Below are 55,751 nucleotides of genomic sequence, written 5' to 3'. Positions count from 1 at the left end.
GCGGACCATGAAGACATGAAGGAGCTCGTCAGCCACCCGCAGGATCCGGCACTGCGGTCGGCTGCCAATGCCTATCTCAAGGAGATCAACGGCCTGCTCCGCTCCTCCGATGTTTATGTTCTGACCCCGGACGGCACCACGATCGCCGCCAGCAACTTCGATGGGCCGACCAGTTTCGTCGGCCAGAACTTCAGCTATCGGCCCTACTTCCAGGATGCGGTCGCCGGCAAGCTGGCGCGCTTCTATGCCGTCGGCACCACCTCGGCGAGGCGCGGCTATTTCTTCTCCGCCCCGATCGATGTCGACGGCCGCATCGCCGGCGTCATCGTCTTCAAGGTCGATATCGACAGCATCGAGGCCTCCTGGCGCGGCGGGGAGTACAAGATCTTCGTCACCGATCCCGAAGGCATCATCTTCATGAGCGGCAGCCCCGATTGGCTCTACCGCGCGATCCAGCCGCTGACCTCCGAGCGCCTCGCCCGGACCGGCGCCTCGCGCCGCTACTCCGACGTGACGCTGAGCGAGCTTTCCGTCCGCCGCTCGACCCTTGGCGGCCACGGGTTGATGACGATCAGGGAGGGCCGGGAAAGCCGCGACTATCTGGCGCTCGCCGAATATGTGCCGGAGGCGGACTGGACGGTGAACGTGCTGATCGACACGGCCGGCGTGCGCGCCCAGGCCCGCACGATCATTCTCGCCATTCTCCTTGTCCTCTGCATCGCGGGTTTGACCGTCGCGATCCTGCTGCAGCGGCGTGCCCGGCTGGCGGAGCGCATGTTGCTGCAGACGCAGGCGCGCGACGAGCTGGAACAGCGCGTGGCCGAGCGCACGGAGGACCTTGCCCGGGTCAACCGCGAGCTGCGCCAGACCCAGGCCGATCTCGTCCAGGCCGGCAAATTGGCCGGTCTCGGGCAGATGTCGGCCGCGCTCAGCCATGAATTCAACCAGCCGCTTGCCGCCGCCAAGACTTATGCCGACAGTGCGGCCCTGCTGATCGAGCGCAACCGCCTGGCGGAGGCGACCGACAATCTGCGCCGCATCTCCTCCCTGATCGACCGCATGGCCTCGCTCAGCCGGCACCTGCGCAACTTCGCCCGCAAGCCGAACGAGAAGCTGGGCGCGGTGGCGCTGGACGAGGTGGTCGGCGACGCGATGGACATCCTCTCCGTCCGCCTTGCCGCAGCCGACGCCATGCTGGTCGTCGACCTCGGCACGCCGGCACCGGTGGTCAGGGCCGGGCTGGTCCGGTTGCAGCAGGTGCTGGTCAATATCGTGTCCAATGCGGCCGATGCGGTGGAGGGGCTTGACGACCGACGCATCCTGCTCAGCGCCACGCAGCGTGCGGACCGCGTGATCCTCGAGATCCGCGACCAGGGGCCGGGCGTTCCCGCCGCGATCGCCGAGCGGATCTTCGATCCCTTCTTCACCACCAAGGGTGTCGGCAAGGGCCTCGGCCTCGGGCTCTCCATCTCCTACAACATCGTGCGGGATTTCGGCGGCAATCTGAGCGTTGCCAATGATCCGCAGGGCGGCGCGGTGTTCCGCATCGAGCTCGATGCGGCCGAGGCCGTGGCGGAGGCAGCGGAATAATGAGCGACGGCATCGTTCTGCTGGTCGATGACGAGGAGGAGCTGCGTCGCTCGACCGCCCAGGCGCTCGAACTGCAGGATCTGACGGTCGAATCCTTCGCGTCCGGCGAGGATGCCCTGGCGAGGGTCTCCTATGCCTTCAACGGCGTCGTGGTCAGCGACATCCGCATGCGCGGCATGGACGGCATGACCCTGCTTCAGCGCGTGCGGGAGATCGATCACGAGCTGCCGGTGATCCTCGTCACCGGACATGGCGACGTGCAGCTGGCGGTGACCGCCATGCGCGAGGGCGCTTACGACTTCCTGGAAAAGCCCTTCGCGATCCAGGCGCTCGACAGCATCATCCGCCGAGCGATGGACCGGCGCGGGCTGGTGCTGGAAAACCGGCGGCTCAGGGCGGTCGCCGGGAAGCGAGATGATGTCGAGACGCGCATGCCCGGCCGCACGCCGATCATGGTGGATCTGCGCTACCGGCTGCGCGCCATCGGGGCGAGCGATGCCGATGCGCTGATCATCGGCGACACCGGCGCCGGCAAGGAGGTCGCCGCCCGCGCGCTGCATGATCTCAGCCCCCGCGCCGACCGGCCCTTCATTGCCATCAACTGCGCGGCGCTGCCGGAAACGCTGATCGAGAGCGAACTGTTCGGCCACGAGACAGGCGCCTTTCCGGGCGCGATCCGGGCGCGGTACGGCAAGTTCGAGCATGCGCGCGGCGGCACGATCCTGCTCGACGAAATCGGCTCCATGCCGATCGACCTTCAGGCCAAGTTTCTGCGGGTGCTGCAGGAGCGCACGATCACCCGGCTCGGCTCCAACGAGACCGTGGCGCTTGACGTGCGCTTCATCGCCACCAGCAAGGTGGATCTGGAGGCGGAAGTTGCAGCCGGGCGTTTCCGGGCCGATCTCTTCTATCGGCTGAACGTCGTCACCGTGCGCGTGCCCGCGCTCGCGCAGCGCCAGGCGGATATTCCGCTACTCTTCCTGCAGCTCGTGCGCGAAGCCGCGGCGCGCTATGGCCGGGAGGACGGCACCGTGCCGCCGGAGGTTCTCGCCGATATCGGCCAGCGCGACTGGCCGGGCAATGTGCGCGAGCTGCGCAATGCCGCCGACCGCTTCGTGCTCGGCCTCGACACGCGCTCCACCGCCTCCCCCTCCTCGCAGGACAAGGAGCCGATGCGGCTTGCCGACCGAGTCTCCGCCTTCGAACGCCGCATCATCGCCAGCGCCATCGCCGCCCATGGCGGCAGCCTGCGCCCGGTCTACGAGCAGCTCGGCATTTCCCGCAAGACGCTTTACGAGAAGATGCAGAAGCTCGGGCTCGACAAGAGGCTGCTGTCGGGCGATGGCGATGATCACGGCTAAATCACCCATGACTCACATGCATGTGATCGAAACGGCTTAACGCCGTTCCTTGAATCCTTTTCCGCGCATCTCCATCTCGCTCCCAGCCCACCTGGTCCGGGCCCCTCTGGCATGGAGCCGCCGGCGCTCCTGCGATGTCGGACCGTCGACGTTCACCGCGCCGGCCAGGACCATGCCATGGATTTTGCGTTTCTCTTTATCGACTGGCTCGGAAAGCCGCTCTGGATGTGGCTCGGCTTCATGGGCCTCGTCATCGCCCTGCTCGCCTTCGACCTCGGGATTCTCCATAAGGAGAACCGCGAGATCGAAGTCGGCGAAAGCCTGAAACTCTCGGCGCTCTATATCACCCTCGGCCTTGCCTTCGGCGGCTGGGTCTGGTGGTATCTCGGTGCCGATGCCGGCATGAATTACGTGACCGGCTTTGTGGTGGAAAAGACGCTGGCGCTCGACAATGTCTTCGTCATCGCGCTGATCTTCTCCTTCTTCGCCGTGCCGCGCCTCTATCAGCACCGTGTGCTCTTCTGGGGCATTCTCGGCGTCATCGTGCTCCGCGCGCTGATGATCGGCCTCGGTGCGGCATTGGTGACCGAGTTCGCCTGGGTGCTCTATCTCTTCGCCGGCTTCCTGGTCATCACCGGCATCAAGATGCTGTTCGTCGGCGACAAGGAGCCGGATCTGGCCTCCAATCCGCTGCTCGCCTTCATGCGTCGGCGGTTGAATGTGACGGATGAGCATCATGGCGACAAGTTCTTCGTCCGCCTGCCCGATACCAAGACCGGCAGACACGTGCTCTTCGTCACGCCGCTCTTCCTGGCACTGGTTCTGATCGAGATCGCCGACCTCGTCTTCGCGGTCGATTCGGTCCCGGCGATCTTTGCCATCACCACGGACCCGTTCATCGTCTATACCTCGAACATCTTCGCCATCCTCGGCCTGCGCGCGCTGTATTTCGCCCTCGCCGCGATGATCCACCGCTTCCACTATCTCAAGCCCGCACTCGCCGTGGTGCTGATCTTCATCGGCTCGAAGGTCTTCGCCGCCGATCTCCTCGGCATCGACAAGGTGCCGCCGGCGATCTCCCTCGGCGTTACCTTCCTGATCATCGCCAGCGGCGTGGTGTTCAGTCTGGTCAAGACGCGCAAGACGGAAGCCGCCCGGTAAGGTCGGTCATGGGTGGATTTCGACCCACTGCTTCGGCGGATGGGGCGCAATCCACCCATGCTGCGGCGCGAGACTGCAGCAAGCCTGATGAATCCTTGACGCCGGCGATTGCGCGCCGTCGTTCGAAGACCGCAAATCCCGCTCATTCACGCGCCGCCAGGGGAGGAGCCCGAGCGGCCGGGTCTCGTCAGAGGGAGGTTTTCATGACGCTCTTCAAATCGCTGTTTGCCGCCACCGCCTTGGTCGCGAGCCTCGTTGCCGGAACGGCCCATGCCGACTATCCGGAACGCACCATCACCATGGTCGTCCCCTTCGCCGCCGGCGGCCCGACCGATACGGTGGCGCGACTGGTTGCCGAATCCATGTCGAAGGATCTCGGCCAGCAGGTGATCGTCGAGAATGTCGGCGGTGCGGGCGGCACGCTCGGCGCGGGCCGCGTCGCCTCTGCCGATGCGGATGGCTACACGATCCTGCTCCACCACATCGGCATGGCCACCAGCGCTACGCTCTACCGCAAGCTCGCCTATGATCCGCTCAACGCCTTCGATTATGTCGGCCTCGTCACCGACGTGCCGATGACCATCGTGTCGCGCAAGGACCTCGAGCCGACCGACCTCAAGGGCCTGATCGACTATGCCAAGGCCAACAAGGATACCGTGACCGTCGCGAATGCCGGCATCGGTGCCGCCTCGCATCTGTGCGGCATGCTGTTCATGAGCGCGATCGAGACCCCGCTCGTCACCGTCCCCTACAAGGGCACCGGTCCGGCCATGACCGACCTGCTCGGCGGCCAGGTCGACATCATGTGCGACCAGACCACCAACACCACGAAACAGATCCAGGGCGGCACGATCAAGGCCTTCGCAGTGACCTCGCCCGAGCGGCTGAAGATCTTCCCCGATCTCCCGACCGCCGTCGAAGGCGGCCTGAAGGACTTCAATGTCGGCATCTGGCACGGCGTCTACGTTCCCAAGGGCACGCCGGCGGACGCGACAGCCAAGCTGACGGCCGCCCTGCAGAAGTCGCTGAAGGACGAGAACGTCGTCGCCCGTTTCGCCGAACTCGGCACGGTCCCCTCGCCGGAAAGCGATGCGACGCCGGAGGCTCTCAAGGCCAAGCTCGAAAGCGAGATCGCGCGCTGGAAGCCGGTAATCGAAGCCGCCGGCCAATACGCCGACTGAGCCGGGCCTGAGCCATCCTCCGGGCTCCGGCCCGGAGGATGGGTGCCGGCAATCCGGGCACAGGCTCGGCACAGTCACGGGCGAGAGACCCCGTCCTAGCGGACGCAGGCTCCGGAATTTCGCACCGCCACCCGCTTTGCCGCTTTTGACCCGGCATCCCTGCCCGGCATGCTCAATCCTTCCATCGTCTATAGCCGCGCCGGCCACGCCCCTTCGCGCGTCGCCCTTGAGGGGACATCATGACATCGCGTTCCATCGATCGCACCAATGCCATCTGTGGCCTGGTCTTCATCGCGACCGGCCTGTTTTTTGCCGCCCAATCCTTGACGCTCGAACTCGGCACGGCGCTGCGCATGGGGCCGGGCATGTTCCCGCTCATCCTCGCTCTGGTGCTCACCCTGCTCGGCGGCATCATCCTCCTGCAGGCGACCCGCAGCACCGGCGAGCCCTGGGAGCCGCTTGCCTGGCGGGGGATGATCTTCATCCTGCCGGCGCCGGTGCTGTTCGGCATGACCGTGCGGGGCCTCGGCTTCGTCCCGGCGCTGTTCCTCGCCGCATTCTTCGCAAGCTTCGCCTCGCGCCGCATGAAGCCGCTCTGGGCCTTTGTCCTGGCGCTCGCCATCACGCTCTTCTCGCTCGGCGTCTTCAGCTATGCGCTCGGCCTGCCCTTCGAACGCTTCGGCCCCTGGCTCCGCTTCTAGGATCGACCTCATGGAACTGTTCAACAATCTCCTGCTCGGTTTTTCGACCGCCGCCTCGCCGGCCAATCTGCTCTTCTGCCTGATCGGCGTGCTGCTCGGGACGCTGATCGGCGTGTTGCCCGGCATCGGCGCGACGGCGACCATCGCCATGCTGCTGCCGATCACCTTCCAGCTCGAACCGGTCTCCTCGCTGATCATGCTGGCCGGCATCTATTACGGCGCGCAATATGGCGGCTCGACCACCGCGATCCTCATCAACATGCCGGGCGAATCCTCCTCGGCCGTCACCGCCATCGACGGCTACCAGATGGCCCGCAAGGGTCGTGCCGGCGCGGCCCTCGCCATTGCCGCGCTCGGCTCCTTCTTCGCCGGCACGGTGTCCACCTTCCTCGTCGCGATCTTCGCGCCGCCGCTGACGGCGGTCGCGCTGCAGTTCGGCGCGGCGGAATATTTCTCCCTGATGATCGTCGGTCTCGTCTCTTCCATCGCGCTCGCCCATGGCTCGATCGTCAAGGCGCTCGCCATGGTCTGTCTCGGCCTGCTTCTCGGCATGGTCGGCACGGACATCTACACCGGCACGCCGCGCTTCACGCTCGGCATCCGCGAGTTCTCAGACGGGCTGAACTTCGTGGCGCTGGCCGTCGGTGTGTTCGGCATCGCCGAGATCCTGCGCAATCTGGAAGGCGAAATGACGCGCAGCCTCCTGATCAGCAAGGTCAGCGGCCTGCTGCCCTCACGCGACGATTTCCGCCAGATGATCGGCCCCGTCTTGCGCGGCACCGGCATCGGCTCGGCGCTCGGCATCCTGCCCGGCGGTGGCGCCATCCTCGCCGCTTTCGCCTCCTATACGGTGGAGAAGAAGATCTCGAAAAGGCCGGAGGAGTTCGGACACGGTGCGATCGCAGGCGTCGCCGGACCGGAATCGGCCAACAATGCCGGCGCGCAGACCTCCTTCATCCCGCTCCTGACGCTCGGCATTCCCGCCAATCCGGTCATGGCGCTGATGGTCGGCGCCATGATCATCCAAGGCATCGTGCCCGGACCCAATGTCGCCACCGAGCAGCCGGCGCTGTTCTGGGGCATCATCGCCTCGATGTGGATCGGCAATCTGATGCTGGTGATCCTGAACCTGCCGCTGATCGGGCTCTGGGTGAAACTGCTGACCGTGCCCTATTACGTGCTGTTCCCGATCATCATGGCCTTCTGCTCGATCGGCGTCTACAGCGTGAACAGCAATGTCTACGACCTCTACTCGGTCGCCTTCTTCGGGCTGATCGGCTATCTGCTCGTCAAGCTGCGCTGCGAGCCGGCGCCGCTGCTGCTCGGCTTCGTGCTGGGTCCGCTTCTGGAGGAAAACCTGCGCCGGGCCATGATCCTGTCGCGCGGCGATCCGTCCACTTTCGTCACCCGCCCGATCAGCGCCGGCCTGCTGCTGCTTGCCGCCGCCGTGCTCGTCATCGTCTTCCTGCCGAGCGTGAAGGCCAAGCGCGAAGAGGTCTTCCAGGAGGAAGGCTGATCCCTTCCGATACCCTCAAACGACGACGGGACGCCCGAAGGCGTCCCGTTCCCGTGTGGTGCCTGTGTGCGACGGAAGGCCGTCAGGCGTGGTGGCCGGCCTCGCCGGCGGCCAGTCGGAGCGCACGCAGGCGCTCGGTCTTGGCTTCGCGCTGGGTGCGCTGCTGGTCGATGATCTCGCCGGCGACGATCTTGGTGCGGTCGATATTGCCAAGGGCCGCCTCGCCGCGCTTGCGGCGTGGTTTCTTCTCGTCCGTCATCCGAACCTCCTTCGGTTAGAGCTGCATTCGATCAGGGATGCAGCCCGAGGTCATTAACCTAGGTTAACACCTGTCATCCAGCGTGAACACCGTCCACTACCGTACAGAGGTTGCAGCTTCTATTCGGACTTCATGGAAAGTCGATGAAATACGACATCCATTGCAGCGAAGAAACATCCAAAGGTTGTCCTCGCAAGGACAGTCCCGGCCGGCCGTCATCCTTAGTCCCTGCACTCCCGTCGACCGATCGACCTGCGTCGACAGACCGCAGAAGGCTGCCTCACTCAGCCGTGCCGGCCTCGTAGAAAGCCTTGGCATCCGCCGTGAAGGCGCGGCGGGCGGTTGCGTCGGTGTAGAACATGTGACCGCCGGGATAGACGTGCAGATGGGCGCGGCCGGCGGCGAGATCCGGTGGCAGATGGTCGATGACATAGCGACTGGCGCCATAGGGCGTCAGCACATCGGTCCGTCCATGCACGATCATGAGGCGGAAGGCCGGGATGGTGGAGAGAAGGTCGCGCAGGTCGCCGGACGCGCCGGCCAGCGCGCGGCCATCGCCGCCGCGGCTGCCGTTCCACTCCCACCGCCGGTTCACGTCCGTGTTGAGCAGGGAATAGGTCATCGCCGTGCGAACGCCGAGCGCATCGCGCGCATAGGTGCTGAAGGCAGCGCCGTAGGCGCGGCTGTAGCCGTCGAGCATCGGATCGTCATTGCGGACGTCGGGCTCTTCCGGATAGGCGTCGGGAACGGAATAGGCCGCATCATAGGGGCTGACGATGCGCCCCTGCCCGGCCGCCTGCTTGGCATAGATTTCGCCGACGAAACCACGTGCCCGCGCGACATCGGCGGGCGGCAGGCCGGTCAGTGTCGCAACCTGGCTGTAAAGCGCATCCGCTGCCTCTCGCTCCCGCGGCGGCGTTGCGAGGCCGGTGAGATAGTCGCCCATTGCGAAACGCTCGGCCTCCGCCAGCGCCGGCGCGCTGAAGCGGCCGGTCCGCTCCAGCGTTGCGGCGGCCATGGAGGGAAGCTGCAGGGCGGCGCTCAAGGGGTCGTCGGAATTGGCAAGGAAGCGCCCCTCGATGAAGGGCGAGACCATCAGAATGCCGGACACCAGCAGGCCCTGGTTCTCCTTCAGCGCTGCCGCAACCTTCGCCGCGCGGAAACCGCCATAGCTTTCGCCCAGCAGATATTTCGGTGCGGAAAGCCGGCCAGCCTTCTGCGTGTACAGCATGATCGCCTTGGCGAGGCTTTCGGCATCCTGGCGGACGCCATAGAAACTGTTGGCAACATCGGCGCTCGCGGCCCGACTCCAGCCGGTGCCGACCGGATCGATCAGCACGAGATCGGTAAAGGCAAGCCAGCTCTCTGGATTGTCGATCAGCACCGGTCGCGTTCCGTCCGTTCCGTCTGCGCCGAAGGTGAGGATCTTCGGGCCGACCAGGCCGAGGTGCAGATAGGCCGATGCCGCGCCCGGACCGCCGTTGAAGGCGAAGGTGATCGGTCGCTCGGTGCCCTGCGCCGTCTTCGCGGAATAGGCGGTGTAGACGATCTTCGCCGTCTGTTCGCCGGTGCTGGCGTAAAGATCGAGCGAACCGACGGTCGCCGTATAGGCGAGCGTTGCGCCTTCTACCGTGACACGGCCCTCCCGCGACACGTCCTCGGGAACCAGCCCGAGGATGCCGTTCGGCGCCGCCTTCGTTTCCTGTGCGGAAGCGGAGAGCGGCAGCGCCAGGAGGGCGAGCAGGACGAGGACGGGACGGAACACGAGGACACTCCTTCAAGTCTGGCGCACGATGCAGGTGCCGAGACGGACGGCTGAGACTGGCGGTCTCCACCGCGCCGCAGTGACCTCCAGGGCCAGGCGCAGACATGGTGGAGCCCCCCGCCCCTGTCGAGGGCGAAGCGGCAAGAACCCGATCAACTCGCCTTCAGCAGTCTTTCGTCCATCGCTTTCATAACTCGGAAACAACAATGCCAGATCGGCACAACAACGCGCGCCGGGACAGCGTAATCAACCGCTTATTAATTGAACTTTGCCAAGGTGCAGGCGAGCCAAGCGGGACATGGTGCCGGCGTTTTTGCCGTTGGGGGAGTTTTATTCATGATCGATCGCCTGATGTCGCGTATCCGAATCCAGACGAAGGTGCTGATTCTTGTCACGCCCTTCGTTCTCAGCATCGGCGCCGTCGGGCTGACCGGGCTTTATGCGTCGGGTCAGTTGCAGGGGCGCATCGAGATCTCCAACAGCGTGATGCAGGCCCTCAGCGGCTTCAAGCAGGTCTATTCCGGCATGTCGCGCTTTCTCATGGAGCCGTCGTCGCAGACCTATGATGCGGCGCGCGCCACGCTGACGACGCAGATCGGCGACCTCAAGGTGATGGCCGAGGCCATGCGCCCGACGACCGATGTCGCCGAACTCGACACGGCCGTCAGCCAGTCCACCTCGCTGTTCGAGAATATCGATCGTCTCTGGAGCCTGCAGCAGGACCGCGAGCGGACCACTGCCGATATCGCCGCCCAGACGGAAGCGCTGATGGTGGTGCAGTCGGCGATCGGCAAGCATGCCTTCCAATTGCTCGCCAGTGCCAAGACCGTCGAGAAATCGGCCAAGGGCGGTCTCAACACCGCGCTCGCGCTGACGACGCTCGCCGACAAGGGTGAGCTGTTGGCCGGCCAGGTGTCCACCGTGCCCTCGCCCGCCGACAAGGCCAAGGCAATCCTCGTCGCCGTACCGGCCATGAACGAGGCGGTCGCCGCCACGGCGAAGGCGCTCGGCAAAACGGCTGCGCCGCCGGTCGACCGGCTGAAGAAGGCCGTCGAAGCGGTGGCGGCGGAGGCCGACAAGGTCAAGGCCGATCCGGCCGCCATACCGAGCTTCGGGCCGATGATCGGCGAAATCCGCGTCGCCGCGCGGGCAGTGAAGTCCTTTGCCGACGATATCATGCGCAAGTCGGTGAGCGATCTCGCCGCTGCCGAAGGCCAGATCGGCAAGGCCGACCAGGTGGGCAACAAGCTGCGCGCCATCGTCAACTATGCCAACCAGATCCGCGTCGGTTTCGCCGAACTCGGCGGCGCGCCGACCGAGGCCAATGCCAAGCTCATCCAGCAGGGGCTTTATGCCTATCGCAAGGAAGTCGAAGGCCTTGCCAAGGCCATGCCCGACGTGAAGGCAATGGCCGAGCTGCCGCCGCAGGCCGAACCGGCCTTGAAGGCCCTCGAGGCCGATTCCATGGCGATCGTCGATCAGCGCGCCCGCCAGCAGGCGGAGTTCGATGTCGCCGCCAAGGAGATCGACGGCATGTGGGGGCTACTCGCCGACTTCGCCGAGCGCCAGAAGCAGAGCGCCGGGAGCGAGCGTGAACAGGCCAACACGATCTCCATCGGCGCCACCCTGCTCGGCATCCTGGTCGCCATGCTGGCCGGCGGCGTGCTCGTCATCACCCTCAAAGGGCCGATCTCGCAGATCACCGCGGCGATGCGGCGTCTGGCGGACGGTGCGCTCGACACCGCCGTGACCGGAGAAAGCCGGCCGGACGAGATCGGCGACATGGCACGGGCGCTTTCCGTCTTCAAGCAGAGCGCGCTCGCCAAGATCTCGATGGAAGAGCGCGCCGAGATGGAGCGTCGGCAGGCCGAGGCCGAGCGCCACCGCAATGAGGCCGACCGCCAGGCTGCCGCCCGCGAAACCGAATTCGCTGTCGCCACCCTCGCAGACGCGCTCTCGCGCCTTTCGCATGGGGATATCAGCTTCACGATCGACACGCCCTTCGCGCCGCATCTCGATCGCGTCCGCGCCGACTTCAACGCTTCGGTCGCTCGCCTGCGCGAGACGCTGAGCGAGGTGAACACGCTGACCGGCCTCATCCACGACAATGGCAACCACATGGCGGGTGCCGTGGGGGATCTCGCCCATCGCACGGAAAAACAGGCGGCCGCGCTGGAGGAAACCTCCGCCGCGCTCGACGAGGTCTCCGTCACGGTCGGCACCGCCGCCTCGCGCGCCCACGAGGTCCGCGGCATCGTCCAGCGCACCAAGGGGCGGGCCGAGTCCTCGGCCGTCACCGTTCAGAACGCCGTCGGCGCCATGGACCGGATCAGCGAGGCCTCTCAGAAGATCGGCCAGATCATCGGCGTGATCGACACGATCGCCTTCCAGACCAACCTGCTGGCGCTGAACGCCGGTGTCGAGGCGGCCCGTGCCGGTGAGGCCGGCAAGGGTTTCGCGGTCGTGGCGCAGGAGGTGCGCGACCTCGCCCAGCGCTCCACCCAAGCCTCCAAGGAAATCGGCGAGCTCATCCGCCGGTCCGCAGAAGAAGTGTCCGTCGGCTCGCGCTTCGTGCGGGACACCGGCGACGTGCTGACCGAGATCGCCGGCGAGATCATCGGCATCGCCACCCAGATCGACCTGATTGCCGCATCCAGCCAGGAGCAGTCGACCTCGCTCGGCTCGGTCAACGGATCCGTCAACGAGCTCGACCACATGACCCAGCAGAACGCTGCCATGGTGGAGGAAACCAATGCGGCGACGCAGCAGCTCGCCGAGGACATTGCCGCCCTCTCCTCCCTGCTCTCCCGTTTCCGGTTGGAGGGGGAGACACGCCCAGCAAGCCGCCGCGCGGCCTGACCTTCATCCCCGCTTCGCATCTCCTCCGCACCGCGCTCCACAAGGGCGCGGTGCTTCCGTTTTGCGGCACGAACATTCGTCGCGGAACAGAACGCTCGGTCGAACGTTTCGGGAACATCACAAGGAGACGATGAATGACCACCCAGACACAGAGCGAGCAGAGCCAGTCCTCAAACACCGAGAAGAACCCCGATGATTGGGTCAGCGGCGATGAGCCGATGACCGGTGCGCAGGGCTCCTATCTGAAGACGCTGTCCGAGCAGGCGCACAAGCCGGAGCAATTCGCCGACGACCTGACCAAGGCCGAAGCCTCCAAGCGGATCGATGCGCTGAAGCAGGAACTGGATCTCGGCTAAACCCGTGACGAACGGGCAGTCTCGCTCCGCTCGAGGCGGGGCGGCACTGTCTGGCCATGGGACGCCTTCAAACAACCGCCGTCGCGCCGGCGGTTTCTTCAACTGGGCAGGTTTTCCGGAAGATCACGACGACCATTGGGAACCCGAAGGGCGTTTCCCGGTTGGGAGGGCGACGCAAACCTGGAGACCCCCATGAAGACCCTGTTTCTCACCACCGCATCCGCCGCTCTCGTTTCTGCCGCCCTGCTGGCAAGCCCCGTGCTCGCCCAGTCGGCTGCCGAAAAGACCGGTGTGAACAGCGTTCTCGGCGTTGCGCCGAAGACGGAAGACTTCATCAAGGAAGCTGCCGCCAGCGACATGTTCGAGATCGAATCCAGCAAGCTGGCCCTGGAGCGCGGCGACGAGCGCACCAAGGCTTACGCGCAGCAGATGATCAACGACCATCAGAAGACCAGCAGCGAGCTGAAGGACCTGGCGACCAAGGCCGGACTGCAGATGCCGGCACCGCAGCTCTCCTCCGCCCAGCAGGGCATGCTGGACGAGCTGAAGGAAAGCGACGGCGAAGAGTTTTCCGACGACTACCAGGAAGACCAGGTGACGGCGCATGAAAGCGCGGTCGACCTCTTCACCCGCTACGGCAATGAAGGCGAGCAGGCCGAGCTGAAGGCCTGGGCGGCCAAGACGCGGCCGGCACTGGAGCATCACCTGATGATGGCCCGCGAGCTCGATAAGGACTAAACCTTTCTCCTCGCTCCCTTGCCCTCATCCCCGGCGCCGCCGGGAATGAGGGCCTCCCCTCTCTCACGCGAGGCCATGATGCGCGTCGTGCCGACCCTGCTCCACGGCGTGGCCGACTATGCGGTTTCGCTCCTCGTGCTGAGCATCCCCTTCGCCTTCGGCTTGAGCAGCAGCCTTTCCGGTCTCTACATCCTGCTTAGCCTGTTCGGCATCGGCTATTCGCTGGTCACGCAGTACGAACTGTCGCTGGCCCGCCTGCTGCCCATGCCCCTGCATCTGATGCTCGATGCCGTGTTCGGGCTCGTCATGCTGCTCATCGCCGCCTTCGCGCCACTTGCGGACGGCGCCTTCTGGGTGACGCTGATCATCGGCGTGCTGGCGCTCCTGCTCGCAGCAACCACCAAGCTCACGCCCCGCTAGACGATCAAAGGGTCGGCGGCGCGATGTACTGGTAATAGGCCCAAACGCCGGCCAGCACGAGGACGACTGCGAGCCAGATCAGCGCCTTGCGTTGGCCGGCGGAAACCTGGCGCGGCGCCTTCTTCGGCTTCGGCCGTTCGAACTTGATGATGTTGTCGTCTTTCATCTCAACCCCAATTCCTGATCATCCCAACACGACTCAGCGGCGCGGGCCATTGCGCAGCACGATACAGGCCTGGCCGGCCCTGCGCACGATCGTACAGAGCGCGTCGGCCTCCTTGCGCGTTTCCCGGCCGATGCGCGCGGCATAGCGGGGTCGCGTCCCGAAGCTGCCCGTCCGCTGGCGGGTGATCAGGGCGCGTTCGCTGTTATAGGGTGCCGGCAGGGTCAGGACGGCGCGGTTGAACAGCCGCAGGGCCACGGCCGGATTGGTGTGGCCGGCTAGCTGCACGCCCCAAGGCGCCCAGTCGGCCGTCCCGGTCAGGACGGGCTCCTGCAGGATGCGGCTGGTGGCAAGCGCCAGGCAGGCCGGCTGAAACGGCTTGGCCGCATCGAGCGGCGGCGCCGCCCGCTCGGGCGGACTCGTCTTCCAGCTTTCCGCGGGATGACCGGTGATGGCGAAAACATAGTCCTGCGTTTCAAGCGGCAGGCGCCCCGTCGACAGGAAGCGCCGCAGCCCCGCCTCCCCGGCATTGTAGGCCGCAGCGGCAAGGCCGAAATTGCCGAAGCGTTGGTTCAGCTCCTGGAGATAGGCAGCGGATGCCGACAGCGCCTGTACGACATCGAAACTGTTGTCCAGCCCGCGCAGCCGGGCGGTGGAGGGCATGAACTGCGCAATCCCTTCCGCCCCCTTTGGACTGATCGCTTCCGGTCGGAACAGGCTTTCCCGCCAGATGAGCCGGGCGAAATAATCGGGCGGCACGGCATTGCGCAAAGCCAGGGTCTCAATCGCCGCGCAGAGATCGGCATTGAAGCTTTCCTTGCGAATGCAGAGGCCCGGCGCCTCGCCCTGTTCCTGATAAAGGCAGGGCACGGGGGTCTTCTCATCCTGCGCATGGGCCGGGATCGGCAGCGCGCCCAGGACGAGACCAAGAGCACCGGCGGCGAGGCACTGCGGACGCAATGAAGAGGCGGACGGGCTCGGCACGCCCATTGCCCTCCGCCCCATCATCGCTACCAGTGCTTTTCGTCCCCGGCGCAGCATCTATTGGGTAATCAGGTCGTGCCAGCTGAGGCCGTCGCGCTCAAGCAGGGCAGCCGCGTCGTCGGGGCCGAGGGAGCCGGGGGCATAGGGCTGCGGCTCGCCGTCCTGGCTCCAGGCATCGAGGAAGGGCTGAACCGCGCGCCAGCCGGCCTCCACGGCGTCCGCCCGCTGGAACAGCGTCTGGTCGCCGGAAAATATATCGTAGAGCAGGGTCTCGTAGCCGTTCAGCCGGCTGATATTGAAGCGTTCGGCATAGCGGAAGGCCATGACCGCCGGCTCGACCGCAACGCCGAGGCCCGGCCGCTTGATCAGCATGTCCATGCTGATCCCCTCATCCGGCTGGATCTGGATCACCACCCGGTTCGGCGGCAGATGCGCGTCGCGCAGGCGCGGAAACTGGGCAAAGGGCACCGGCTTGAAGGTGACGATCACTTCCGTATCCCGCACCGCAAGCGCCTTGCCCGTGCGCAGGTAGAAGGGCACGCCGGCCCAGCGCCAGGTGTCGACCATCAGCTTCAGGCCCGCATAGGTCTCTGTCCGGCTGTCCGGCGCGACATCTGCGGTATCGCGATAGGCAGGCACGTCCCGACCGGCCAGGGTTCCGGCCGTATAGGCGCCACGCACGCCGTTCTGCTTTGCCTCCTCCAGGCTGTACTGGCGGATGGCGCGCAGCACCTTGGCCTTCTCGTCCCGCACCGCCTCGGCGTCGAAGGCGATCGGCGGCTCCATGGCGACGAGCGCCAGGATCTGGAACAGATGGTTCGGCACCATATCGCGCAGCGCGCCGGTGGCGTCGTAGAAGCTGCCGCGCGTGCCGACATCCACCGTTTCGGCCGCGGTGATCTGCACATGGTCGATGCTGTCGCTCGTCCAGAGCTTCTCGATCATCATGTTCGCAAAGCGCAGCGTCATGATGTTCTGCACGGTTTCCTTGCCGAGGAAATGATCGAGCCGGAAGACCTGCGTCTCCCGGATGCGGGCCAGAATGCGCTGATTGAGCGCCCGGGCGGAGGCGAGATCGTGGCCAAAGGGCTTTTCGATCGCCACCCGGCGAAAGACGTCCTGGCCCTCTTCCATCAGGCCATGATCGGCCAGCTTCTCGACGATGTCTCCGAAGAAGCGCGGCGGAACCGCGAGATAGAAGACCGCATTGCCCGTCAGCTCCGTCTTCAGGGTCTCGTAGATCGCATCGGCGGTAAAGTCGCCGGAGATATAGCGGATCCGCGGGCGCAGCCGCGCCCAGGCGGCGGTTCGCTCGGTGTCATCTTGCGCTGCGGCCTTGGCAGGTGCGCCATGGGCGGCCTGGAAGGCTTCGAGGCTGCTGCGCAGCGTCTCGTCGTCGCCATCGTCCTTTCCGATGCCGAGCACCGTGGTGCGGGCGTCAAGCAGGCCCTCCCGCTCCATGTTGACGAGTGCCGGCATCAGCAGGCGGCGCGTGAGGTCGCCGGTTGCGCCGAAGATGACCAGCGTCGCCGGCGGTGCCGCCTGGAGCGCGCCGAGCGCACTGCGGGAAGCCGGTTCGCCCGTCGTTGAAACAGTCTGCGGTGTCTCGCTCACGATCATGTCCTCTGTTGCACCGCCGGCCTGTCCGCGAGGCCGGCCTGCGGGCAGATAGGGCGGCCGCGCCGCAAGATGAGGGGCGACCGGTGCAGGACCCTCAGCCGCCGGCCTTGCGCAGCGAGATGGCGAGCGGCGGGCCAAAATAGCGGGCCGTCAGTTCCTCGTTGGTGAGCGGGCGGCTGAAGAGATAGCCCTGCAGGACATCGCAGCCATAGAGCCGGGCGGCACGCGCCTGGAGTTCGGTCTCGATCCCCTCGACGGTCACGGCAATGTCCATGGCATTGGCAAGGGCGATGGTGGCCTGCAGAACCGGGCCGGCGCTTTCGTCCATCGCCAGCATGGCGACGAGCGACTTGTCGACCTTCAACCGGTCGAAGGCGAATTCGCGCAGGGCGCCGATGCTGGCGAAGCCGCTGCCGAAATCGTCCAGCGCCACCGAGACGCCGAGCGCCTTCAAGGCGGCGATCGCCTGCCTGGCCTGCTCGGGATGGTTGATCAGCACGCCTTCGGTGATTTCCAGCGTGAGGCGCGAGGGATCGAAGGCCGCTGCGCGCATGATGGCGGCCACCTTGTCGGCAAAGGCATGGTCCTGGAGCTGGACGGGCGAGACATTGACACAGAGCCCGACCTTCTCGAAGCGGCCGATCTCGGCGATCGCGCGGCGCAGGACCTGCAGGCCGAGTTCGTCGATCAAACCGGCGCGCTCGGCGACGGGGATGAAGACGTCCGGGGTGATCGTACCGAGCGGAGAGCGGGTCCAGCGCGCCAGCGCCTCGACGCCGCAGATCTTCTGGTCGCTGGCGCCGACCAGCGGCTGGTAGCGGACCTCGATCCCCTCGCCCATCAGCGTGGCGCGCAAGTGCTGCTCCATGACCATGGTGTCGCGGCGGATCTTGTCGAGTGCGCCGTCGAAGGTCACCACGCGGCCGCGGCCGAGATCCTTGGCGTGATAGAGCGCCACGTCGGCCGCGCGCATCAGGTCGCCAATGTCCAGCCGGTCGGCGGACACATAGGCATGGCCGACGCTGCCCGCGACCTGGATCTGCCGGCTGCCGAGGTGGATGATGCCGGTGGCTGCGGCGAGCACATCCTCTGCGACCGAGCCCGGACGCTCGGCGCCGTGAATGACGATGGAAAACTCGTCGCCGCCGAGCCGGGCGATGAAGACGCCCTCCGGCAGGCCGGCCTGCAACCGTCCGGCAACGGTGGCGATCAGCTCGTCGCCGGCCGCATGGCCCCAGGAGTCGTTGACGCGCTTGAAGCCGTCGAGGTCGAGCAGGCAGAGCTCGATCAACCCCTCGCCGCCGTCCTCGCCGCCATGTTCGCCGAGATCGGCAAGATGCTCCATCAGGGCGCGGCGATTCCATAGCCCGGTCAAAGGATCATGCAGCGCGGCGTGGCGGGCCGAGGCTTCGTCCTGGCGCAGCTTGCGCACCGCCACCAGCCCGGCAAGGCCGATCCCCGCCAGGAAGACGACCAGAACCGCAGCGCCGACGATCAGATGGCTCTTGACGGTCTCGAAGGCATGGCTGCCCGGCAGTTTCGACGGCCAGCTGAGAAAGGCGACCGGGTGGCCGCGGAGATCGACGAGCGGCACGTTCAGAAGCCCCTCCTGCCGCGCGTAGCTGACGCGAAGGCCGCTGATGCGAAAGCTTTCCGACAGGCTCTGCACCACCGGCGGCGTGAGGTGGCGGGCGATCGTCAGCGTATAGAGATTGCGCTCCTCGATCCTCGTCGTGGCCATGGCGCTGGCCGGGCGGATCTGCGAGGAGCCGACAAGCGCAAGGCCGGCCTGCGAGCGGACCGCGTAAACGGGCACTGCGGGGTCATTGCCGCTGCGCTGGTTGGCCGCGCCGACGATGCGGTCGAAATCCGCGCCGAAGAAGGCGCTCGGGGACTGGGTGAACTCGACACCATCCTTGTAGGCCACGATCACCTTGCCGCGCGCATCCGTCACGACCACCGTGTCGTAGAGCGCGTTCTGCGCGCTGGTCACCGTCCAGTTGTCGATGATCCAGTATTTGCGGTTGATCGAATTGAGATGTTTGTAAGCGCCGTCCCAGGTCGCGTTGTCATGCAGGATGCCGTAGAGCTGCGTGCGCAGGGCATCGACCGCGGCGGCCGTGGCATCGATTGCCCGTTCATCATCGATCCGGTTTGCAGTATCCTTGATCGCGTCGACCGAACGGAAGACAATGGCGGCGAAGATGCTGCCGGCCAGAATGAACAGCACCGCCACGAGAAGCACGGCGCGACGCCGCCGTCTTGTATCGAAATCGGGAAGTACCATGCGACCTGTCCTCAACCTCCGCTGGCCGGAATGGACGGAGGCTCCTCGGCAGGGACGTTAGGCGCAAGTCTGTCAACAAAGGGTGACGCATGCGGGCAAATTCCGGGCATTGCTGGGAAAGTTAGGGCTTACTGCGCCCTGAAGCAGCGTTTTGGATAATTTTTACTTACTGAACGACGAGTTGCATCGCGCGCATGCGATTGCACCGGGTCGAGACGGCGTTCCGCCCGCTCGATGGCGAGGCCTGTCGGTTGTCCATCCCCCTCCGCGGCATTTCGCACACGCCCTGCGCCCCGTCGGCAACAGCCGGGGAAAGAGACACCTCCGCGCCAATTCTTCCTTCAATGTCAGAAACGTACGCATGTGAAGGCCCTGTGGCGAAGTCCGTAAGAGTACCGCATAAGACAGGAATCGCAGGGCAGCGATGCTCTGGTTCGAGCCCGGGCTCTACCCCGGCGGAGAGGTGGCATGGCGCCGATCACACAGGACAGCATTCGCAACAATCTCCTCCGGTCCCTGCCGGTCGAGGCCTTTGCGTCGCTGCTTCCCGCAATGGAGCCGATCGCCCTCCCGCTGAAGTTCTGCCTCGTCGAATCCAATGTCGCCAACAGCCACGTCATCTTCATCGAGAGCGGTCTCTGCTCGCTGGTGGCGGGCAGCGCGGATGGAGAGGACATCGAGGTCGGGCATATCGGCTATGAAGGCATGAGCGGCGGGCACAGCCTGCTGCGCGTCGACCGCACGCCAAACCGCACCTTCATGCAGGTTGCCGGGCACGGCATCCGGGTGCCGGTTCCCGACCTGATGCGGCTGTTGGACGACCCTGCGGTCAATGCGCTGTTCATGAACTATGTTCATTGCTGCGAGGTGCAGCTTGCCCATTCGGCGCTCGCCAATGCGCGCTACACCATGCATGAACGTCTCGCCCGCCGCCTGCTGATGTGCCACGACCGCATCACCGGCGACGATCTGCCGATCACGCATGAGTTCCTCTCGCTGATGCTCGGCGTGCGCCGCTCCGGCGTGACCAACGAGCTGCATGTGATCGAAGGGGTCAAGGCCATACGTGCGACCCGCGGCAACATCCGCATCACGGATCGCGCACGGCTGGAATCGATCGCCGGCGCCTGCTACGGCCTGCCGGAACAGGAATACAAGCGATTGATCGGCTTCCGCCCGCCTGCGTCCAGCTGAGCCTTCGCAGCCCCTCGCCGCCCCCCTCTCGCGGATCTCTACCATGCGCGCAGCCGCGCGCTGCACGGCCGCTGTGACGTCGTACGCTTCTGTACCCTTTTCAGCCTTGCCTTGACGAACGGAGCATCTGAGCAAAGTCTCGATTGCGGTAAGAGCTCCGAAAAGGCAGTCACCATGTCACCGTCCCCGAAGCGCAGCCCCCCGCTGCGTGTTCCACCACAGGATGAGAGAGAGGGCCTGTCAATCCGCATCGAGCAGATGGCAGCCCGCTTCTATCCATGCCAGACCGCCGTGCAGGCGCTTGCTGCGCGCGTTCAAAGCGAGATTCTGCTCTCGAAAACCCATCCCATTCGCCGCGACGAACAGGATGCTGCCGAGCTGCACCATACGCTTCTCACCGTCATGCAGCGCATCGTGCGTGAGGAACGCTCCACCGGCGGCGAAAGATAGAGCATTCCCAGCCGAAGCGTGATCGCTTCGGCGTCGGACAATCCGGCCAGAACAAAGACATAGAGCATCGCAGGTGATCCGGTGATCGCCAGCAATGCTCTAGATCGACGCTATCGCGCCAGCCCCTGTGCCAGCGCCCGCTGGATCCCGCGCACGTCGCTTCCCTTCCGAAGCGTCTTGGCGATCGGCTGGGCGCTTCCCGACAGCCAGATCTTCAGCTCGCTGTCGAGATCGAAGGTGCCGGCGGTTTCGACCGAGAACCGGGTGATGGCACGGTAGGGGATGGTCGTGTAGTCGACCTTGCTGCCGGTCATGCCTTGGATATCGACGAGGATCATCCGGTATTGGGTGAAGACGAAGAAGTCGCGGATGATCTTGAAGGCAAGGCTCACCTGCTCGCCCTCGATCAGCACCCCATCCAGCCGCTTGGCGAGGTCTCGTGGATCGACCTCCCCGCCGTGTCCCATCAGTCCGTCAAGCAGTCCCATCGGCTGACCTCATCGTTTCACCTGCAGGACAGATTGGGCTGGGATGGCCATACGTCCAGAGCCGGAGGTTGGCCGTGAGGTCAAAACTTCGTGGGCGCGCTGGTCGCTCCCATGCGCCTCGTCCGCGCCGCGGCCCGCGCCAGGATCTCCTGCAGCGTGACAGGGCGCAGGCCTTGTGCATCGACGCCGACATCGAATTGGCGGGTCACCGACTTCAGCCTCCCATGCGAGTGACCATGCAGGTTGATCGAGCGGCGGCCCATCTGGTTCCAGGTCCTGAACGCGTAGTGGCAGAGGATCAGCAACTGGCCGTCGAGCGTGAGCTCGGCATAGGCCTGAACGCTGTCCCACCCCTCGGCCTCCACCGTGCCGGCCGGGTCATTGTTGCCGACGATCAGGTGTTTTCGACCGTTCAGGCTCGCAAGCAGATCGGCGCAGGAGCCGGCCTGGGGGCGCAGGACGTCGCCCAGATGCCAGACGGTGTCATTCGGCCCCACGGAATCGTTCCAGGCCCTCTTCAAGGCCGCATCATGGTCGGCCACGCTCGCGAAAGGTCTGCGGTCGATCCGCAGCACGCGCGGATCGCCGAAATGCGTGTCGGCCGTGAAGAAGGTTCGCGGCACCTCGCCGAGGCTCATTTCAGCGCGATGCCCATGGTCTGCAGGCGATCGCGGATGCTGTCGGCCAGATCGTGACGGGTGCTCGACCATTCCGCCGTGCGCGCCCAGTATTCGACGACGAAGGTCACCTTGTCGGCGGTGACATCGTCCGTATAGACCCGCGGCTCCGGGTTTGCCTGAACGCGCGAATCGCCCTTGATGATCTCCAGGAGTGCCGCTTTCACTTGGGCACGATCCGCATCATTGGCCACCGCGATCGTCAGCGTCTGGCGGCGATCGGGCATGCGGCTGTGGTTGATGATCGGCGTGTTCCACAGGCTCGAATTCGGCGCCATGAGGTAGAGACCATCGGCGGTGCGCAGTTCGGTCGCAAAAAGCCCGACATCCATGACCCGGCCCTTGACGCTGCTGGTCTCGATATATTCGCCGACGCGCAGCGGGCGGAGGACCAGCAGCATGATGCCGGCCGCGATGTTTTGCAGCGTGCCCTGCAGCGCCAAGCCGATGGCGAGACCGGCGGCGCCGAGGGCGGCGACGATCGAGGCAGTCTGGACGCCGAACTGGCCGAGCACGGTGACGAAGACCAGCATCAGCAGGGCATAGCGGATCACGTTCGAGAAGAACTGCGCGAGCGTGATGTCGATGCCGTGGATCTTGGAGATGCCCTCATAGGCCCAGCGGCTGATGAGCCGCGACAGGAACCAGCCCAGCACGACGAGGATGATCGCGCCCAGGATCGAGAAACTATATTGCACCGCGAGCGCGGTGATCTGGCTGAGCGCGGTGCGGGTCGCGACGAGGGCGTTGGCGGCCTGGCTGTCCATAAAGGGTCTCCGGTTGATTCAGCCGGGAAAACCGTTCAGGAGGGCAGTCGTTCCAAGAAAAGCGCGTGCAGTGCACACGCGCGCAGGCGGCTGCGCCCTTCCCGCGCGTCGCGCTCGTTCCCCGATCAAGACAGGGTTGGCCGATCAGGCCTCGTTGGCGGCGCGCAGCGGAGCTGGGTCTTCGATGGTGACGGTCTGGCGCGGTGCGGGGTCGGGAAGGGTTACAGGCAGGCCACGTTCCTGCGCAATGGCATCGGCAATCATCAGCGTCGGATCGCGCTGGCCCCTCGCCAGGTGACGTGCGGCGATGGCCCAGGACTTCATGAAAATATCGTCTGAAACCAATGTCATTCACTCCAAATCAGGACCGCATTGGTAAGCAGGATTCCTGACCCGAAGCTTGCTGCCGCAGGAGATGGGAAAGAAGACGCGAACGCTGTCGCGCCTTCTGTGTTTAAAGGGGCCAACCCTTACCCCTAGCCTGCGCCCCAGAGCTTCGGCAGTTGCTGGGCAATGGTGATGACGGACAGAACGCCGAACAGCAGGAAGGCCCAGATCAGGGCCGCCACGCGCCCGCCGCTCGGCCGGATTTCGGGCGCCAGCACCTGCCGGTTCAGCTTCAGGAGCAGCAGCGCGTAGATGACCATCATCGTGCCGCCGACGCAGGCGGAAATGACGAGCAGCACCAGCGGCTGGGTCAGACCCGCGAGCAGGACGAGGATGCCGACGATCACCAAGCCCCAGACAAGCAGGAAGTAGATGCGGCTCTCGTTCTTGTCGCGGAAATAGGCGGTGCGCAGCACGTCTGCGGCGAGCCGGCTCGTATAGTCGACGATGCCGGTGGCGGCGGCGAACAGCGAGAAGGCGCCGATGAACCAGAACAGCGCCCCGAACCAGCTGCCGACCCGCTCTGCCATCACCTGTCCTTCGCGTTCAACGAAGGCGATCGAATTGGCAAGATCGGACTCGCCATAGACCGTCGCATAGGCGAGCAGCGAGGTGAAAGTGATGGTGATGAAGGTGATGAGGACGAAGGTCAGCAATTGCTCGAGATTGGCGAACCGCCACCAACGCTGCCAGCGCGCCATGTTCTCGGGCGTCGGCTCGAAAACATAACCGGTCGAAGGCGCGGCCTCGGGTTCGCCGGTGACGGGGCTGACGATGCGCGGCACATAGCTGCCCATGCCGAAACCCTTGTCGCGGATCCAGTTCGACTGGACGAGGTTCTGCCCGCCGCCGGCGCCGGCAAAGGCCAGCGCACCGAGCAGAAGCGCAAAGCCGAGGTCGAAGGGAATGGTGGCGCTGGTGGCGATCTGCGGCAGGCTCGCCCAATGATCGGCCGTGATGACGAAGACGGCGCTGACGACGATCAGCAGGCCGACGGCCGCCACCTTCACCATCTGCATGCGTTCCAGCATCACATAGACGACGGGCGCCAGCGTCAGGATCAGTCCGATGGCCAGGAGCATGCCGATCGCGATCCAGCGCGGCTCCCCGCCGGTCATGTAGCTGATCAGCGTCGCCGAGCTCGTGGCCCATCCGGGCCAAAGATTGGCGCAATAGGTCATCAGCGCGAAGACAAGGCCCCAATGGCGCCAGAAGCGGCTGAAGCCGGTGAGCGCGGTTTCGCCCGTCGCCAGCGTGTAGCGCTCGATCTCCATGTTCAGGAAGAACTGCGTCATGACGCCGACCAGCGCCGCCCAGACGAAGACCAGGCCGACCTGGCTGGCGATGTAGGGGTAAAGGATGAATTCGCCCGAGGCGAGACCGACGCCGGCCGCGACGACGCCGGGGCCGATGATGCGCAGGGTCTTCTCCGGCGGGGCGGGCAGGTCGCGCACCTGCGGGCGTCCGAGCACATGGGTGGGAAAGCGATCGGCCGCCGATCGGCCGGACTTCGAGGGTTCAAAACGCATCTGTCCTCCAGTCGAACGGATCGTGCGGCGGCAGGCGCGGCGACGCGCCGTCCCGCCGGCCCGCCGGGTTGCGGAAAGCCGTTCGCATCGTTCAAGCTAGGGCTGCGCTCCGGCAGGAGAAGACGTGGCGGCAACCGTAAATTGGAGGATAAGGGTTCAAACGAACCAAGCCGGGCACAGACGCGGGTCAAGCCGCAGAAACCAGTTGCGCCCATACCATACCAGTTTAACATCAGCGAAAATTTTTTCACGTCTCGATCCACGAAGATGCCGCCGCATGACGGACCAGCCGATCCTCGCCTTCCTCGCCGATACCCTTTCCGGGCCGAGCAACGAGCCGCTCTACCGGCGCTTGGAGCAGGCGCTCAAGCAGGCTTTCGCAGCCTCGCTCATTCGTCGTGGGGCGGCCCTTCCCAGCGAGCGTGTGCTCAGCACCACGCTCGGCATCTCGCGCGTCACGGTTCGCAAGGCGCTGGACGTCTTGGTCGCGGACGGTTTTCTCGATCGCCGGCATGGGGCGAAGACCGTGCTGTCCTCCCGGCTCGAAAAGTCGCTCTCCACCATGACCAGCTTTTCCGAAGACATTCGTTCGCGCGGCATGGAGCCGGGCGGCACCTGGCTTTCGCGTGAGATCGCAAGGCCTTCGCCGTCTGAAATGATGGCGCTCGGCATATCGGGAAGCGAGCGGGTGGTGCGGCTGCGGCGGCTGCGCACCGCCGATGGCATGCCGATCGCCATCGAAACCGCGACCCTGCCGGCCCGCTTCGTGCCCGACCCGCAGGAGATCGGCGATTCGCTCTATCTCTATCTCGATGCGGCCGGCGCTCTGCCCGTGCGCGCCCTGCAGCGCATGCAGGCCAAACCCGGCACGCCGGAGGAGAAGCGCCTGCTCTCGGCCCCGGATGATGCCGCTTTGCTGGTCATGGAGCGGCGCTGTTTCCTCGCCGACGGGCAGATCGTCGAGTTCACCGAAACGCGCTATCGCGGCGATGTCTATGATTTCGTCATCGAGCTCATACGATAATACCAGTTTAATTCCTGTTGCAGTCCGGTTTGGTTTTGCTAACCTTCTCCCGAACGAAGGAGATTGCGCGTGGCCCTGGACCTTTCAACACTCGACAAGGGACTGATCGTCTCCTGCCAGCCGGTCAAAGGCGGGGCGATGGACCGGGCGGAGATGGTGGTCGGCTTCGCGCTCGCCGCGCTCGATGGCGGCGCGACGGCGCTCAGGATCGAATCCGCGCCCTATGTCGCCGCGGTGCGGGCAGCGACGGACCGGCCGATCATCGGCCTCGTCAAACGCGATCTCGACGACAGCCCGGTCCGCATTACCCCGCTGCTCTCCGATGTCGAGGCGCTCGCCGATGCCGGCGCCGATCTGATCGCCTATGACGCCACGCAGCGCCTCCGCCCGGTCGAAACCGCCGCCCTGGTCGCCGCCATTCACGCCCGCGGCCGGTTGGCCATGGCCGATTGCGCGGTTCTCGCAGATGCCGAACAGGCGCTGGCGGAGGGTGCGGATGTCGTCGGCTCGACGCTTGCCGGCTATACCGGCCCGACCGAACCGACCGAGCCCGATCTGGCGCTCGTCGCCGCCATGCGCCGGCTGACGCCGCATGTGGTGGCCGAAGGCAACATCCGCACGCCGGCGCTCGCAGCGCTGGCCCGCCAGGCGGGGGCGTCCATGGTCGTCGTCGGCTCCGCCATCACCCGGCCGGAACATGTCACCGCCTGGTTCCGCACGGCGCTCGACGCCGTCACGCAGGAAGGCTGATTCATGGAAACGGGCGAGACTATCCTGGCACTCGACATCGGCGGCACGAAGATGCTGGCGGCACTTGTCGATGGCCGGGACGTGCGCGCCACGCAGGTGCTGGCGACGCCGCAGACCGGCGACCCCGCCGGCTGGCTCGCCGCGCTTTTCGCCGCGATTAAGGAGTGGCGCGGCCGATACACGGCCGTCGGAGTTGCGGTGACGGGGATCGTCGACGATGGATGCTGGTCGGCGCTCAACCGCCGGACGCTCGACATTCCGGACCGGTTTCCGCTCGTTGAAACCATAGCGGCGCTTGCCGGAACGGATCGGGTCTCCGCCGCCAACGACGCGCAGGCGGCCGCCTGGGGCGAAAGCCGCTTCGGCGCAGGCCAGGGCGGCGATCTCGTTTTTTTGACCATTTCCACCGGCATCGGCGGCGGCATCGTGCTGAACGGCAGGCTCTTGGGCGGGCTCGCCGGTCATTTCGGCCAGTTTCGCACGGCAGGCGCGGATGGGACGCTGGAGGATGGCGTTTCCGGCCGGTTCATCGCCGATGCGGCGCAGACGCATCTGCCGGGCGCCAGCGCCCGCGACGTCTTTTCGGCCGCGAATGAAGGGGCGGACTGGGCGGAGCGGATCGTCGAGACCTCGGCGCGGCGCGCCGCCACGCTTCTGCGCAACATTCACCTGGCGATCGATCCGCCCTGCATCGTCATCGGCGGCGGCATCGGGCTTGCGCCTGGCTATCTCGACCGGCTCCGCGCCCTGCTTTCGCCCCTGCCCCCGCGCCTGACCCCACGGCTGCTGCCTGCGGCGCTTGCGGACAAGGCAGGCGTGATCGGCATCGCCGCGCTGGCGCGCAACGAGAGTTTCACCACAATCACAAAGAGGGAGAACGACCATGACCATTCAACGCTTTAAGACCGGCGGCCTCTTGGCACTGGCGCTCGCAAGCCTGCTTGCCAGCCCTGCCTCCGCCAAGGTCACCGTGCTCGGCTGGCCGGGCGGACCGGAAGAGACCGCGCTGCGCGCAGCCGCCGATCTCTACAATGCCAAGCCCGACGTTACGGCCGAAAACAAGGTCGAGCTCCTGTTCTTCAACCGCGACGGTTTCTGGGACAAGCTGCAGGCCGATCTTGCCGCCGGCTCGAAAGCCTTCGACGTCAACCTTCTCGCCACCTATTCGATCGGCCGCTACGCGCCCTTCATGGAGCCGGTCGAGCTGTCCGGCGAAGCCTCCGGCGTCTATGGCGATGCCGTGCTGAAGACCATGCAGTTCGACGGCAAGCAATATGGCGTACCGACCGATCTCTCCATGCACTTCCTCTACTACCGCAAGGATCTGATCGACACGCTGATGGGCGATGCGACCGCCAAGACGCGCTATGCGGAGATTTCGGAAAAATATCTCGGCAAGAAGATGGAGCCCAAGGCGCCGGACAGCTGGACCTGGGACGATTATGCCGCGACAGCGCTCTATTTCAGCCAGGCCGTCAACCCCGACAGCCCGACCCGCTACGGCACCGTCCTGCAGCTGAAGAACCTGCTGTTCAACATGATGGTCTTCCAGTCCCTGCCCCGCGCCTATGGCGGCAACTGGATGGATGAGAGCGGCAAGGTCACGGTCAATTCCGACGCCTACCGCAAGGGGCTCGAGACCTACAAAATGCTCTACGATGCCGGCGCCTCGCCGCGCGACTCGCTGTCCTACGAGTTCGCCGAAGCCAATGCCGCCTATGCTGCCGGGCAGGTCGCTGCCATGGTGCAGTGGAACGCGGCCGCTGCCGACCTGACCTCGAAGGAGAAGTCGCCGACCGTGGCCGAAGTGACCGAAACGGTTGCTCCTCCCGCCGGGCCGGAAGGCCGTTTCACCCATATTCACGGCCTCGGCTTCGGGCTCAACAAGAATGCAGAAAACAAGGAAGGCGCGAAGGCCTTCATCGCCTGGCTCTCTTCCAAGGAAGCCGCGCTCGCCTATGCGCGCAACAGCGGCGCGCCGGCGTTGACGCCCGAGGTGGTCAAGGAGGTCGCGACCGAGCGGCCGGATCTGGTCAAGCTCGGTGAATTCGCCGGCCAGTACGGCTATGTCATGAACGGCGGCACCTCGGCCAAGGCCCTGTCTGTCTATGAACTGCAGGCCAAGGAGTTCACCGGCTACTGGTCGGGCCAGCAATCGCTCGACGACGCGCTGGCAAACACCGAAAAGGGCATGACCGAGCTCCTGAAGTAAGGCTGAGGCCGGCGGCGCCCGATCCGTCGCCGGCCTTTCCTCCGCAAAACCGATAGGACGCAGCCACACCGCCGGCGCTCCCATCCGTGCATGGACAGACGCGATGACCTCACGCACCGACGCCAAGACGGCGACCGAATTCCGCCTGCTGTCGCTGCCTCTGGTGGTCTTCCTCATCCTGTTCCTGGGCTTTCCTGCGCTCGTCAATCTCGTCTACTCGGTGTCCGCGGTCACCTTCGAGACCCTGCGCAGCCCGACGCTCTCCGGTTTCGAGAACTTCGCCGCTGTGTGGAACGATGCCGCCTTCTGGCGGGCCGGATGGTTCTCGCTGCGCTTCGGTGCGCTGACGGCGGCGCTCGAATGCGGGCTCGGGCTCTTCCTGGCCATCTTCCTGGCGCCGCTCCTCAAGAAGCGCAGCTGGCTCATCGCCATCCTCATGCTGCCGCTGATGGTGGCACCGGCGCTGATCGGCCTCATGTACCGCCTGGTGCTGCATGAGTTCGCGGGCCCGGTCCCCTATTATCTGTGGGAGTGGTTCCGGCTGAGCCTCTCTTTCCTCGGTCCCGAGTCGGCCTTCTGGACGCTTGTCGTGGTGGAAACGCTGCAGTGGACGCCGTTCGCCTTCCTGCTGTTCCACATGGCCTACCAGGCAATCCCCGGCGAGATCATCGAGGCGGCCGCCATGGATGGGGCCGGTCCCTGGCACAGGCTGCGCGCCATCGAGCTGCCGCTGATGGCGCCCACGATCGGCATCGCCCTGTTGATCCGCTTCATCGACGGCTTCCGCGTCTTCGACAACGTCTACGTACTGACCGGCAGCGGACCGGGCGGTGCCACCGCCTCGCTTTCGATCTATATCTACGAGGCCTTCTTCAAGCAGGGTGCGATCGGCAAGGCCGTGGCGGCCTCCGTTCTTCTCTTCCTGCTCTCCTTCGCCGTCCTCTTCAGCCTGAACGCGCTGGCTGCGCGCCGGAGAAAGGCTCGCTCATGATCACCGCGCTCCGCTGGATCGTCTTCGCGCTCGCTGCCTTCGCGATGAACTTTCCGATCCTCGTCACCCTCTCCACCTCGCTGAAGAGCCCGCGCGAGCTGACCGCCAATCCCGGCCTGCTCGTCTATGCGCCGACGCTCGAAAACTATGCCACCGTCTTTACCGTTTCCGATCGGCTGAACATCTTTCTCTATCTTGCCAACAGCATGGCAGCGGCGCTGATGGGCACGCTGCTGGCCGTGACCTTGGCTCTACCGGCAGCCTATGCGATCGCGCGCGGCAAGGTCGGCGAGCGGACGCTGCTGCCCTTCATCGTCAACCTGCGCGCAGTGCCTTTGGTGATCTTCGCCATCCCGCTCTATATGATGTTCCAGTGGCTCTCGCTGCTCGACACGCGGCTGGGCCTGGGGCTGATCCTTGCCATCGTCAACCTGCCGCTGGCGCTCGTCATCCTCGTCAATGCCATCCGCGATCTTCCCCTGGAACTGGACGAGGCGGCGCTGGTGGACGGCGCGAGCCGCACCCAGATCCTCGTCCGCATCATCACGCCGCTCTGCCGCCCGGCGATCGTGACCGGCCTGATCTTCGGCTTCATCACCGCCTGGAACGAATTCCTCTTCGGCCTGATGCTGACGACCTCAAAGGCCGTGCCGATCACCGTCGGCGCGTCCTTCTTCTTCGCGGCCAGCGGCGGCGGCGTGCAGTGGGGGGTCGCGTCCGCGGTGATGATCGTCGGCGCCCTGCCGCCCGTGCTGCTCGGGCTCATCATGTACCGCCAGATCAGCGGCTCCATGACCGCAGGTGCGGTCAAGGGCTGACAGGCGCTGGAACAGAAATTCCATCCGTAAACAAAACGAAATGCCTGCTTGATTTCGACGGCCTCTTCCGTAGCATGGCGATGACCCGTTCCGCTTTGGGAGGAGCCACGGATCATGCAGGCCTCCCCGTGCCCGTTGCCGAGGAGTGCCCGATGTCTCAACCCTTTTCCCTCGCCGCCTGCGCGGAGATGCTGTGGCGCGATCGGCCGATTGCCTGGCGCGCGGCGCGGCTGAAGGAGCTGGGGTTCGGGGTCGGCCTCTGGAACTGGCCGGGTCACGACCTTTCGGCGCTTCAGGCCACCGGCGCGGCGTTCACCATCATGAACGGCTATCTGGCCGGGCGGCTGGGTGACAGGGAGGGTGCCGAGGTGCTGCTGCAATCGGCCCGCGAGACGGCCGTGGTCGGAAAGCGCCTTGGCGTCCACCGGCTGAACCTGCATGGCACGGGGCTGGGCGACGGCGGACTGCCGGTGCTGCCCGTGGAGACGGTCACCGGAGCCATGTGGCTGACGGCCCGCGACACGCTCTGCCGGATCGCGGAGCTCGCTGACGAACTCGACGTCGTCTACACGCTCGAAAACCTGAACCTGCCGGTCGACCACCCCGGCGTGCCTTTCGCACGGGCCGAGGACACGCTGGCGCTGGTCTCCAGCATCGACCACCCGCGGCTGCGCCTCAATCTCGACCTCTACCATGCACAGATCGGCGAAGGGAACCTCATCGCGCTCTGCCGGAAGTGCCTGCCCTGGATCGGCGAGATCCAGGTGGCGGATGTGCCCGGACGCTGCGAGCCCGGCACCGGCGAGGTGAACTGGCCAGGCATTGCCCGCGCGCTTGACGAGATGGGCTATCGGGGTCCGGTCGCGATGGAGGCCTGGGCCTCGGGCGAGCCGGAGGCGGCCCTGGCGGCCTTCCGGTCTGCTTTCACGCTCTGAGCGCGGCCTCTGCCACGGGAGACAACGCTTCGAAGCTCGGCCGGGCGAAATAGTAGCCCTGCATCAGCTGAACGCCGAGATCGCGCAATACCCGCGCCTCGCCCGCCGTCTCGATCCCCTCGCAAACCGGCGTCACGCCGAGATCGGCCAGCATGCGCACGGTATGGCAAACGATGGTGCGGCGAGCCGGATCCGCGTCGATGCCGCGGATGAGATCCATATCGAGCTTGACGATGTCCGGCTGGAATTTTGCGAGCAGCGCCAGCCCGGCATGGCCGGCGCCGAAATCGTCGATCGCCGTGCGAAAGCCCAGCTCCCGGTAGGTCTTCAGGATCCGCAGGATATGGGTCGTATCGAGCGCCTCGTTCTCGGTGAATTCGAAGATGATGTTCTTGGCCGGGAACTTCGTGCGCGCGGCGGCCGCGAGCGTCAGGCGGATGCAGGCGGTCGGCTCGTAGACGGCGTTGGGCAGGAAGTTGATCGACAGCGCCGTCCGCTCCTGCTCTGCAAAGAGACGCGACGCAAGCTCGATCGCCTTGACCCGGCACTGCTGATCGAACGCGTACCGGTTGGTATCATCGACCTGCGAGAGCACGCTCCCCGCCCCCTCGCCGCCCATGCCGCGCACCAGCGCCTCATGGGCAAACACCGCACCGCTCTCCACATCCACGATCGGCTGAAACGCCATCGAGAACGGAATGCCGAACGTCGCACCGTCCCGGCATCCCTCGCACGTCTTCGCCATTGCAGATCCTTTCATCATACAAGTCCACCTTGCAGCATGCGGACTGAAGGATGGGTTAAGTCGGACCAGCAAATGGCTGAATACACAGTCGGTGCGCTAGCGCACCACCCCTTCCCGTCCTAGTCCGGCAGCACCCTGTTCCGCTCCTTGACGAAGTCGATGAAGGCGCGCAGCGGCGCGGGTACCAGCCGCCGGCCGGGATAGTAGAGAAAGGGACCGGAGAAGCGCAGCCACCAGGGCTCCATGACAGGCACGAGCGCCCCGCTTTGAAAGTGCGGCTGCAGCCAGTCCTCGAACAGATAGACAAGCCCGGTGCCGGCGATCGCGGCAGCCACGCCGAGATCGCTGCCGCCGCCGGACTGAACCACCAGCGGACCCGCCGGCTCGACCATCACGGTTTCCCCGGCCCGCTCGAACTCCCAGCCACCAACCGCTCGCCCGGCGAATCGGCCGGCAATACAGGCATGGGACAGGAGATCGCGCGGATGTGCAGGCGTGCCCTTTCGCGCAAGATAGGCGGGGGCGGCGCCGAGCGCGAAACGCTGGCTGCGCGGACCGATCGGCACCGCGATCATGTCCTGCTCCAGCCGCTCGTCATAGCGAATGCCGGCATCGCAGCCGGCGGCGATGATATCGACGAAGCGCTCGTCGGTCATGATCTCCAGCCGAACTTCGGGATAGGCGGCGAGGAATTCCGGGAGGATGGTCGGCAGGACCAGCCGGGCGGCAGACACCGGCACATTGAGCGTCAGCGGCCCGGCCGCACGCGGGCCCACGTGCCGCGCCTGATCGAGCGCGACGCGAATCTCGCTCAAGGCCGGCTCCAGCCGCGCCATCAGCTGACGGCCAGCCTCGGTCGGCTGCACGCTGCGCGTCGTGCGGTTGAGAAGCCGCACGCCAAGACCCGTCTCAAGCCGCTTGACCGCATCGCTCAAGACAGAGGCGCTGATACCGCTCGCCCGCGCCGCCTCGCGAAACCCTCCGGCCCGCGCCACCGCAAGAAATGCCCCGGCTTCTTCCAGGTCAGCCATGACCGTCCTCTCGCCTTTGTCCGGATAATCGGACAGCCTGTTCCGATTAGCCAGAATTGTGAGGGTAGTTCAAGGGATCTATCTTCACGTTCGAACGCAGGATCGAAGGAGAACGACCATGACCGACATCACACGCGCAGGAACCTACAGCCTCGCAGGCCACACCGTGCACCGGCTCGGCTACGGCGCCATGCAGCTTGCGGGCAAGGGCGTCTTCGGCCCGCCGAAAGATCGAAACGAAGCGGTTGCGGTGCTGCGCGAGGCAGTGGAAAGCGGCGTCGATCACATCGATACCAGCGACTTCTATGGCCCGCATGTCACGAACGAAATTATCCGCGAGGCGCTGCACCCCTATTCCGACACCCTCGTCATCGTCACAAAGGTCGGCGCGACGCGCGGGCCGGACGCCTCCTGGAACCCGGCCTTCTCGAAGGACGCGCTGACCGAGGCCGTCCACGACAATCTGCGCAATCTCAAACTGGACACGCTGGAGATCGTCAATCTGCGCGCCATGTTCGATGTGCACGGCCCGGCCGAGGGATCGCTCGACGAGCCGCTGGAGACGCTGGCCGACCTCAAGCGCCAAGGGCTGATCCGCCATATCGGCCTCTCGAATGTGACGCCAACGCAGATCGCCGATGCGGCGCGCATCACCGAGATCGTCTGCGTGCAGAACCAGTACAATCTCGCTCACCGAAACGATGACGGGCTGATCGAGCAACTGGCTTCGCAGGGCATCGCCTATGTGCCCTTCTTTCCGCTCGGCGGCTTTTCGCCGCTTCAGTCTGAAACGCTGTCGACGGTCGCGCTCAGCCTTGAAGCGACCCCCATGCAGGTGGCGCTCGCCTGGCTGCTGCAGCGTGCGGGAAACATCCTGCTAATCCCGGGCACGTCGTCCCGCGCTCATCTGCGCGAAAACCTCGCAAGCGCCGCCCTGACCTTGCCACCGGAGGCCCTGACGGCGCTGGATGGCATCGGCGGCGGACGCGCGACCGCTGCTCACTGACGAAACGGCAGCTCTGTTTCGAACCAAGCAGCGAGGCCGCCCCCCGGCCTCACTGCGCTCTGCCGAAGTGCGCCGCAGAGGCGGTGACCGATGCAGACTTCCGCGCCCGACGGCGACCCCATCGCCCCTCGCCACAGACCCAGCAACGCCCGCCGCGCCAGCGGCCGAATCACTGTCTTGGAACAGCGGAGATGCATCGCTCGCCGTGGCGATCTGGTGGCGACCAGCGTTTCCACGCCGTGTCAGGTCTTGCCAATAAGTGCTTGAAGAAGTTTGGTGGGTGATCACGGGCTCGAACCGTGGACCCGCTGATTAAGAGTCAGCTGCTCTACCAACTGAGCTAATCACCCGTCCAAAACCGCGGCTGCGCTGCGGTCTTGACGGGCCGTATAAAGGCCTTCTTCGGGGTTGTCCAGCGCCCCCTCGCGATTTTTTTCGCAAGGCCGCGAAAGCCTGTGGATCGGCTAGAGATGGAGCGTGCCGGAGGCGACGCGGACCGCCTGTCCACCGATGCGGGCCGCGTTGATCTCGCCGCCGGCGATATCGAGATGCAGGTGGAGATAGGAGGGGCGGCCCATCTCGACCCCCTGTTCGACCAGCAGCGCATGGTGGCCGTCCACCGGCTGGTCGAAGGCATGAATGGCACCGGAGAAGGCGGCGAGTGCCGCCCCTGTTGCCGGATCCTCGCCAAGCCCCATGGCCGGCGCGAACATGCGCACATGGAAGCGCGCCGCGTGATGTACCCCGCCCCGGCAATAGAGATAGGCGGAGGCCAGCCGCCCATCGGCCATCGGCGCCAGTTGCTCCCAGCGCGCGGGATCGAACTCGATCGCGCCGATGGCGGCGAGATCCTTGATCGGCACGGCGATGAACGGCACGCCGGCGCTCCAGAGCGCGGAAACGTGGTTTTCGAAGCCGATGGCGCTGGCCGGCAGGCTCAGCGCATCGGCCAGCGCCGCGGTCTCGATCTGCGCCGGAAGCCGCTGCGATTTGCGCGGCAGATCGAACTCGGCAAAGGTCGCCTGCCCCGGCCGCAGGCGCACCGCGCAGCGCACCGGGCCGACATTTTCTTCCAGCACATGAACGAGATCGCGGTCGACGCCCTCGCCCGCCTGCGCCTCTTCGGCCAGGGCCACGGCGGCGCCGACGGTTGGATGGCCGGCAAAGGGCAGTTCGCTGGCGGGCGTAAAGATCCGCAGCCGCGCCGCGGCCGTCGGATTCTCCGGCTGGCGGACGAACACCGTTTCGGAGAGATTGAATTCCCCGGCGATCGCCTGCATCCGCGGCGTGTCGAGCCCATCGCCGTCGAAGACCACGGCAAGCGGATTGCCGGCCAGGGTTTCGTCGGTGAACACGTCGTAAATGGCATAGCGTCGCGCCATGGTTCGTCTCCTCGTTCGGCCTCGTGGCGCGACCTTGCCACCGCCCTATGGCGCGCCGCAACCCCTGCGCCGGCACGATGCCGCATCGCCATCGGCTCCATGAGGCGAATTTTCGGGGTTCCCATGGGAAGCAGGCGCGGCAGCGCTAGCTTCCACCCTCCGCACGGTCCCTTCACAAAGATGCGAGGCACAGACATGGACTATCGCGTTCTCGGCCGATCCGGCCTCAAGATCTCCACCATCACCATGGGCACGATGACCATGGGGGGCAAAGGCTGGGCCTCCGTGGTCGGCAGCCAGGGCGTCGGCGAGGCGGCACGGCTGATCGACATCTGCCTCGATGCAGGCGTCAACCTGATCGACACCGCCAACGCTTATTCCGACGGTGCGTCGGAGGACATCATCGGCGAGGTTCTCGGCGGCAAGCGGAAGAACGACGTGCTGATCGCCACCAAGGCGCGGTTTCCGATGGGCGACGGGCCGAACAATCGGGGCTTGAGCCGATACCACCTGATCCGCGAATGCGAGGCGAGCCTCAAGCGCCTGCGCACCGACGTGATCGACCTCTACCAGGTGCATGAGTGGGACGGCGTGACGCCGCTCGAGGAGACCATGGAGGCGCTGGACTCGCTGATCCGCCACGGCAAGGTGCGCTATATCGGCTGCTCGAACTTCTCCGGCTGGCATATCATGAAGGCGCTCGGCATTGCCGAGGCGGACCATCGCCAGCGTTTCGTCAGCCAGCAGATCCACTACACGCTGGAATCCCGCGACGCCGAGTATGAGCTCCTGCCGATCTCGGTCGACCAGGGCCTCGGCGTTCTCGTCTGGAGCCCGATTGCCGGCGGCTTGCTCTCCGGCAAGCATCGCCGCGACCACACGCCGGAAGGCAGCCGCCAGGCCGCCGGCTGGACCGAACCGCCGATCCGCGATGTCGATCGGCTTTGGCGGATCGTCGATGTGCTGGTGGAGATTGCCGAAAGCCGCGGCGTGTCCGCCGCCCAGGTCGCACTCGCCTGGCTCATCGGCCGCAAGACCGTGACCTCGGTCATCATCGGCGGGCGGACGGAAGCGCAGTTCCGCGACAATCTCGCCGCCGCCGATCTCGTTCTGACCGATGAGGAACGCGCCCGCCTGGACACCGTCAGCGCGCCGCAGCTCCTCTACCCCTACTGGCACCAGATGCAGACCGCTCCCGACCGTCTGGGAGAGGCCGACCTCACTCTGCTGGCGCCGTTTCTCCAGAAGCAGGCATAAGACAGAGACCCAAGCAACACGTCGTCTGCCTCGAGGCTTTCGCGTCGCCCGTCTTGAACGGGGCGCTGATGAGAAAGAGCGGGCTGGCTGAAGGCAGCCCGCATGCACCTGTGTCAGCCCCTCAAACGATTCTTTGTAAGACCGCCGCGAGCTTGCGTCGCGTTCATGTTACGGTCGAAACGCGCACAGGCACGTCTGCAATACCCTGCTCACGCAGAGTGTCGACATGACCCCAGTCATCGCACACGATGTCATCAGCAAGGGTCATCAGATGAATATCCCAGTCGAGTCTCAGTCCATGGGCCGCGCCTATCTCAATCAATGGCGGGAAATTACGCCCGGAGAGAACTTCGCCATCCGTATCTCGGGCCAAAATACGGAAGGTCTCTATACGGCCATTGAGCTGACGGCCGAGCCGCGCAATGGTGTACCGATCCACATCCACGCGAGAGAGGAAGAACATTTCGTCGTCATCGAAGGGCGCGTTCGCCTGATGAAAGGGAGCGAGTTCCTGACCCTATCAACAGGCCAGTCTGCGACCGTGCAGAGAGGTACGCCCCATGCCTGGTGCAATCCTTACGACACGATGCTCCGGATGCTTGTGATCTTCTCTCCCGGACATTCGGAAGAGACATTCAGGCTGATCGGTTCGGCAGACGGAGGCGATCTTGCCGCGATCGAAGACTCTGCGAGAAAGGGTGGGTCCAAGGTCATCGGCCCGCCGCCGTTTGAGGACATTTATTCCGTCCTGTGTCCACGACCCAGACCCTGAACCTCGACAGAGTCCTTCTCCAGTCTTCAACGTCCCCATGACGGCGCATGCGTGGCGAAGGTGCCGTTCTGCCGCGTGCCGCAACCGCCCTCCCCGAGAGTCGAGCGTGCGCACGGAAAGATGCGGGCGGAGACACGCGGTCTTTCAGAGCCGCGCAAGCAACTCCGCCTTCTTCGCGGAAAATTCCTCGTCGGTCAGCACCCCCGCCTGGCGAAGCGCTGCGAGCTTCTCGATCAGGGTGATGATCTGCAGTCCGTCCGCCGGCGGGGCGGCTCCCGATCCGGTCGGGACCGGCGCGGCGGTTGCGGGCGGCGGGACGACCGGCGAGGTCGTCGGCGGGGATGACCCTGTGGGTGCCTCCATCGGCACCTGAACAGGCTTGGCGATGGGCTTCGGCCAGTCCGGCCGCGGCTGGCTTCGGTCTCGAACTTGGTCGACCGGTGCTGCGCCGAGGCTTTGCGACTGGCTCTGGTTGGGAAAGGCTGCGGCATGGTGACCTTGGCCCTGAGACGAGCCATGGTCGTGTCGGCCGTTCGCTGCAGGGTTCGCGTCCTCCTTCTCCCCGCTCCCCGACGGCGGTGAGTCGACGCGCCGGAGGCTCCCGACCGAGAAGGAGCCATATTGGCTGGTGAAGGTCAGCGATGCCGGACCACCCTGCTGCTGGCCCACGCCATTGATCACATGATCGCCCGTATCATAGATGGTCAGGCTCCCGCCTTCGCGAATGGCCAATCGTCGCGTCGCGGGGAAGATCGCATAGGCGCTGTCGTTCTGACCGCCGACGCTGGAGGGATGACCAAGCTCTTGCGGCCAGGACGGATAGCCGCTCGAAGCAGCCTGCGCGGGGATTTCCCCGTTCTGCAGGGCCTGCGACAGCGCAAGACACAACTGATCGACCGTTGCCTTCAGGCCATGGTTGAACATGTCGCCGACCATGGTCATTCCGCCCAACATCCACTGGCCGCCGCCGCCGAGTTCGGGGATGTTGAACTGCGCCATACTGCCCTGCCCGCGCCGCACGGCCTGAAGCATCGCGGCCACCGCATCGTCGCTGAGGCCGAATTTGCGGGCTAACCCGGAGATTACCGACTGCGTCGCCGCATCAGAGGACTGCATTGCCGTCTCCTCATGGAGGCCGGGCCGGGCCCGCGCCGAAAATCGATGCCAACTGCATGGCACGCGAACGGCGCGCTGGCCACCCCCCGCGGCGGCCAGGCTGACCATGCGTCTCGTTCGCAGGGTCGAATCGCTGCCGGTCGCCTCACGCGACCTTTGCGACAAGCTCCCCGGCGATCAGCCGGCCGAGGCGGGAAATGCCTTCCTCGATCATCTGCTCGTTGGCGCAGGAGAAGCTGACGCGCAGCGTGTTGGCGCCCGAGCCATCGGCGAAGAAGGCGCGGCCGGGCACGAAGGCGACCTTGGCCTTGGCGATCGACTTGGCAAGCAGCGCCGCTCCGTCCATTCCGGCCGGAAGCGTGATCCAGACGAACATGCCGCCCTCCGGCTCCGTCCAGGACACGCCGGACGGCATGTGGCGGCCGAGTGCCGCCAGCATCGCGTCGCGCCGCTGGCTGTAGACGCTGCGCACCTTCTGCACCTGCTGGTCGAAGCCACGCTCGGCGACATGGCAAATCGCCATCTGGTTGATCGTGGAGGAATGCAGGTCCGCCGCCTGCTTCATCAGGACCAGCTTGCGGATGACCGGTGCAGCGGCCACGACGTAGCCGACGCGCAGACCGGGTGCAAGCGTCTTGGAGAAGGAGCCGCTGTAGATCGTGCGAGTCTCGTTGATGCCGCCCTTGCGGGCGATGTCGAGCGCCAGAATGGGCGCCACCGGCTCGCCGTCGAAGCGCAGATACTGGTAGGCGCCATCCTCGATCACGGCTATATCGAGTTCATCGGCCAGGTCGAGCAGCTTTTCGCGGCCGGCTCGGTCGACGGTTTCGCCGGTCGGGTTGGAGAAATCGGCGGAGAGATAGGCGAACTTGACTGCGCCGCCGGCCTTTGCCGCGGTTTCGCGATAGGCCTCCGGCGTGCGGTTGCCACCGGGGGAGAGCTGATCGTAGCTCGGCTCATAGGCGTTGAAGGCCTGCAGCGCGCCGAGATAGGTCGGCCAGGTGACGAGCGCCGTATCGTTGGGCGACAGGAACAGCTTGCCGAGATAATCGAGCGCCTGCTGCGAACCGGAGGTGATCAGAATGTTTTCCGCTTCGCAGGGAACGCCGATCTTCGCCATTTCGCCGACCAGCCACTGCCGCAGCGGCAGGTAGCCTTCGCTCACCGAATATTGAAGTGCCGCGGCCACGGCCGGGCCGGCGAAGATATCGCTATAGGCCTCCTTGAAGGCCTGATCCGGAAACAGGGCAGGATCGGGAATGCCGCCGGCAAAGGAGATGATGTCCGGCTGGTCGAGCAGCTTCAGGAGTTCGCGGATTTCGGAAGCGCGCATGCGCGACGAGCGCGTGGCGAAGATCGAGTCCCAATCAAGCATGGAAGTTTCCTCAAACGATGCTTTTCTTTGAACCTGACCATGAGCGGCCAAATAAGTCAATAATGCTGACCTAAATAATCGCCCGTCCGATCGGGCTTTCGGCAGGTCCTGGGTGCCTGACAACGCCTTGCCCTGACGGCACCCTTTCATCAGAATTGCGTGATATGTCAAACCCTGTAGGCTCCGGTTCTGGAGGAGGCTCGACGCACAGCGCGAGCGATCAGAATCTCAAGCCACACTGTCGGCGACGAAAGGATCGCGGATGAGTATGCTTGATCGTCCGATCTGGGAGGCGCTGTCCGGCCGGCACAGTGCATTTTCGACCGGAACAGCCAGGGCCCGCGCGTACGCGGCCGAAATCGGCCCGCTTGCCGCGCTCGGCGAGGACACGGCGGAGGGGCTGGCCGATCTCGCGGGCTTGGTCAACGAGCGTGGCCGTCTCCTGATGTTCAACGAAAGCGCCGTTCCCGTTCCGCCCGGCTGCCGGGCAGAGTGGAGGGCGGATGTTCTGCAGATGATTGCGACGCACATCGTGCCACAAGAGAGCGACCGCCCGGTGGTCGCGCTTCGCAATGAGGATGCGGCGGAGATGCTGGCTCTGGCCGAATTGACAAAGCCCGGCCCCTTTTCCACGCAGACGCACCGCCTGGGCCGGTTCTGGGGCATTCGGATCGAGGGACGCCTGGTGGCCATGGCCGGACAGCGCATGCGCCTGCCCGGTCACGGCGAGGTCTCCGCGATCTGCACCCATCCCGATGCCAGAGGCCGGGGGCTCGCAAAGCAGCTCTGCGCACAGGCTGCCGCGCAGATCATCTCCGAGGGCGAACGGGCCTTCCTGCATGTGCTCTCGGATAACGAAAGCGCCATCCGCGTCTATGAGACGATCGGCTTCGTCCCTCGCCGATCCTTCATCGGCTCGATGCTCGTTCCCGACTTCTGACCTCGGCTCGCAAGTGTCGGAGCTTGCCCCTCGCGGGAGCCGCCTTTCGAACGGGAAGAGGCCTTCGCCCCTCGTCAGGCCTCGCCGGTAAACAGGCTGCAGACCACCAGCCCGCCGATGGCGCAGAGAATGGCAAAGTCGAACCAGGCAAAATAATGCAGAACCGTCTCCATGACACACTCCTCCATGACTGTGTTCAAGACAGTTCAATAGTGCGCCCCTATTCTCGTTTTGGCAATAAAAACCTCCAGACCGAAAGAATGCGACAATTCATTCCCGCATAACCTCGCAGATGCGAACAGTTTTGCAACGCAGCGATTTGCTGCGATCTTTGTACGCAATCAACCTCAACCTTGAGAAGGCTCGAAGCGGAGCGAGCGATGCTTGTCGATCATGAACCTAAGCCAGCCCTGCGCCTTAAAAACAAAAACGGCGCGCCGGAGGATCGGCGCGCCGTCAATGTTCGGACAAACCGAAACGATCAGTTGCGGGCCTTGTCGACCAGCTGGTTCTTGGCGATCCAGGGCATCATGCCGCGCAGCTTGGCGCCGACTTCCTCGATCTGGTGAGCGTCGTTGACGCGGCGGATACCCTTGAAGCGTGCGGCGCCCGAACGGTATTCCTGCATCCAGTCGGAGGTGAACTTGCCGGTCTGGATGTCCTTCAGGACACGCTTCATCTCGGCCTTGGTCTCGTCGGTGATGATGCGCGGGCCGGTGACATATTCGCCCCACTCGGCCGTGTTGGAGATCGAGTAGTTCATGTTGGCGATGCCGCCTTCATAGATCAGGTCGACGATCAGCTTCACTTCGTGCAGGCATTCGAAATAGGCCATTTCCGGCGCATAGCCGCCTTCGACCAGGGTTTCGAAGCCGGCGCGGATCAGCTCGACCAGGCCGCCGCACAGAACGACCTGTTCGCCGAAGAGGTCGGTTTCGCACTCTTCCTTGAAGTTGGTCTCGATGATGCCGGACCGGCCGCCGCCGACGCCGCAGGCATAGGAGAGTGCCAGATCGAGCGCATTGCCGGAGGCGTCATGATGAACGGCAACCAGGCAGGGAACGCCGCCGCCCTTCTGATATTCGCCGCGGACCGTGTGGCCGGGGCCCTTCGGCGCGATCATGACGACGTCGACGGTCTTCTTCGGCTCGATCAGGCCGAAATGGACGTTGAGGCCGTGGGCGAAGGCGATCGCCGCGCCGTCGCGGATGTTGGCTTCGATGTCGGCCTTGTAGATATCGGCCTGCAGCTCGTCCGGGGTGGCCATCATCATCAGGTCAGCCCAGGCGGCAGCCTCGGCAACGGTCATCACCTTGAAGCCGTCGGCTTCGGCCTTCTTGGCAGTGGCGGAGCCGGCCTTGAGGGCGATCGCGACATTGGTCGCGCCGGAATCCTTCAGGTTGAGCGCATGGGCACGGCCCTGCGACCCATAGCCGATGATGGCGACCTTCTTGGACTTGATGAGGTTGAGATCGGCATCACGATCGTAATAGACGCGCATTGGACTTGTCCTTCCCTTGAGTGTTTCGTTTCGCGGGCTCAGCGGCCCGCCTTCCCTTCACGGCCATAAAGCGCCAGGAAGGCGGCAACCGCCCGCCCGGCTCTTTCGCCGAAGTCCTTGTCGCCTGCCGTTGCGGCGCCGAGCAGCAGCCGCAGATGCAGGTCGGTCACGATGAGGCCGTAGAGGGTCTCGTAGGCCTCGTCGGCATCGTCATAGGCAATCAGGCCCGCCTCGCGGCCCTTGCCGAGCAGAGCGCCCGCACGGCGGCGGATCTGCCGGCGGCCGCTTTCCTCGAGCGCCTGGCCGAGATGCGAGCCTTCCCGGCTCGCCTGGCCGATCGCCAGACGGTTGAGCGCCAGCGACACATCGCTTGCCAGCACGTCCATCAGATCGCGGGCGAACACGGTCAGCCGCGCGGCAAAACTTTCACGATCGAGCGCGGCTGTTTCGGCGCTTTCGGTGCGGACCTTGCTTGCCTGGAACCCGATCATGGCGGCCAGCAGGCCGTCGCGGTCGCCGAACCATTTGTAGAGGCTTTCCTTCGAGCAGTTGGCAGCGCGCGCCACCCCCGCCGTCGTCAGCGCCTTCTCGCCGCCGCTCACCAGAAGCCGGAGCGCGCTGTCCAGAACGGCGTTCTGGCGCGGCGAAAAATCCGGCTGGGTGGACGACAGGGGCTGCACAGGGTCACTCCGTTTCAGTACCGTACGGTACGGTTCTGCTTATGGCGGATCGCTGAGGGTGGGTCAAGCCCTTCCGACAGGCTGTGGATCCTTTCCGTGGTTCAAGGCAGCACCCGCGCTAGCGGGCATAGTCAACCGGGATCGCCTCGCCCGCTTTCATGACCTCCATGGAGATCGAAGCGGAGACGTCGAACAAGGCGATGCGGCGAACGAGCGCCTTGTAGATCACGTCGTAATGCTCGACGCGCGGCAGCACGATCTTGAGGATGTAATCGTAATTGCCGGTCAACCGATGCACCTCGACGATCTCCGGCACGTCGCGGATCGCCTTTCGGAAATCCTCCATCCACTCCTCCGAGTGATGCGCCGTGCGGATGAGCGCAAAGACCGTCGTCGGCACGCCCATGGTGGTCCTGTCGAGCAGGGCCACACGGCGCAGGATATGCCCGCTCTCCTCCAGCCTCTGGATCCGCCGCGAACACGCCGAGACGGAAAGATGAATGCGTTCTGCGAGCTCTCCCACCGGCAGATCGGCATTCTGCTGCAGCAGAGACAACAGCTTCCGATCCCTCTCGTCCAACATTGCGCGGCGCTTCCTTCTCTTGAGGCGCGAATATTTTGCACGATTTTCGCAGTTCACGCAATTCATGAGCGCTACCGCGCGGGATCATCAAGGAAAACGCACTGCGCTTTCGTTGGCTTTTTGGCATAGTGTTCGTCACTGCGAACACGAAGGATGGGGTGACGGGGATGCGCAAGATCGGCCTGATCGGGGGAATGAGCTTTGAAAGTTCGGCGGTCTATTACCGCATGATCAACGAGATGGTGCGCAGCCGGCTCGGTTCGCTGCACTCGGCCGAGGTTCTGCTGCATTCCGTCGATTTTCAGTCGATCGTCGATCTTCAAATGGCAGGCCGCTGGCCGGAGGCTGCCGAGCGGCTGGCCGAGGTCGCCCGCGGTCTTGAGAACGCGGGGGCCGGGTGCGTGCTGATCTGCACCAACACCATGCATCTGGTCGCGGGAGAGGTGCAGGCGGCGATCTCCGTGCCGCTCATCAACATCATCGACGAGACCGGCGCGACCATTGCCGCTGCGGGCTGCAGCCGCCCGCTGCTCCTTGCCACGCGCTATACGATGGAACACGGCTTTTATGCCGAGCGCATGGCCCGCGCAGGCGTGACCGTGCTGACACCGGAGGCAGAAGACCGAGGTATCGTCCACGACATCATCTTCAAGGAGCTCTGCGCGGGGACCGTCAAGGACGATTCACGCGAGGCGCTGCATGCCATCATCGCGCGCGGCAAGGCGGCCGGCGCGGACTCGGTCATCCTCGGCTGCACGGAAATCTGCCTGATCCTCGACCCCCACACCCTTGCCCTTCCCGGCTTCGACTCGACCCGGATCCACGCCGATTCTGCCGTGGATTTCGCGCTCAAGGATCGGCTGCGCGCCGCGGCCTAAGCGGCGTCGAACCTCGCCCGCGCGTCGCGAATGGCGGCGTGATGGGCGGCGGACCAGGCGACAAGCGGTTCCAGCACCGCGTTGAACGAGGCCCCAAGCGGGGTCAGGCTGTATTCGACGCTTGGCGGCTTGGTGGGAAAAACCCGCCGCTCGACATAGCCGTCCCGCTCCAGATCACGCAGCGTCTGCGTCAGCATGCGCTGCGAAATATCGGGGATCAGGCGACGCAGCGCGGAAAATCGCATCGGCTTTTCTGCGAGCGCCTGCACCATCAGCGTGTTCCACTTGCCTCCGACATTGCCGAGCACATCGCGGACCGGGCAGTTTTCGGCCGAGAAGCTGCAGCCATTGATGAGGATCATCCGCTCTTCATCCATCGGACGTGCGGTCTTTCGGGCATGTTCGCTCATAGGGTGGTTCCCTCCAGGTAAGCTGCGTAGAAAAACATGCCGCCTTTACAGCGCCTACCAAATGCAGAATGACATGTTGGTCTCATTTCGGAACCATAAGCCGAATTGAGGCGATCAACAATGTCGCGTCCTCACCGTGCCTTTGTCGGCGCGGAGCGGACGACGGCTGAGCCCGCCTGGCCTCACGCCGCAGCGGTGCTGAAACGCGCGAAGGACCAAACGCATGACCAGATTTCTCGTGACCGGCGCATCCGGCCAGTTCGGCCGCCTCGTGCTCGATTCTCTTCTTGCCTCCGGCCGGCTTGCGCCCGGCGATCTCGTCGCCGCGACCCGCGATCCTGGCAAGCTGTCCGCCTATGCGGATCGGGGCGTGACCGTTCGCCCGATCGATTTCGACCGTGAGGAGACGCTCGCCGCAGGATTCGACGGGATCGACACGGCGCTGATCATTTCCACGGATGCGCTGGGCGAGGAGGGCAAGCGCCTCGGCCAGCATCGCCGGGCCGTGGCCGCCGCCGCGAAGGCAGGCCTACGCCGCCTTCTCTATATTTCCCTGCCCAATGCAGAAAACTCGGCCGTCTCTTTCGCGCCCGATCATCTCGGCACGGAGGCGGCGATCAAGGCCTCCGGTCTCGCCTACACCATCCTGCGCAACAGCTGGTATATGGAAAACCTGTTCATGTCGCTGCCCGCCGCGCTCGCCAGCGGCCAGTGGTACAGCGCGGCCGGGGATGGACGCATCCCCTATGTCGCCCGCGCCGACCTCGCCGCCGCCGCCGCCGGCGCCATGCTGACGGATCCGGGACGGAACGACATCCTGACGCTGACCGGTCCGGTCTCCTATACGGTCTCGGACGTGGCAGCGCTGGTCTCTGAAGCCACGGGCAAACCCCTGTCCGTGGTACCGGTAACCGACGAACAACTTGCCGAGGGAATGGCGGCAGGCGGCGTGCCTGCGCCTTTCATCCCCACGCTCGTCTCCTTTGACCGCGCGGCCCGGCTTGGGCAGTTCGATGTCGTCACCGGCGACGTCGAACGCCTCTCCGGCCGCAAACCGCAATCGCTCGCAGCCTTCCTGCAGGGCAACAAGGGCGCATTCGGCGGCTGAGTGCCGCAGAGTCTTCCGGAACACCGTGCGGCCATCGCGACCGCACGGTGCTCCCGGACGTTACACGGTCTGGCCGCAGGCGCGGCGGAAACGGCGTACCGTTTCGCTCATGCCGTAGATGAGCGCATCGGCGGTCAGTCCGTGGCCGATCGACACTTCCGCCAGCTGCGGAACATGGCGCACCAGGCGCGGCAGGTTGTCGACCGTCAGGTCGTGCCCCGCATTGATGCCGAGGCCCAGCTCGCTTGCAAGCCGGGCGGTCTCCCCCAGTTGCGCGGCGATCTCCTCGGCGCGCTCGGGCGTATCATAGCAGCCGCCATAAGGGCCGGTGTACAGTTCGATCCGGGCCGCGCCGGTCTCGCGCGCCATCTCCAGCGCCTCGCGGTCCGGCACGCCGTCGGCAAAGAGCGATACACGGAACCCCTGCCCTGCCAGCCGCCCGACGACCTCTTTCAGGAGCGCGTGCTGCGCGCGAAAATCCCAGCCATGGTCGGACGTGGCCTGCGCCGGATCGTCCGGCACCAGCGTCACCTGTTCCGGCTGGGTCTCTTCGACGAGCGCCAGGAACTCGGCGTTGGGATAGCCTTCCATGTTGAATTCGGCATGGGGAAACAGATCGTCGATCAGGTTACGGATCGGTTTTAGATCGGAAAAGCGAATATGGCGCTGGTCCGGCCGGGGATGAACCGTCAAGCCGCCCGCGCCCGCCTCCAGGGCCTGCTGACCGATTCCGGTCACGGACGGCCAGGGGAGATCGCGCCGATTGCGCAGCATGGCGATGGCATTGAGATTGACGGACAGCGTGGCGGGCATGGCAGGCACCTTGAGGAGCATGAATGGCCCTGCCTGTGCGGCAGGTTGTGCGCTCTGAGGCTTAATCGATAATCGCCCGCGCCGGAATGACGGCAGCGGATTTTTTCCATGTCTGCTGCGGAGACCGCGCGTCTCTTCCCGGAGCCGTCTTGCAGATCCCGAGCCTCGCGTCCCTCTTTATCAAAGGTTGCAGACACGGCGGACGGCCGCGCCCTACAAGCGTTAGCGACCGGTTTTTTGCGGGTATCATGATGTAATTGGATATGCTGGACTGACAAATGATGTTTTTTGCGCTTTAATGATATGAGTCGGATGGACGCACAGTCCGACGCTGCCATCCGTCCCTTTCGATCCGTCTTTGCGGCCCGGCGCGAACCTCTTCGCGGCAGGCAAGTTGGAGGGGCGGATGAGGACCGAAGGACAGACGTGGGATCGCAGGGAGCGAGATGAGCCAAGGAGAACCAAGCCACACGGCGAAGCGGGCGGCGCTCGATGCCGTGCTGTCGAGCGACGTCTTTGCGCGCTCGGAGCGCCTGCGCGCCTTTCTCACCTATGTGGTTGAAAAGGATCTGGCGGGCGAGGCCCAGCAGCTGAAGGGCTACACGATCGCGATCGATGTCTTCGGCCGCGCCCAGAGCTTCAATGCCGACAGCGACCCGCTGGTGCGCGTGCATGCAGGCAAGCTGCGAAAGCTCCTCACTCACTATTACGAAAGCGAAGGTGCCACCGACCCCTGGCAGATCGTGGTGCCGAAGGGAGGCTATACGCCGAGCTATAGTCCGCGCCCGGTGGAGGAAACCGCGCCGGCGCTCGCTCAGCGTGAAAGCGAACAGCCCGCCGCAGATGCGCTCATCGCGCCGTCCGCTCGCCACGAGGCTCCAATCGAGCCTGCCGCGCAGCCGCTCGCAGCCTGGCCTTCGCCTTTGTTCCTCCAGCGGGATGCCGAGGCAGTGTCCGACCGGACCGACCTCCCGCCGATCGCCTGCGCTCCCGCCCGCTCCAAACCCTCGCCCTTCGCAGCCCTGTCGATCCTGCCGCTGATGATGCTGCTACCGCTGTCCTCGACGGCGATGAGCGTGCATATCCCCGCAGCCGCGATGGCTCGGCCGGGCGTTGTGGACACGGTGGCGGGCGCCCTGCCTCATCTGCATCTCAAGCTCGGAAGCGCTGCCGGCGGCCGGGCGCAAGAGTTCTCTCGGTTGCTCAGCGCCGCCTTCACCCAGTACCGCACGATCAACGCCACGACGCTGCCGACGATCGAGGCCAGCGCGCCGCCGAGCCCGGACGAGAGGCTGAGCTTCGACGTGACGGTCGAGGAACAGAGCGCACCCGATGGGCTGATGGTCACGATTGCGAACAGCGCCAACGGCGATGTCGTCAGCTCGTCTTTCATTCCCAATCACGAGATGATGGACGAGAACGACCTGCTTTATGAAAGCCTGGAGATCGCCAGCACCAGCCTGACCGCCGACGGCGCCATCTTCCGCTACGCGGCGGAGAAGGGCATCGAATCGCATCTCATGCGCTGCATGCGGCTCACCGATCTCTTCCGCATGTCGCGCGACCGCAGAAGCTTCCAGGAGATGCGGGACTGCCAGCAGGGCCTCGTGTCCGGGCCGGATGGCAAGATGATCTTCGCGATCAGCGCCGGCGCGCTGCCCAAGGCCTTGAGCGACGTCAAGTGACGCTCAGCGCACGATCGTCAGGGTTTCCGCGGCGCGGGTGATCGCGGTATAGAGCCAGCGTTCCCGGGTGTCGCGGAAGGCCCAGCTCTCGTCGAACAGCACGACATTGTTCCACTGCGAGCCCTGCGCCTTGTGGACCGTCAAGGCATAGCCATAGTCGAACTCGTCATAGCGCTTGCGCGTCGACCAGGGGATCTCGCCCTCGACATCCTCGAAGGCGGTCTTCAGCAGTTTGATCTTGGCCGCCCCGCGGTCCATGTCATCGTCTTCCGGCCTGATCATCAAATTGATGCCGGGTTTTACCGTTTCCTTCGACGAGGTCATGACCTGCCAGAGCGAGCCGTTGAGCAGCCCCTTGGCCGGGTCGTTGCGCAGGCAGACCAGCTTGTCGCCGGACTGCGGATATTCGGTCGTGAACCCTTTGAGTTCACGCAGCCGGCTGTTGTAGCGCCGCCGCGTGCGGTTGGTTCCCACAAGCACCTGGTCGGCGTCCAGCACCAGGCTCTGGGTCACCGCGCTCTTCGGGATCACCTGCGCCGCGCCATAGTCGCCAAACATGATCTCGTTGCCCTCGCGCACCTGCATGGCAAGCTTGATGATCGGGTTGTCCCGCGCCTGCCGGTGGATCTCGGTCAGCAGGTAATTCGGCTCGTCATTGGTGAAGTAGCCACCGCCCGAGACGGGTGGCAACTGCCCGGGATCGCCGAGAACGAGGATCGGCGTGCCGAAGCTCATCAGGTCGCGGCCAAGCGCCTCGTCCACCATGGAGCATTCGTCGACGATGATCAGGGCCGCCTTGGCGACCGGGCTCTGGCGGTTGATCGAGAACATCGGCGCGATCGAGGTCTTGCCGGTTTCCTCGTCGGACACCTCCTCCTCGCCGCGCGGCCGGTAGATCAGCGAGTGGATCGTCTTCGCATTCTTGGCGCCCTTGGAGCGGAGCACCTGGGCGGCCTTGCCCGTGAAGGCGGCGAAGATCACATCGCCATCGACATGCTCGGCGAAATGACGGGCGAGCGTGGTCTTGCCGGTTCCGGCATAGCCGAACAGCCGGAACAGCGGCGTGCGCCCGTCCTTCAGCCACTGGCTGACGGCCTTCAGCGCTTCATCCTGCTGGGGTGCGAATTCCATGGCCGTGACTGACAGGATTCGCGGCAGCCGCGCAAGCAAAACCCGCCAGACGGCACCGCCCAAACCGGCATCCGTGTCACTCGCCCCTTAAGGCCTCCCCCAAGAACCAGCGCCTTGACTTCGCCGAGGCCATCGCCTCTTAAGGAGCCACCTCCCCGTTCGACAGGGTCTTCGTCCTGCTTCGGACACCCTTGGGATCTGCCATGCCTGTCCGCCATTCCACATCCGCCTCGCTTGTCTCCATTCGAAGCGGCGGATCCCGCCGATGAGTGCCACGATCAACCCGCAGGGTCTCGGGCGGCGATCGACTCCGCTGCAATGGGCCGTGCTTCTGGTCCTGTCGCTGCTGCTCGCCGGCGCGATGGAGCTGGCCGGCATACCGGCCGCCCTGCTGATGGGGCCCATGGTGGCGGGGGCGATCGTGGGGCTCAATGGCGGCAGCATCCGCCTGCCGCGCCTTCTCGTCTTCCTGTCCCAGGCGCTGATCGGCACGATGATCGCCGGCTCGATCAATGCCGGTATCGTCACCACCTTTCTCGGCAACTGGCCGCTCTTCCTGGGCGTCGTCCTCTGCGTCATCACCATGAGCACGCTCAGCGGCTATCTGATCAGCCGGCTGAACATCCTCCCCGGGACCACAGCCATCTGGGGCTGCTCGGCGGGTGCGGCCACGACGATGATGGTGATGGCCGAGGCCTATGGGGCCGATGCCCGGCTCGTCGCCTTCATGCAATATCTGCGCGTGGTGTTCGTCGCGGGTGCCGCTGCCCTCGTCGCGCGGTTCTGGGTCGGGGTCGACAGCGCCGCGCCGGCCATCGTCTGGTTTCCGCCGATCGCGCCGCTCTCCTTCGCGCAGACGCTGCTGGTGGCACTGTTTGCCGGCATGCTCGGCTGGCGGCTGCGCATTCCGGCCGGCGTCCTGCTGCTTCCCTTCCTGTTCGGCGGCCTGCTGAGTATCTCCGGTCTCGTCACCCTTCATCTGCCGGAATGGCTGCTGGCGATCAGCTATGCGCTGCTCGGCTGGAACATCGGGCTCGGCTTCACCCGCACGATCCTGCAGCATGCACGCCGTGTCCTTCTGCCGACCGTGGCCTCCATTCTCATCCTGATGGCGATCTCCGGCGGTCTTGCCTTCCTGCTCACCCGAACCGCCGGTATCGACCCCTTGACCGCCTATCTCGCCACCAGCCCCGGCGGCATGGATTCCATCGCGATCATTGCCGCCAACAGCACTGTCGACCTCGCCTTCGTCATGGCGCTGCAGTCGGCGCGGCTGCTTATCGTCACGGCCATCGGTCCGGCGCTTGCACGCTTCGTCGCCACGCGGTCCGGCAAGGCTCCGCCGCGGGTCTGAACCGGGATCGGGACCGAAATGCTGGCCTTCGCGGCGCGCAGGTCTATCTTCTCCGACAACCGAAGGAGAACGCCATGACCACCCCGCTGCCGACCATCACCTTCCCCAATGGACGCACCGTGCCGGCGCTCGGCCAGGGAACCTGGCGCATGGGCGAGGATACCGCCGACCGGGCGAGCGAGATCCGCAGCCTTAATCTCGGCCTCGATCTCGGGCTTACCCTGATCGATACGGCGGAAATGTATGCGAGCGGCGGCTCGGAAGAGGTCGTGGGCGCGGCGATCGAAACCCGCCGCGACGAGGCCTTCCTCGTCAGCAAGGTGCTGCCGTCCAACGCCAGCCGCGAGAAAACCATTCGCGCCTGCGAGAACAGCCTGAAGCGGCTGAGAGTCGAGCAGATCGATCTCTACCTGCTCCACTGGCGCGGCAACCATCCGCTGTCGGGCACGGTGGAGGCCTTCGAGCAGCTGAAGGCGGAGGGGAAGATCGCCGCCTGGGGCGTGTCCAACTTCGATGTCGAGGATTTGGAAGAGCTCGCCGACATGCCGGCCGGCGGCAGCGTCGCGACCGACCAGGTGCTCTACAACCTGTCCCGCCGCGGCATCGAGCACGACCTGCTGCCCTATGCCGCCGCGCGCTCCCTGCCCATCATGGCCTATTCACCGCTCGACGAGGGGCGGCTGCTGCCGCATCCGATACTGGCGAAGATCGGCCGGGAGCTCGACGCGACACCGGCGCAGGTCGCTCTGGCCTTCGTCCTTGCCCGTCCCGGCATCATCGCCATTCCGAAGACCGGCTCGGCCGAGCGCGTCAAGGAAAACCATGCGGCGCTCAGCCTCGCCCTGACGCCCGCCCATCACGCTGCCCTTGACGAGGCCTTCCCGCCACCGGCCACGAAGCGCCCGCTGGAGATGATCTGAGAAGCGCCGGCCCGGAACGATCGGGCCGGCTCGGGCGATCACATGCCCTGTGCGCCGCGGTTCATGGCCGCGATGCCGGTGCGGCAGACTTCGATCAGCCCGAGCGGCTTCATGATCGCCACGAACTGGTCGATCTTCGAGGATTTGCCGGTGATCTCGAAGATGAAATGCTCGACGGTCGCATCGACCACCTTTGCGTGAAAGGCATCCGCCAGCCGCAGCATTTCCGCGCGGTTGTCGCCGGTGCCCTTGACCTTCACAAGCGCCACCTCGCGCTCGATCGGCCGCTCATGCCCGAGCGTGTTGGCGCGAACCGTGAGGTCGACGACGCGATGCACCGGCACCAGCCGCTCGAGCTGCGCCTTGATCTGCTCCAGCACATGCGGCGTCCCGCGGGTGACTACGGTGATGCGCGACAGATGCGCCTCATGCTCCGTTTCGGAGACCGTCAGGCTCTCGATGTTGTAGCCGCGGCCGGAGAACAGACCGATCACACGGGCCAGCACGCCCGGCTCATTGTCCACGAGCACGGACAGCGTGTGCTTCTCGTCGACCTCTGTTTCCTTGGCGATGAAATAGGCAGAGCCGGTCGGCTGGAGATGGGCGTTCATGATTTTCGGTCCATTGATTGAGACATTGTTCAGGGAGTCAGCTCGACGCGGGCGCCCTCTAGATACTGCTTCGCCAACCGCACAAGCCTGCGGTCGAACGTGATAAAGTCGTCGCCGTGTTCTGTCAGGCAGACATGCAGCGCGTCAGCAAAGTCCATGCCCCGTACATAGGCGTCGAGCGCCAACACGATCACCTGTCGCTCCCTGCAAAAGACATTCCGCGCGTCGAGGACGGCGTTGAACAGCGTGTGGATCCTGTACCGATCGAAACCATAGCGGCTTCTTAAGACCCATTCCGTCTCCAGAAGCACCGTCGGAAGGAGCACGACATCGGAGCTTGAGAAAAGGCCAGCGGCAGTCGCAAACTGGACGTCATCATCCTGTGCGAACAGCCGGACGAGGATGCTGGTATCAATCGTCTGCCTGGCCATGTCCCTGCCGCTCCAACCGCGCCCAGTCCTCGATCGCCGCACGGCTGATGGCCTCGTGCATCATCTCGTCGGTGACCAACGGCCCCTCGTATTTCGGAAAGCTCCGAACAATCGAAAGGACCTCTTCAGAGGTGAGGCTTCTGCGCGAGGGCGCATCCCTCCGGCTGTCCAAGACCGGTTTCAAACTGATCTCACCTCCGCTGTCGGTCACCTCCAGCTCGGCTCCCTCCTTCAAACCGTAGGCTTCACGGAGCGCGGCGGGAATAACGACCGCACCGTGCTTCAACCACGTTCTCGCCATGACGTCACCTCCAGCGGCAAAAGGGCGGGCCTACTCTACCCCGCCCCGTCTACCCGATCAAACGAGCTGGCGGCCCTTGGCGTCGATGGCGGTGGCGACGGCTTCGTCGGTCGCCTCGTCCGGCAGGAGCATTTCATTGTGCGCCTTGCCGGAGGGGATCATCGGGAAGCAGTTCGCGAGATTGGCCACGCGGCAGTCGAAGATGACCGGAGCCGGACTGTCGATCATCCGCTGGATCGCCTGGTCGAGTTCCTCCGGCTTCTCGCAGCGGATGCCGACGCCCCCATAGGCCTCGGCCAGCTTGACGAAGTCGGGCATCGCCTCGGTGTAGGAGTTCGACAGGCGGTTGCCATGCAGCAGCTGCTGCCACTGGCGCACCATGCCCATGTATTGATTGTTCAGGATGAAGATCTTGACCGGCAGATTGTACTGAACGGCGCAGGACATTTCCTGAATGCACATCTGGATCGAGGCGTCGCCGGCGATGTCGATAACGAGGCTGTCGGGATGGGCGACCTGCACGCCGATCGCCGCCGGGAAACCATAGCCCATGGTGCCGAGGCCGCCCGAGGTCATCCAGCGATTGGGCGCCTCGAAGCCATAGAACTGCGCCGCCCACATCTGGTGCTGACCGACTTCCGTGGTGATGTAGGTGTCGCGATCCTTCGTCAGTTCATAGAGACGCTGCAGCGCATATTGCGGCATGATGACGTCCTTGCTCGGCGTATAGCTAAGCGACTTGCGAGCACGCCAACCGGCGATTTCCTCCCACCAGGGCGCGAGTTTCGCCGTATCCGGCTTGTCGTCCGCAGCGTGCCAGAGCCGCACCATATCCTCCAGAACCCGCCCGACATCGCCCAGAATCGGAATGTCGACGCGGACGTTCTTGTTGATCGACGAGGGATCGATGTCGATGTGGATCTTCTTCGAATTGGGCGAGAAGGCATTCAGACGGCCGGTGATGCGGTCGTCGAAGCGCGCGCCGACGCAGATCATGACGTCGCAATCATGCATCGCCATATTGGCCTCGTAAGTGCCGTGCATGCCGAGCATGCCGAGCCAGGCGGGGCCGGAGGCCGGATAGGAACCGAGGCCCATCAGGGTCGAGGTGATGGGAAAACCGGTGAGCGCAACCAGCTCGCGCAGGAGACGCGAGGCCTCCGGGCCTGAGTTGACGACGCCGCCGCCCGTATAGAAGACCGGGCGACGGGCCGACCGCATCAGCGCAACCGCTTCCTCGATCCGTTTGATATCGCCCTGGACCTTCGGCTGGTAGCTGGTCTGGACGCGAACCGCGGACGGCGGCGTGTAGGTGCCGGTCGCGAACTGGACATCCTTCGGAATATCAACCAGAACCGGGCCGGGACGGCCGGACTGGGCGATGCGGAAGGCCTCGTGAATCGTGGCGGCGAGCTCGTTGACGTCCTTGACGAGCCAATTGTGCTTGGTGCACGGCCGGGTGATGCCCACCGTGTCGCATTCCTGGAAGGCATCGGAGCCGATCAGCGTGCTCGGAACCTGGCCCGACAGGCAGACGAGCGGGATCGAATCCATCAACGCATCCTGCAGCGGCGTGACGGCGTTGGTGGCGCCGGGGCCGGAGGTGACGAGCATGACGCCGACCTTGCCGGTGGAGCGGGCATAGCCCTCGGCCATGTGGCCGGCGCCCTGCTCGTGGCGAACCAGGATGTGGTTGATCTCCTCCTGCTGGTGGATCTCGTCATAGATCGGCAGGACCGCGCCGCCGGGATAGCCGAAAATATCGGTGACGCCGTTGTCCTTCAGCGCCTGGAGAACGATCTCGGCTCCCGTCATCCGCATGCCCTGCGCGGTCTTCGTCTCCTCGCCCGCCGCTGCCGTCGTCTGCATATCCATCCTGCTCATCCGCCCTGTTTGGCCTGTCATCACTGCCCTGGAGGCATTCGGCCCTAGTGATCGTCATGGTTTGAAGGCATAAAAAAAGGCCCCGTCAGGAGCCTTGGTCTGCGCATGGGTGGCTAACGCCGGATGGTTACGCCATCCTGCCCATGCGCCGTCCCACCACAAGAATTGCAACAATCTTCGTCATGGGGCGCAGTGTTAACCGGATTGAAAGGCGCCGTCAACGTCTTTTGACGTGAGCCAACAAAGGTGCAAATCGGCCTGAACTTCGTAAACCGCGGAAACGCCTTGTTAAAACGCCTGCCCTATCATCAAGCCTGACAACAGGTGAGCCCCTTGCGCAATACTGATCTCCAGACATCGAGCCAGGCGGGCGAGCAGGACCGTCGTGACGCGATTGCACGCGGGAACCGATTCCTGGGTCGCGTGATCGCGTGCAGCGGGTCCCGCGCCACCATCGCCGCCACCGCCGAGAACGGCGAGACGACCATGTCGGAACTCTGGTCGGTCGGTCGCCTGGTCTCGATCAGCGTCGGCTCCAACCGCGTCGTGGCGCTGGTCAATTCCATGCGCACGGACGATCAGGCCTGGGCCGAGCATGCGGACAACATCATCCATATCGATGTCGAGCTTTTGGGCGAAGTCTATGTCAGCCCG

53 protein-coding genes, 1 tRNA gene and 1 pseudogene (2 of these 55 only partly in view) are annotated in these 55,751 nt (G+C 65.0%); 28 read left to right on the top strand and 27 right to left on the bottom strand.

The features are described 5' to 3' along the window. From U8330_RS07420 to U8330_RS07395, 6 genes are all read left to right on the top strand, one after another. Positions 1-1,590, top strand: partial view of a sensor histidine kinase gene (locus U8330_RS07420; RefSeq protein WP_323107220.1) — the 3' portion only. 174 nt of this gene lie to the left of the window's left edge; only the last 1,590 of its 1,764 coding nucleotides appear in the window; its start codon lies beyond the left edge, outside the window; the stop codon is at positions 1,588-1,590. Then, complete coding sequence (locus U8330_RS07415) at positions 1,590-2,951, top strand: sigma-54 dependent transcriptional regulator (RefSeq protein ID WP_323104533.1); 1,362 nt, start codon at positions 1,590-1,592, stop codon at positions 2,949-2,951. The genes U8330_RS07420 and U8330_RS07415 overlap by 1 nt, the downstream gene beginning before the upstream one ends. Before the next feature lie 177 nt (positions 2,952-3,128). Further along, on the top strand, positions 3,129-4,112 hold the full coding sequence (locus tag U8330_RS07410; protein ID WP_323104532.1) for a TerC family protein: 984 nt from the start codon (positions 3,129-3,131) through the stop codon (positions 4,110-4,112). 203 nt (positions 4,113-4,315) lie between these two features. Beyond that, the gene (locus tag U8330_RS07405) at positions 4,316-5,293 is read left to right on the top strand and encodes a tripartite tricarboxylate transporter substrate-binding protein (RefSeq protein ID WP_323104531.1); all 978 of its coding nucleotides are present in this window, start codon (positions 4,316-4,318) and stop codon (positions 5,291-5,293) included. A 239-nt stretch (positions 5,294-5,532) separates the two neighbouring features. Then, positions 5,533-5,994, top strand: coding sequence for a tripartite tricarboxylate transporter TctB family protein (locus tag U8330_RS07400; RefSeq protein WP_323104530.1), 462 nt, complete (start codon positions 5,533-5,535; stop codon positions 5,992-5,994). A gap of 10 nt (positions 5,995-6,004) precedes the next feature. Further along, positions 6,005-7,510, top strand: a complete 1,506-nt coding sequence (locus U8330_RS07395) for a tripartite tricarboxylate transporter permease (RefSeq protein ID WP_323104529.1) — start codon at positions 6,005-6,007, stop codon at positions 7,508-7,510. An 82-nt stretch (positions 7,511-7,592) separates the two neighbouring features. Here the strand turns inward: U8330_RS07395 and U8330_RS07390 are convergent, their stop codons facing one another. Both U8330_RS07390 and U8330_RS07385 read right to left on the bottom strand, forming a co-directional pair. Then, positions 7,593-7,769 carry a hypothetical protein gene (locus U8330_RS07390; protein ID WP_323104528.1) on the bottom strand — a complete coding sequence of 59 codons (177 nt, stop codon included), beginning with the start codon at positions 7,767-7,769 and terminating at the stop codon, positions 7,593-7,595. A gap of 280 nt (positions 7,770-8,049) precedes the next feature. Then, positions 8,050-9,534 (bottom strand): S10 family peptidase, encoded by a 1,485-nt coding sequence (locus tag U8330_RS07385; protein ID WP_323104527.1) that lies wholly within the window; start codon positions 9,532-9,534, stop codon positions 8,050-8,052. A 336-nt stretch (positions 9,535-9,870) separates the two neighbouring features. On the opposite strand from U8330_RS07385, the gene U8330_RS07380 reads away from it, so the two are divergent. The 4 genes from U8330_RS07380 to U8330_RS07365 all read left to right on the top strand — a co-directional run bounded on the left by U8330_RS07380 (position 9,871) and on the right by U8330_RS07365 (position 13,907). Further along, entirely contained in the window at positions 9,871-12,393 is a 2,523-nt protein-coding gene (locus U8330_RS07380) for a methyl-accepting chemotaxis protein (RefSeq protein ID WP_323104526.1), read from the top strand. A gap of 134 nt (positions 12,394-12,527) precedes the next feature. Continuing rightward, positions 12,528-12,749 carry a DUF3072 domain-containing protein gene (locus U8330_RS07375; RefSeq protein ID WP_323104525.1) on the top strand — a complete coding sequence of 74 codons (222 nt, stop codon included), beginning with the start codon at positions 12,528-12,530 and terminating at the stop codon, positions 12,747-12,749. 192 nt (positions 12,750-12,941) lie between these two features. Beyond that, positions 12,942-13,487 carry a DUF4142 domain-containing protein gene (locus U8330_RS07370; RefSeq protein ID WP_323104524.1) on the top strand — a complete coding sequence of 182 codons (546 nt, stop codon included), beginning with the start codon at positions 12,942-12,944 and terminating at the stop codon, positions 13,485-13,487. 45 nt (positions 13,488-13,532) lie between these two features. Further along, on the top strand, positions 13,533-13,907 hold the full coding sequence (locus U8330_RS07365) for a hypothetical protein (RefSeq protein ID WP_323104523.1): 375 nt from the start codon (positions 13,533-13,535) through the stop codon (positions 13,905-13,907). Positions 13,908-13,911: 4 nt separating this feature from the next. On the opposite strand, the gene U8330_RS07360 is transcribed toward U8330_RS07365, so the two are convergent. The 4 genes from U8330_RS07360 to U8330_RS07345 all read right to left on the bottom strand — a co-directional run bounded on the left by U8330_RS07360 (position 13,912) and on the right by U8330_RS07345 (position 18,961). Beyond that, positions 13,912-14,073 (bottom strand): hypothetical protein, encoded by a 162-nt coding sequence (locus U8330_RS07360; RefSeq protein ID WP_323104522.1) that lies wholly within the window; start codon positions 14,071-14,073, stop codon positions 13,912-13,914. A 33-nt stretch (positions 14,074-14,106) separates the two neighbouring features. Next, entirely contained in the window at positions 14,107-15,078 is a 972-nt protein-coding gene (locus tag U8330_RS07355; RefSeq protein WP_323104521.1) for a lytic transglycosylase domain-containing protein, read from the bottom strand. Between the two features lie 33 nt (positions 15,079-15,111). Further along, positions 15,112-16,533: a glucose-6-phosphate dehydrogenase gene (zwf, locus tag U8330_RS07350; RefSeq protein ID WP_416236908.1), complete on the bottom strand. Its 1,422-nt coding sequence runs from the start codon at positions 16,531-16,533 to the stop codon at positions 15,112-15,114. Between the two features lie 235 nt (positions 16,534-16,768). Beyond that, the gene (locus U8330_RS07345) at positions 16,769-18,961 is read right to left on the bottom strand and encodes an EAL domain-containing protein (RefSeq protein ID WP_323104520.1); all 2,193 of its coding nucleotides are present in this window, start codon (positions 18,959-18,961) and stop codon (positions 16,769-16,771) included. 468 nt (positions 18,962-19,429) lie between these two features. Here U8330_RS07345 and U8330_RS07340 point away from each other — a divergent pair, with 468 nt between their 5' ends. Next, positions 19,430-20,155 carry a Crp/Fnr family transcriptional regulator gene (locus U8330_RS07340; protein WP_323104519.1) on the top strand — a complete coding sequence of 242 codons (726 nt, stop codon included), beginning with the start codon at positions 19,430-19,432 and terminating at the stop codon, positions 20,153-20,155. Positions 20,156-20,329: 174 nt separating this feature from the next. Next, positions 20,330-20,605 carry a hypothetical protein gene (locus tag U8330_RS07335; RefSeq protein WP_323104518.1) on the top strand — a complete coding sequence of 92 codons (276 nt, stop codon included), beginning with the start codon at positions 20,330-20,332 and terminating at the stop codon, positions 20,603-20,605. 110 nt (positions 20,606-20,715) lie between these two features. Here U8330_RS07335 and U8330_RS07330 read toward each other — a convergent pair whose 3' ends face one another. The 5 genes from U8330_RS07330 to U8330_RS07310 all read right to left on the bottom strand — a co-directional run bounded on the left by U8330_RS07330 (position 20,716) and on the right by U8330_RS07310 (position 24,453). Beyond that, positions 20,716-21,093 (bottom strand): PH domain-containing protein, encoded by a 378-nt coding sequence (locus U8330_RS07330; protein ID WP_323104517.1) that lies wholly within the window; start codon positions 21,091-21,093, stop codon positions 20,716-20,718. Between the two features lie 80 nt (positions 21,094-21,173). Next, a complete protein-coding gene (locus U8330_RS07325) occupies positions 21,174-21,731 on the bottom strand; it encodes a metallophosphoesterase family protein (RefSeq protein WP_323104516.1) in 558 nt (185 codons plus the stop codon). Next, positions 21,728-22,537 (bottom strand): mechanosensitive ion channel family protein, encoded by an 810-nt coding sequence (locus tag U8330_RS07320; protein WP_323104515.1) that lies wholly within the window; start codon positions 22,535-22,537, stop codon positions 21,728-21,730. Before U8330_RS07320 ends, U8330_RS07325 begins: the two co-directional genes overlap by 4 nt. Before the next feature lie 144 nt (positions 22,538-22,681). Continuing rightward, positions 22,682-22,888, bottom strand: coding sequence for a hypothetical protein (locus U8330_RS07315; protein ID WP_323104514.1), 207 nt, complete (start codon positions 22,886-22,888; stop codon positions 22,682-22,684). A 125-nt stretch (positions 22,889-23,013) separates the two neighbouring features. Continuing rightward, positions 23,014-24,453, bottom strand: coding sequence for an Nramp family divalent metal transporter (locus U8330_RS07310; protein WP_323104512.1), 1,440 nt, complete (start codon positions 24,451-24,453; stop codon positions 23,014-23,016). A gap of 277 nt (positions 24,454-24,730) precedes the next feature. Here U8330_RS07310 and U8330_RS07305 point away from each other — a divergent pair, with 277 nt between their 5' ends. From U8330_RS07305 to U8330_RS07280, 6 genes and pseudogenes are all read left to right on the top strand, one after another. Next, a complete protein-coding gene (locus U8330_RS07305) occupies positions 24,731-25,477 on the top strand; it encodes a GntR family transcriptional regulator (protein ID WP_323104511.1) in 747 nt (248 codons plus the stop codon). A gap of 138 nt (positions 25,478-25,615) precedes the next feature. Further along, positions 25,616-27,130: pseudogene (locus U8330_RS07300) on the top strand (putative N-acetylmannosamine-6-phosphate 2-epimerase). Continuing rightward, positions 27,111-28,439 carry an extracellular solute-binding protein gene (locus tag U8330_RS07295; RefSeq protein ID WP_323104510.1) on the top strand — a complete coding sequence of 443 codons (1,329 nt, stop codon included), beginning with the start codon at positions 27,111-27,113 and terminating at the stop codon, positions 28,437-28,439. Before U8330_RS07300 ends, U8330_RS07295 begins: the two are co-directional and overlap by 20 nt. Positions 28,440-28,542: 103 nt before the next feature. After that, positions 28,543-29,430, top strand: coding sequence for a sugar ABC transporter permease (locus tag U8330_RS07290; protein WP_323104509.1), 888 nt, complete (start codon positions 28,543-28,545; stop codon positions 29,428-29,430). Next, a complete protein-coding gene (locus U8330_RS07285) occupies positions 29,427-30,248 on the top strand; it encodes a carbohydrate ABC transporter permease (RefSeq protein ID WP_323104508.1) in 822 nt (273 codons plus the stop codon). Before U8330_RS07290 ends, U8330_RS07285 begins: the two co-directional genes overlap by 4 nt. Before the next feature lie 152 nt (positions 30,249-30,400). Then, a complete protein-coding gene (locus U8330_RS07280) occupies positions 30,401-31,183 on the top strand; it encodes a TIM barrel protein (protein WP_323104507.1) in 783 nt (260 codons plus the stop codon). Here the strand turns inward: U8330_RS07280 and U8330_RS07275 are convergent. Next, entirely contained in the window at positions 31,173-31,928 is a 756-nt protein-coding gene (locus U8330_RS07275) for an EAL domain-containing protein (RefSeq protein ID WP_323104505.1), read from the bottom strand. The genes U8330_RS07280 and U8330_RS07275 overlap by 11 nt on opposite strands. 119 nt (positions 31,929-32,047) lie before the next feature. Beyond that, entirely contained in the window at positions 32,048-32,959 is a 912-nt protein-coding gene (locus tag U8330_RS07270; protein WP_323104504.1) for a LysR family transcriptional regulator, read from the bottom strand. Between the two features lie 118 nt (positions 32,960-33,077). Here U8330_RS07270 and U8330_RS07265 point away from each other — a divergent pair, with 118 nt between their 5' ends. Then, positions 33,078-33,965: an aldo/keto reductase family oxidoreductase gene (locus U8330_RS07265; protein WP_323104503.1), complete on the top strand. Its 888-nt coding sequence runs from the start codon at positions 33,078-33,080 to the stop codon at positions 33,963-33,965. Positions 33,966-34,239: 274 nt separating this feature from the next. On the opposite strand, the gene U8330_RS07260 is transcribed toward U8330_RS07265, so the two are convergent. Both U8330_RS07260 and U8330_RS07255 read right to left on the bottom strand, forming a co-directional pair. Then, positions 34,240-34,315, bottom strand: a tRNA-Lys gene (locus U8330_RS07260). Between the two features lie 114 nt (positions 34,316-34,429). Further along, positions 34,430-35,347 (bottom strand): PhzF family phenazine biosynthesis protein, encoded by a 918-nt coding sequence (locus U8330_RS07255; RefSeq protein ID WP_323104502.1) that lies wholly within the window; start codon positions 35,345-35,347, stop codon positions 34,430-34,432. A gap of 195 nt (positions 35,348-35,542) precedes the next feature. On the opposite strand from U8330_RS07255, the gene U8330_RS07250 reads away from it, so the two are divergent. Next, the gene (locus U8330_RS07250; protein WP_323104500.1) at positions 35,543-36,604 is read left to right on the top strand and encodes an aldo/keto reductase; all 1,062 of its coding nucleotides are present in this window, start codon (positions 35,543-35,545) and stop codon (positions 36,602-36,604) included. A 226-nt stretch (positions 36,605-36,830) separates the two neighbouring features. Beyond that, on the top strand, positions 36,831-37,376 hold the full coding sequence (locus tag U8330_RS07245; protein WP_323104499.1) for a cupin domain-containing protein: 546 nt from the start codon (positions 36,831-36,833) through the stop codon (positions 37,374-37,376). 144 nt (positions 37,377-37,520) lie between these two features. Here the strand turns inward: U8330_RS07245 and U8330_RS07240 are convergent, their stop codons facing one another. Both U8330_RS07240 and U8330_RS07235 read right to left on the bottom strand, forming a co-directional pair. After that, the gene (locus U8330_RS07240) at positions 37,521-38,492 is read right to left on the bottom strand and encodes an SHOCT domain-containing protein (RefSeq protein WP_323104498.1); all 972 of its coding nucleotides are present in this window, start codon (positions 38,490-38,492) and stop codon (positions 37,521-37,523) included. A gap of 145 nt (positions 38,493-38,637) precedes the next feature. After that, positions 38,638-39,867 carry a PLP-dependent aminotransferase family protein gene (locus tag U8330_RS07235; RefSeq protein WP_323104497.1) on the bottom strand — a complete coding sequence of 410 codons (1,230 nt, stop codon included), beginning with the start codon at positions 39,865-39,867 and terminating at the stop codon, positions 38,638-38,640. A gap of 262 nt (positions 39,868-40,129) precedes the next feature. Between U8330_RS07235 and U8330_RS07230 the strand changes: the two genes are divergently transcribed. Next, positions 40,130-40,807 (top strand): GNAT family N-acetyltransferase, encoded by a 678-nt coding sequence (locus U8330_RS07230; RefSeq protein ID WP_323104496.1) that lies wholly within the window; start codon positions 40,130-40,132, stop codon positions 40,805-40,807. A 481-nt stretch (positions 40,808-41,288) separates the two neighbouring features. Here U8330_RS07230 and ilvC read toward each other — a convergent pair whose 3' ends face one another. The 3 genes from ilvC to U8330_RS07215 all read right to left on the bottom strand — a co-directional run bounded on the left by ilvC (position 41,289) and on the right by U8330_RS07215 (position 43,571). Then, a complete protein-coding gene (ilvC, locus tag U8330_RS07225; protein ID WP_323104495.1) occupies positions 41,289-42,308 on the bottom strand; it encodes a ketol-acid reductoisomerase in 1,020 nt (339 codons plus the stop codon). A 38-nt stretch (positions 42,309-42,346) separates the two neighbouring features. Further along, entirely contained in the window at positions 42,347-42,979 is a 633-nt protein-coding gene (locus U8330_RS07220; protein WP_416236907.1) for a TetR/AcrR family transcriptional regulator C-terminal domain-containing protein, read from the bottom strand. A 127-nt stretch (positions 42,980-43,106) separates the two neighbouring features. Then, entirely contained in the window at positions 43,107-43,571 is a 465-nt protein-coding gene (locus U8330_RS07215) for an Lrp/AsnC family transcriptional regulator (RefSeq protein ID WP_323104493.1), read from the bottom strand. 167 nt (positions 43,572-43,738) lie between these two features. Between U8330_RS07215 and U8330_RS07210 the strand changes: the two genes are divergently transcribed. Then, the gene (locus U8330_RS07210) at positions 43,739-44,449 is read left to right on the top strand and encodes an aspartate/glutamate racemase family protein (RefSeq protein ID WP_323104492.1); all 711 of its coding nucleotides are present in this window, start codon (positions 43,739-43,741) and stop codon (positions 44,447-44,449) included. On the opposite strand, the gene U8330_RS07205 is transcribed toward U8330_RS07210, so the two are convergent. Further along, the gene (locus U8330_RS07205) at positions 44,446-44,826 is read right to left on the bottom strand and encodes a helix-turn-helix domain-containing protein (RefSeq protein ID WP_323107218.1); all 381 of its coding nucleotides are present in this window, start codon (positions 44,824-44,826) and stop codon (positions 44,446-44,448) included. The two genes, U8330_RS07210 and U8330_RS07205, sit on opposite strands and share 4 nt — an antisense overlap. Positions 44,827-45,082: 256 nt before the next feature. Here U8330_RS07205 and U8330_RS07200 point away from each other — a divergent pair, with 256 nt between their 5' ends. After that, positions 45,083-45,967 (top strand): SDR family oxidoreductase, encoded by an 885-nt coding sequence (locus tag U8330_RS07200; RefSeq protein ID WP_323104491.1) that lies wholly within the window; start codon positions 45,083-45,085, stop codon positions 45,965-45,967. A 60-nt stretch (positions 45,968-46,027) separates the two neighbouring features. On the opposite strand, the gene U8330_RS07195 is transcribed toward U8330_RS07200, so the two are convergent. Continuing rightward, positions 46,028-46,780, bottom strand: a complete 753-nt coding sequence (locus U8330_RS07195) for a pyridoxine 5'-phosphate synthase (RefSeq protein ID WP_323104489.1) — start codon at positions 46,778-46,780, stop codon at positions 46,028-46,030. 446 nt (positions 46,781-47,226) lie between these two features. Between U8330_RS07195 and U8330_RS07190 the strand changes: the two genes are divergently transcribed. Then, entirely contained in the window at positions 47,227-48,465 is a 1,239-nt protein-coding gene (locus U8330_RS07190) for a hypothetical protein (RefSeq protein WP_323104488.1), read from the top strand. Between the two features lie 3 nt (positions 48,466-48,468). Here the strand turns inward: U8330_RS07190 and U8330_RS07185 are convergent, their stop codons facing one another. Further along, positions 48,469-49,596, bottom strand: coding sequence for an ATP-dependent RecD-like DNA helicase (locus U8330_RS07185; protein WP_323104487.1), 1,128 nt, complete (start codon positions 49,594-49,596; stop codon positions 48,469-48,471). 265 nt (positions 49,597-49,861) lie between these two features. Here U8330_RS07185 and U8330_RS07180 point away from each other — a divergent pair, with 265 nt between their 5' ends. Beyond that, positions 49,862-50,950 (top strand): AbrB family transcriptional regulator, encoded by a 1,089-nt coding sequence (locus tag U8330_RS07180; protein WP_323104486.1) that lies wholly within the window; start codon positions 49,862-49,864, stop codon positions 50,948-50,950. 74 nt (positions 50,951-51,024) lie between these two features. Then, on the top strand, positions 51,025-51,870 hold the full coding sequence (locus U8330_RS07175) for an aldo/keto reductase (RefSeq protein ID WP_323104485.1): 846 nt from the start codon (positions 51,025-51,027) through the stop codon (positions 51,868-51,870). A 38-nt stretch (positions 51,871-51,908) separates the two neighbouring features. Here the strand turns inward: U8330_RS07175 and ilvN are convergent, their stop codons facing one another. Genes ilvN through U8330_RS07155 form a run of 4 tightly spaced genes read right to left on the bottom strand, consistent with a single transcriptional unit; the run spans position 51,909 to position 55,082 of the window. Beyond that, on the bottom strand, positions 51,909-52,481 hold the full coding sequence (ilvN, locus tag U8330_RS07170; protein WP_323104484.1) for an acetolactate synthase small subunit: 573 nt from the start codon (positions 52,479-52,481) through the stop codon (positions 51,909-51,911). A gap of 29 nt (positions 52,482-52,510) precedes the next feature. Next, positions 52,511-52,912: a type II toxin-antitoxin system VapC family toxin gene (locus tag U8330_RS07165; RefSeq protein WP_323104483.1), complete on the bottom strand. Its 402-nt coding sequence runs from the start codon at positions 52,910-52,912 to the stop codon at positions 52,511-52,513. Then, positions 52,893-53,213: an AbrB/MazE/SpoVT family DNA-binding domain-containing protein gene (locus U8330_RS07160; protein ID WP_323104482.1), complete on the bottom strand. Its 321-nt coding sequence runs from the start codon at positions 53,211-53,213 to the stop codon at positions 52,893-52,895. Before U8330_RS07160 ends, U8330_RS07165 begins: the two co-directional genes overlap by 20 nt. A 57-nt stretch (positions 53,214-53,270) precedes the next feature. Then, a complete protein-coding gene (locus U8330_RS07155) occupies positions 53,271-55,082 on the bottom strand; it encodes an acetolactate synthase 3 large subunit (RefSeq protein ID WP_323107217.1) in 1,812 nt (603 codons plus the stop codon). A 348-nt stretch (positions 55,083-55,430) separates the two neighbouring features. Here U8330_RS07155 and U8330_RS07150 point away from each other — a divergent pair, with 348 nt between their 5' ends. Continuing rightward, positions 55,431-55,751: the beginning of an ATP-binding protein gene (locus U8330_RS07150; protein ID WP_323104481.1), read on the top strand. It continues 1,701 nt past the right edge of the window; the window shows 321 of its 2,022 coding nt (coding positions 1-321); its start codon is at positions 55,431-55,433; its stop codon lies off the right edge, out of view.

It is taken from the genome of Rhizobium sp. CC-YZS058, from assembly GCF_034720595.1.
GTDB lineage: Bacteria > Pseudomonadota > Alphaproteobacteria > Rhizobiales > Rhizobiaceae > Ferranicluibacter.
The sequence above is the reverse complement of the archived record's forward strand: the minus strand, read 5'-3'. Positions and strand labels throughout refer to the sequence as shown.

Excerpts from the sequence above, each read along its gene's own strand:
- U8330_RS07415 (WP_323104533.1), top strand. The coding sequence starts at position 1,590 with ATGAGCGACGGCATCGTTCTGCTGGTCGATGACGAGGAGGAGCTGCGT.
- U8330_RS07410 (WP_323104532.1), top strand. The coding sequence starts at position 3,129 with ATGGATTTTGCGTTTCTCTTTATCGACTGGCTCGGAAAGCCGCTCTGG.
- U8330_RS07405 (WP_323104531.1), top strand. The coding sequence starts at position 4,316 with ATGACGCTCTTCAAATCGCTGTTTGCCGCCACCGCCTTGGTCGCGAGC.
- U8330_RS07400 (WP_323104530.1), top strand. The coding sequence starts at position 5,533 with ATGACATCGCGTTCCATCGATCGCACCAATGCCATCTGTGGCCTGGTC.
- U8330_RS07395 (WP_323104529.1), top strand. The coding sequence starts at position 6,005 with ATGGAACTGTTCAACAATCTCCTGCTCGGTTTTTCGACCGCCGCCTCG.
- U8330_RS07390 (WP_323104528.1), bottom strand. The coding sequence starts at position 7,769 with ATGACGGACGAGAAGAAACCACGCCGCAAGCGCGGCGAGGCGGCCCTT.
- U8330_RS07380 (WP_323104526.1), top strand. The coding sequence starts at position 9,871 with ATGATCGATCGCCTGATGTCGCGTATCCGAATCCAGACGAAGGTGCTG.
- U8330_RS07375 (WP_323104525.1), top strand. The coding sequence starts at position 12,528 with ATGACCACCCAGACACAGAGCGAGCAGAGCCAGTCCTCAAACACCGAG.
- U8330_RS07370 (WP_323104524.1), top strand. The coding sequence starts at position 12,942 with ATGAAGACCCTGTTTCTCACCACCGCATCCGCCGCTCTCGTTTCTGCC.
- U8330_RS07365 (WP_323104523.1), top strand. The coding sequence starts at position 13,533 with ATGAGGGCCTCCCCTCTCTCACGCGAGGCCATGATGCGCGTCGTGCCG.
- U8330_RS07360 (WP_323104522.1), bottom strand. The coding sequence starts at position 14,073 with ATGAAAGACGACAACATCATCAAGTTCGAACGGCCGAAGCCGAAGAAG.
- U8330_RS07355 (WP_323104521.1), bottom strand. The coding sequence starts at position 15,078 with ATGATGGGGCGGAGGGCAATGGGCGTGCCGAGCCCGTCCGCCTCTTCA.
- zwf (WP_416236908.1), bottom strand. The coding sequence starts at position 16,533 with ATGCCGGCACTCGTCAACATGGAGCGGGAGGGCCTGCTTGACGCCCGC.
- U8330_RS07345 (WP_323104520.1), bottom strand. The coding sequence starts at position 18,961 with ATGGTACTTCCCGATTTCGATACAAGACGGCGGCGTCGCGCCGTGCTT.
- U8330_RS07340 (WP_323104519.1), top strand. The coding sequence starts at position 19,430 with ATGGCGCCGATCACACAGGACAGCATTCGCAACAATCTCCTCCGGTCC.
- U8330_RS07335 (WP_323104518.1), top strand. The coding sequence starts at position 20,330 with ATGTCACCGTCCCCGAAGCGCAGCCCCCCGCTGCGTGTTCCACCACAG.
- U8330_RS07330 (WP_323104517.1), bottom strand. The coding sequence starts at position 21,093 with ATGGGACTGCTTGACGGACTGATGGGACACGGCGGGGAGGTCGATCCA.
- U8330_RS07325 (WP_323104516.1), bottom strand. The coding sequence starts at position 21,731 with ATGAGCCTCGGCGAGGTGCCGCGAACCTTCTTCACGGCCGACACGCAT.
- U8330_RS07320 (WP_323104515.1), bottom strand. The coding sequence starts at position 22,537 with ATGGACAGCCAGGCCGCCAACGCCCTCGTCGCGACCCGCACCGCGCTC.
- U8330_RS07315 (WP_323104514.1), bottom strand. The coding sequence starts at position 22,888 with ATGACATTGGTTTCAGACGATATTTTCATGAAGTCCTGGGCCATCGCC.
- U8330_RS07310 (WP_323104512.1), bottom strand. The coding sequence starts at position 24,453 with ATGCGTTTTGAACCCTCGAAGTCCGGCCGATCGGCGGCCGATCGCTTT.
- U8330_RS07305 (WP_323104511.1), top strand. The coding sequence starts at position 24,731 with ATGACGGACCAGCCGATCCTCGCCTTCCTCGCCGATACCCTTTCCGGG.
- U8330_RS07295 (WP_323104510.1), top strand. The coding sequence starts at position 27,111 with ATGACCATTCAACGCTTTAAGACCGGCGGCCTCTTGGCACTGGCGCTC.
- U8330_RS07290 (WP_323104509.1), top strand. The coding sequence starts at position 28,543 with ATGACCTCACGCACCGACGCCAAGACGGCGACCGAATTCCGCCTGCTG.
- U8330_RS07285 (WP_323104508.1), top strand. The coding sequence starts at position 29,427 with ATGATCACCGCGCTCCGCTGGATCGTCTTCGCGCTCGCTGCCTTCGCG.
- U8330_RS07280 (WP_323104507.1), top strand. The coding sequence starts at position 30,401 with ATGTCTCAACCCTTTTCCCTCGCCGCCTGCGCGGAGATGCTGTGGCGC.
- U8330_RS07275 (WP_323104505.1), bottom strand. The coding sequence starts at position 31,928 with ATGGCGAAGACGTGCGAGGGATGCCGGGACGGTGCGACGTTCGGCATT.
- U8330_RS07270 (WP_323104504.1), bottom strand. The coding sequence starts at position 32,959 with ATGGCTGACCTGGAAGAAGCCGGGGCATTTCTTGCGGTGGCGCGGGCC.
- U8330_RS07265 (WP_323104503.1), top strand. The coding sequence starts at position 33,078 with ATGACCGACATCACACGCGCAGGAACCTACAGCCTCGCAGGCCACACC.
- U8330_RS07255 (WP_323104502.1), bottom strand. The coding sequence starts at position 35,347 with ATGGCGCGACGCTATGCCATTTACGACGTGTTCACCGACGAAACCCTG.
- U8330_RS07250 (WP_323104500.1), top strand. The coding sequence starts at position 35,543 with ATGGACTATCGCGTTCTCGGCCGATCCGGCCTCAAGATCTCCACCATC.
- U8330_RS07245 (WP_323104499.1), top strand. The coding sequence starts at position 36,831 with ATGACCCCAGTCATCGCACACGATGTCATCAGCAAGGGTCATCAGATG.
- U8330_RS07240 (WP_323104498.1), bottom strand. The coding sequence starts at position 38,492 with ATGCAGTCCTCTGATGCGGCGACGCAGTCGGTAATCTCCGGGTTAGCC.
- U8330_RS07235 (WP_323104497.1), bottom strand. The coding sequence starts at position 39,867 with ATGCTTGATTGGGACTCGATCTTCGCCACGCGCTCGTCGCGCATGCGC.
- U8330_RS07230 (WP_323104496.1), top strand. The coding sequence starts at position 40,130 with ATGAGTATGCTTGATCGTCCGATCTGGGAGGCGCTGTCCGGCCGGCAC.
- ilvC (WP_323104495.1), bottom strand. The coding sequence starts at position 42,308 with ATGCGCGTCTATTACGATCGTGATGCCGATCTCAACCTCATCAAGTCC.
- U8330_RS07215 (WP_323104493.1), bottom strand. The coding sequence starts at position 43,571 with ATGTTGGACGAGAGGGATCGGAAGCTGTTGTCTCTGCTGCAGCAGAAT.
- U8330_RS07210 (WP_323104492.1), top strand. The coding sequence starts at position 43,739 with ATGCGCAAGATCGGCCTGATCGGGGGAATGAGCTTTGAAAGTTCGGCG.
- U8330_RS07205 (WP_323107218.1), bottom strand. The coding sequence starts at position 44,826 with ATGGATGAAGAGCGGATGATCCTCATCAATGGCTGCAGCTTCTCGGCC.
- U8330_RS07200 (WP_323104491.1), top strand. The coding sequence starts at position 45,083 with ATGACCAGATTTCTCGTGACCGGCGCATCCGGCCAGTTCGGCCGCCTC.
- U8330_RS07195 (WP_323104489.1), bottom strand. The coding sequence starts at position 46,780 with ATGCCCGCCACGCTGTCCGTCAATCTCAATGCCATCGCCATGCTGCGC.
- U8330_RS07190 (WP_323104488.1), top strand. The coding sequence starts at position 47,227 with ATGAGCCAAGGAGAACCAAGCCACACGGCGAAGCGGGCGGCGCTCGAT.
- U8330_RS07185 (WP_323104487.1), bottom strand. The coding sequence starts at position 49,596 with ATGGAATTCGCACCCCAGCAGGATGAAGCGCTGAAGGCCGTCAGCCAG.
- U8330_RS07180 (WP_323104486.1), top strand. The coding sequence starts at position 49,862 with ATGAGTGCCACGATCAACCCGCAGGGTCTCGGGCGGCGATCGACTCCG.
- U8330_RS07175 (WP_323104485.1), top strand. The coding sequence starts at position 51,025 with ATGACCACCCCGCTGCCGACCATCACCTTCCCCAATGGACGCACCGTG.
- ilvN (WP_323104484.1), bottom strand. The coding sequence starts at position 52,481 with ATGAACGCCCATCTCCAGCCGACCGGCTCTGCCTATTTCATCGCCAAG.
- U8330_RS07165 (WP_323104483.1), bottom strand. The coding sequence starts at position 52,912 with ATGGCCAGGCAGACGATTGATACCAGCATCCTCGTCCGGCTGTTCGCA.
- U8330_RS07160 (WP_323104482.1), bottom strand. The coding sequence starts at position 53,213 with ATGGCGAGAACGTGGTTGAAGCACGGTGCGGTCGTTATTCCCGCCGCG.
- U8330_RS07155 (WP_323107217.1), bottom strand. The coding sequence starts at position 55,082 with ATGCAGACGACGGCAGCGGCGGGCGAGGAGACGAAGACCGCGCAGGGC.